This is a genomic window from Schaalia vaccimaxillae DSM 15804 (assembly GCF_000420425.1).
Lineage (GTDB): Bacteria > Actinomycetota > Actinomycetes > Actinomycetales > Actinomycetaceae > Pauljensenia > Pauljensenia vaccimaxillae.
This window is the reverse complement of sequence record NZ_ATUX01000010.1, coordinates 57,672-115,342: the sequence shown is the minus strand read 5'-3', so window position 1 is coordinate 115,342 and position 57,671 is coordinate 57,672. Positions and strand designations below refer to the sequence as shown.

General features: G+C 58.5%; 49 protein-coding genes and 1 tRNA gene (2 of these 50 cut by a window edge). 30 read left to right on the top strand and 20 right to left on the bottom strand.

What is annotated here, in order from left to right; genetic code table 11:
* Positions 1-1,007, top strand: partial view of a Stk1 family PASTA domain-containing Ser/Thr kinase gene (gene pknB / locus G439_RS0109335; protein WP_022868918.1) — the 3' portion only. The gene continues 970 nt to the left of window position 1, outside the view; only the last 1,007 of its 1,977 coding nucleotides appear in the window; the start codon falls outside the window, past its left edge; the stop codon is at positions 1,005-1,007.
* 98 nt (positions 1,008-1,105) lie between these two features.
* Here pknB and G439_RS0109330 read toward each other — a convergent pair whose 3' ends face one another.
* The 4 genes from G439_RS0109330 to G439_RS0109315 all read right to left on the bottom strand — a co-directional run bounded on the left by G439_RS0109330 (position 1,106) and on the right by G439_RS0109315 (position 3,632).
* Positions 1,106-1,747 carry an aminodeoxychorismate/anthranilate synthase component II gene (locus tag G439_RS0109330; RefSeq protein WP_022868917.1) on the bottom strand — a complete coding sequence of 214 codons (642 nt, stop codon included), beginning with the start codon at positions 1,745-1,747 and terminating at the stop codon, positions 1,106-1,108.
* A 134-nt stretch (positions 1,748-1,881) separates the two neighbouring features.
* Positions 1,882-2,055 (bottom strand): hypothetical protein, encoded by a 174-nt coding sequence (locus tag G439_RS12650; protein WP_022868916.1) that lies wholly within the window; start codon positions 2,053-2,055, stop codon positions 1,882-1,884.
* Positions 2,056-2,071: 16 nt separating this feature from the next.
* Positions 2,072-2,839 carry a class E sortase gene (locus tag G439_RS0109320; RefSeq protein ID WP_022868915.1) on the bottom strand — a complete coding sequence of 256 codons (768 nt, stop codon included), beginning with the start codon at positions 2,837-2,839 and terminating at the stop codon, positions 2,072-2,074.
* Positions 2,832-3,632, bottom strand: a complete 801-nt coding sequence (locus G439_RS0109315) for a DUF881 domain-containing protein (protein WP_022868914.1) — start codon at positions 3,630-3,632, stop codon at positions 2,832-2,834. The genes G439_RS0109320 and G439_RS0109315 overlap by 8 nt, the downstream gene beginning before the upstream one ends.
* Positions 3,633-3,778: 146 nt before the next feature.
* Between G439_RS0109315 and G439_RS0109310 the strand changes: the two genes are divergently transcribed.
* Complete coding sequence (locus G439_RS0109310; protein ID WP_022868913.1) at positions 3,779-4,042, top strand: cell division protein CrgA; 264 nt, start codon at positions 3,779-3,781, stop codon at positions 4,040-4,042.
* 310 nt (positions 4,043-4,352) lie between these two features.
* On the opposite strand, the gene G439_RS0109305 is transcribed toward G439_RS0109310, so the two are convergent.
* Both G439_RS0109305 and G439_RS0109300 read right to left on the bottom strand, forming a co-directional pair.
* Complete coding sequence (locus G439_RS0109305) at positions 4,353-5,258, bottom strand: rhomboid family intramembrane serine protease (protein WP_026459584.1); 906 nt, start codon at positions 5,256-5,258, stop codon at positions 4,353-4,355.
* 128 nt (positions 5,259-5,386) lie between these two features.
* The gene (locus tag G439_RS0109300; protein WP_026459583.1) at positions 5,387-5,908 is read right to left on the bottom strand and encodes a peptidylprolyl isomerase; all 522 of its coding nucleotides are present in this window, start codon (positions 5,906-5,908) and stop codon (positions 5,387-5,389) included.
* A gap of 145 nt (positions 5,909-6,053) precedes the next feature.
* Here G439_RS0109300 and G439_RS11815 point away from each other — a divergent pair, with 145 nt between their 5' ends.
* Positions 6,054-6,716 carry a hypothetical protein gene (locus G439_RS11815; protein WP_022868911.1) on the top strand — a complete coding sequence of 221 codons (663 nt, stop codon included), beginning with the start codon at positions 6,054-6,056 and terminating at the stop codon, positions 6,714-6,716.
* A gap of 517 nt (positions 6,717-7,233) precedes the next feature.
* Here G439_RS11815 and G439_RS0109285 read toward each other — a convergent pair.
* Positions 7,234-8,130, bottom strand: a complete 897-nt coding sequence (locus tag G439_RS0109285; protein ID WP_022868909.1) for an HAD hydrolase family protein — start codon at positions 8,128-8,130, stop codon at positions 7,234-7,236.
* Between the two features lie 83 nt (positions 8,131-8,213).
* On the opposite strand from G439_RS0109285, the gene G439_RS11810 reads away from it, so the two are divergent.
* From G439_RS11810 to G439_RS0109255, 6 genes are all read left to right on the top strand, one after another.
* Positions 8,214-10,037 (top strand): adenosylhomocysteinase, encoded by a 1,824-nt coding sequence (locus G439_RS11810; protein WP_243442573.1) that lies wholly within the window; start codon positions 8,214-8,216, stop codon positions 10,035-10,037.
* A 31-nt stretch (positions 10,038-10,068) separates the two neighbouring features.
* A complete protein-coding gene (locus G439_RS0109275) occupies positions 10,069-11,364 on the top strand; it encodes an amidohydrolase family protein (protein WP_022868907.1) in 1,296 nt (431 codons plus the stop codon).
* A gap of 37 nt (positions 11,365-11,401) precedes the next feature.
* Positions 11,402-11,881, top strand: coding sequence for a cupin domain-containing protein (locus G439_RS0109270; protein ID WP_022868906.1), 480 nt, complete (start codon positions 11,402-11,404; stop codon positions 11,879-11,881).
* Between the two features lie 141 nt (positions 11,882-12,022).
* Positions 12,023-12,904 carry an ABC transporter substrate-binding protein gene (locus G439_RS0109265; protein WP_022868905.1) on the top strand — a complete coding sequence of 294 codons (882 nt, stop codon included), beginning with the start codon at positions 12,023-12,025 and terminating at the stop codon, positions 12,902-12,904.
* A gap of 139 nt (positions 12,905-13,043) precedes the next feature.
* Complete coding sequence (locus tag G439_RS0109260; RefSeq protein ID WP_022868904.1) at positions 13,044-13,892, top strand: ABC transporter permease subunit; 849 nt, start codon at positions 13,044-13,046, stop codon at positions 13,890-13,892.
* A complete protein-coding gene (locus G439_RS0109255) occupies positions 13,892-14,635 on the top strand; it encodes an amino acid ABC transporter ATP-binding protein (protein ID WP_022868903.1) in 744 nt (247 codons plus the stop codon). The genes G439_RS0109260 and G439_RS0109255 overlap by 1 nt, the downstream gene beginning before the upstream one ends.
* A gap of 171 nt (positions 14,636-14,806) precedes the next feature.
* On the opposite strand, the gene G439_RS0109250 is transcribed toward G439_RS0109255, so the two are convergent.
* On the bottom strand, positions 14,807-15,253 hold the full coding sequence (locus G439_RS0109250; protein WP_131333613.1) for a hypothetical protein: 447 nt from the start codon (positions 15,251-15,253) through the stop codon (positions 14,807-14,809).
* Between the two features lie 293 nt (positions 15,254-15,546).
* On the opposite strand from G439_RS0109250, the gene G439_RS0109245 reads away from it, so the two are divergent.
* Entirely contained in the window at positions 15,547-16,299 is a 753-nt protein-coding gene (locus G439_RS0109245) for an NADPH-dependent oxidoreductase (protein ID WP_026459579.1), read from the top strand.
* Between the two features lie 207 nt (positions 16,300-16,506).
* Complete coding sequence (locus G439_RS11805; RefSeq protein ID WP_022868900.1) at positions 16,507-17,178, top strand: hypothetical protein; 672 nt, start codon at positions 16,507-16,509, stop codon at positions 17,176-17,178.
* A gap of 266 nt (positions 17,179-17,444) precedes the next feature.
* Here the strand turns inward: G439_RS11805 and G439_RS0109235 are convergent, their stop codons facing one another.
* From G439_RS0109235 to G439_RS0109225, 3 genes are read right to left on the bottom strand one after another with little or no spacing between them, the layout of a single operon-like run.
* Positions 17,445-17,915 (bottom strand): response regulator, encoded by a 471-nt coding sequence (locus tag G439_RS0109235; protein WP_022868899.1) that lies wholly within the window; start codon positions 17,913-17,915, stop codon positions 17,445-17,447.
* On the bottom strand, positions 17,912-20,056 hold the full coding sequence (locus G439_RS11800; protein WP_022868898.1) for an ATP-binding protein: 2,145 nt from the start codon (positions 20,054-20,056) through the stop codon (positions 17,912-17,914). Before G439_RS11800 ends, G439_RS0109235 begins: the two co-directional genes overlap by 4 nt.
* 1 nt (position 20,057) lies before the next feature.
* The gene (locus tag G439_RS0109225) at positions 20,058-21,461 is read right to left on the bottom strand and encodes an SLC13 family permease (protein ID WP_040434975.1); all 1,404 of its coding nucleotides are present in this window, start codon (positions 21,459-21,461) and stop codon (positions 20,058-20,060) included.
* A gap of 264 nt (positions 21,462-21,725) precedes the next feature.
* Here G439_RS0109225 and G439_RS0109220 point away from each other — a divergent pair, with 264 nt between their 5' ends.
* The 6 genes from G439_RS0109220 to rarD all read left to right on the top strand — a co-directional run bounded on the left by G439_RS0109220 (position 21,726) and on the right by rarD (position 27,865).
* The gene (locus G439_RS0109220; protein WP_022868896.1) at positions 21,726-24,056 is read left to right on the top strand and encodes an ABC transporter ATP-binding protein; all 2,331 of its coding nucleotides are present in this window, start codon (positions 21,726-21,728) and stop codon (positions 24,054-24,056) included.
* A 53-nt stretch (positions 24,057-24,109) separates the two neighbouring features.
* Positions 24,110-24,835, top strand: a complete 726-nt coding sequence (locus tag G439_RS0109215; protein WP_207382281.1) for an energy-coupling factor transporter transmembrane component T — start codon at positions 24,110-24,112, stop codon at positions 24,833-24,835.
* Between the two features lie 86 nt (positions 24,836-24,921).
* Positions 24,922-25,008, top strand: a tRNA-Leu gene (locus G439_RS0109210).
* Positions 25,009-25,668: 660 nt separating this feature from the next.
* Complete coding sequence (locus G439_RS0109205) at positions 25,669-25,878, top strand: cold-shock protein (RefSeq protein ID WP_022868894.1); 210 nt, start codon at positions 25,669-25,671, stop codon at positions 25,876-25,878.
* A 613-nt stretch (positions 25,879-26,491) separates the two neighbouring features.
* Positions 26,492-26,716 (top strand): hypothetical protein, encoded by a 225-nt coding sequence (locus G439_RS0109200; protein WP_022868893.1) that lies wholly within the window; start codon positions 26,492-26,494, stop codon positions 26,714-26,716.
* Positions 26,717-26,893: 177 nt separating this feature from the next.
* Entirely contained in the window at positions 26,894-27,865 is a 972-nt protein-coding gene (gene rarD / locus G439_RS0109195; protein ID WP_022868892.1) for an EamA family transporter RarD, read from the top strand.
* A gap of 160 nt (positions 27,866-28,025) precedes the next feature.
* On the opposite strand, the gene dnaB is transcribed toward rarD, so the two are convergent.
* Positions 28,026-29,390, bottom strand: a complete 1,365-nt coding sequence (gene dnaB, locus G439_RS0109190; protein ID WP_022868891.1) for a replicative DNA helicase — start codon at positions 29,388-29,390, stop codon at positions 28,026-28,028.
* A 332-nt stretch (positions 29,391-29,722) separates the two neighbouring features.
* Between dnaB and G439_RS0109185 the strand changes: the two genes are divergently transcribed.
* The 5 genes from G439_RS0109185 (at position 29,723) to rplI (ending at position 33,099) form a co-directional block, all read left to right on the top strand.
* Entirely contained in the window at positions 29,723-31,201 is a 1,479-nt protein-coding gene (locus G439_RS0109185; protein ID WP_022868890.1) for an MATE family efflux transporter, read from the top strand.
* Positions 31,202-31,403: 202 nt separating this feature from the next.
* Positions 31,404-31,694, top strand: coding sequence for a 30S ribosomal protein S6 (gene rpsF, locus G439_RS0109180; RefSeq protein WP_022868889.1), 291 nt, complete (start codon positions 31,404-31,406; stop codon positions 31,692-31,694).
* A gap of 49 nt (positions 31,695-31,743) precedes the next feature.
* Positions 31,744-32,304: a single-stranded DNA-binding protein gene (locus G439_RS0109175; protein ID WP_022868888.1), complete on the top strand. Its 561-nt coding sequence runs from the start codon at positions 31,744-31,746 to the stop codon at positions 32,302-32,304.
* Positions 32,305-32,374: 70 nt separating this feature from the next.
* Positions 32,375-32,617 carry a 30S ribosomal protein S18 gene (gene rpsR / locus G439_RS0109170; protein WP_022868887.1) on the top strand — a complete coding sequence of 81 codons (243 nt, stop codon included), beginning with the start codon at positions 32,375-32,377 and terminating at the stop codon, positions 32,615-32,617.
* Between the two features lie 20 nt (positions 32,618-32,637).
* Positions 32,638-33,099 carry a 50S ribosomal protein L9 gene (gene rplI / locus G439_RS0109165; protein WP_022868886.1) on the top strand — a complete coding sequence of 154 codons (462 nt, stop codon included), beginning with the start codon at positions 32,638-32,640 and terminating at the stop codon, positions 33,097-33,099.
* 162 nt (positions 33,100-33,261) lie between these two features.
* On the opposite strand, the gene G439_RS0109160 is transcribed toward rplI, so the two are convergent.
* The 3 genes from G439_RS0109160 to gndA all read right to left on the bottom strand — a co-directional run bounded on the left by G439_RS0109160 (position 33,262) and on the right by gndA (position 38,855).
* The gene (locus tag G439_RS0109160) at positions 33,262-35,703 is read right to left on the bottom strand and encodes a transglycosylase domain-containing protein (RefSeq protein ID WP_026459576.1); all 2,442 of its coding nucleotides are present in this window, start codon (positions 35,701-35,703) and stop codon (positions 33,262-33,264) included.
* A gap of 84 nt (positions 35,704-35,787) precedes the next feature.
* A complete protein-coding gene (locus G439_RS0109155) occupies positions 35,788-37,248 on the bottom strand; it encodes an RNA-binding domain-containing protein (protein WP_022868883.1) in 1,461 nt (486 codons plus the stop codon).
* A gap of 137 nt (positions 37,249-37,385) precedes the next feature.
* Entirely contained in the window at positions 37,386-38,855 is a 1,470-nt protein-coding gene (gene gndA, locus G439_RS0109150) for an NADP-dependent phosphogluconate dehydrogenase (RefSeq protein ID WP_022868882.1), read from the bottom strand.
* A gap of 368 nt (positions 38,856-39,223) precedes the next feature.
* On the opposite strand from gndA, the gene G439_RS11795 reads away from it, so the two are divergent.
* Positions 39,224-40,051: a CPBP family intramembrane glutamic endopeptidase gene (locus G439_RS11795; protein WP_165544537.1), complete on the top strand. Its 828-nt coding sequence runs from the start codon at positions 39,224-39,226 to the stop codon at positions 40,049-40,051.
* 113 nt (positions 40,052-40,164) lie between these two features.
* On the opposite strand, the gene G439_RS0109140 is transcribed toward G439_RS11795, so the two are convergent.
* Positions 40,165-41,694, bottom strand: coding sequence for a CCA tRNA nucleotidyltransferase (locus G439_RS0109140; RefSeq protein WP_026459575.1), 1,530 nt, complete (start codon positions 41,692-41,694; stop codon positions 40,165-40,167).
* Between the two features lie 202 nt (positions 41,695-41,896).
* Here G439_RS0109140 and G439_RS0109135 point away from each other — a divergent pair, with 202 nt between their 5' ends.
* The 7 genes from G439_RS0109135 to G439_RS0109105 all read left to right on the top strand — a co-directional run bounded on the left by G439_RS0109135 (position 41,897) and on the right by G439_RS0109105 (position 50,964).
* The gene (locus G439_RS0109135; protein ID WP_022868879.1) at positions 41,897-42,433 is read left to right on the top strand and encodes an NUDIX hydrolase; all 537 of its coding nucleotides are present in this window, start codon (positions 41,897-41,899) and stop codon (positions 42,431-42,433) included.
* Positions 42,434-42,521: 88 nt separating this feature from the next.
* A complete protein-coding gene (locus tag G439_RS11790) occupies positions 42,522-44,849 on the top strand; it encodes a DUF6049 family protein (RefSeq protein ID WP_131333611.1) in 2,328 nt (775 codons plus the stop codon).
* Complete coding sequence (gene murJ / locus G439_RS0109125) at positions 44,842-48,006, top strand: murein biosynthesis integral membrane protein MurJ (protein WP_022868877.1); 3,165 nt, start codon at positions 44,842-44,844, stop codon at positions 48,004-48,006. The genes G439_RS11790 and murJ overlap by 8 nt, the downstream gene beginning before the upstream one ends.
* Positions 48,007-48,125: 119 nt before the next feature.
* Complete coding sequence (trxB, locus tag G439_RS0109120; RefSeq protein WP_022868876.1) at positions 48,126-49,163, top strand: thioredoxin-disulfide reductase; 1,038 nt, start codon at positions 48,126-48,128, stop codon at positions 49,161-49,163.
* Positions 49,156-49,590, top strand: coding sequence for a YchJ family protein (locus G439_RS11785; protein WP_022868875.1), 435 nt, complete (start codon positions 49,156-49,158; stop codon positions 49,588-49,590). The genes trxB and G439_RS11785 overlap by 8 nt, the downstream gene beginning before the upstream one ends.
* A gap of 29 nt (positions 49,591-49,619) precedes the next feature.
* Positions 49,620-50,111: a glutathione peroxidase gene (locus G439_RS0109110; protein ID WP_022868874.1), complete on the top strand. Its 492-nt coding sequence runs from the start codon at positions 49,620-49,622 to the stop codon at positions 50,109-50,111.
* 52 nt (positions 50,112-50,163) lie between these two features.
* Entirely contained in the window at positions 50,164-50,964 is an 801-nt protein-coding gene (locus G439_RS0109105) for a phosphatase PAP2 family protein (RefSeq protein WP_022868873.1), read from the top strand.
* 312 nt (positions 50,965-51,276) lie between these two features.
* On the opposite strand, the gene G439_RS0109100 is transcribed toward G439_RS0109105, so the two are convergent.
* The 4 genes from G439_RS0109100 to G439_RS11780 all read right to left on the bottom strand — a co-directional run.
* A complete protein-coding gene (locus G439_RS0109100) occupies positions 51,277-51,537 on the bottom strand; it encodes a GlsB/YeaQ/YmgE family stress response membrane protein (RefSeq protein WP_022868872.1) in 261 nt (86 codons plus the stop codon).
* Positions 51,538-51,915: 378 nt separating this feature from the next.
* Positions 51,916-55,704, bottom strand: a complete 3,789-nt coding sequence (locus G439_RS0109095; protein WP_022868871.1) for an LPXTG cell wall anchor domain-containing protein — start codon at positions 55,702-55,704, stop codon at positions 51,916-51,918.
* Between the two features lie 379 nt (positions 55,705-56,083).
* Complete coding sequence (locus G439_RS12860; protein ID WP_207382280.1) at positions 56,084-56,539, bottom strand: ATP-binding cassette domain-containing protein; 456 nt, start codon at positions 56,537-56,539, stop codon at positions 56,084-56,086.
* Positions 56,523-57,671: the 3' portion of an ABC transporter ATP-binding protein gene (locus G439_RS11780; protein ID WP_207382279.1), read on the bottom strand. 357 nt of this gene lie beyond the right edge of the window; only the last 1,149 of its 1,506 coding nucleotides appear in the window; the start codon falls outside the window, past its right edge; it ends in the stop codon at positions 56,523-56,525. Before G439_RS11780 ends, G439_RS12860 begins: the two co-directional genes overlap by 17 nt.

Genomic DNA, 57,671 nt, shown 5'->3' with positions numbered 1-57,671 from the left:
CTGCTGTCGATGAATACGAGGACGAGGAAGAGCCGCGCAAGAACCGCATCGGGATCATCATTGGCTTGGTGATTGCGGCCCTGGCCATCATCGGTTTGGTCTGGTGGGGTCTGTCCAACACGGAGCCCGAAAAGGAAACTGTGGCCGTGCCCGCAGGGCTAGTCGGCATGACGCAGGCGGAAGCTAAGAGCGCCATTGAAGGAGCTGGCCTCGTGTGGGCGGTGGCCGACGATCCAGTACCATCCGAGGATGTTGCCGAAGGCTCGGTGGCCAAGACTGATCCTGCTTCCGGAGCTACCGTCGAGGTCGGTTCAACTGTGACCGCATACCTGTCTTCTGGGCCCGAGTCGGTGGTGTTGCCAACCAACCTGGTCGGTATGTCGCCTGAGGAGGCAAAGAAAGCGGTCGAGGCGCTGGGCTTGGTGTGGGAGGTCGCCAGTGAAGAAGTGGCGTCAGAGGACGTTGAGAAGGGCAAGATCGCACAGATCAATCCTTCGGGTGGATCTAAGGTCAAGACCGGTTCAACCGTGACAGGTTACGTGTCATCGGGGTCCAACACGGTCCAGGTTCCTGACCTGTCGGGGATGACACAGGACCAAGCACGCGAGGCTTTGGCTGCAAAAGGGCTGAGCGTGGGAACCATTGACCTAGAGGACTCGGCTTCCGTGAAGGAAGGCCTGGTTATTTCAACAAATCCGGCGGTTGGTTCGGATGCTTCGAAGGGTGACGAGATTAGCCTGGTGGTCTCTACCGGTTTGGTCGCTGTCCCCGACTACGCGGGTCTATCTCAGGACCAGTATGTGACAGCTTTGTCCGAGGCAGGTCTGCGACCGGTGATGAATTCGGTGACTGACACGGCAACGAAGGGAGCCATTGTGTCGGTGGACCCGGGTGTGGGCACTCGCGTAGCACAGGGGTCCAATGTCAAGGTCAATATCTCGACAGGGCCCACCTCGCAGGAAACTCCAAAGCCTGATTCCGGTACTGATTCGGGCAATCAGAACTAGGCGTTTTCACACTGTGGGGGCCAGGATCCTGATGGATCCTGGCCCCCACAGTTTTAGCTGAAAGAGGTTAGCCAGCGCCCCTGTTTGCCGGTTTATGGTCAGAGCTGCGACCTGGCGGCGACAACGGGTTTGAGGTTGCGTGCACGGTCGGCGGCCTCGTCGTCACCGCAGACCGTCAACCAATTCGCGAACATTTTGTGACCGGACTCGGTCATCACGGATTCGGGGTGGAATTGGACGCCCTCGAGGGGCAGACTGCGGTGCCGCACTCCCATAATGATGCCGGAATCAGTTTGGGCCGTAACGTCAAGGCATTCGGGCATAGTTGATGGGTCGATCGCCAGGGAGTGGTAGCGAGTGACCGTCAGAGGCTGCGGGCATCCTGCGAAAACACCGGTTGCGTCATGAGTTATAACTGAGGTTTTGCCGTGCATGAGTTCTGGGGCGTGGCCAACAGTTGCGCCGAAGAGTTCACCAAGGGCTTGGTGGCCCAGGCACACACCGAGCATGGGGATGTTGTGGTCGGCGCAGTCCTGAATAGTTTGCAGGGAGGCGCCGGCGCTCTTGGGATCGCCAGGGCCAGGCGAAATGAGGACGCCGTCATAGGTATCGTCCTCGTACCAGAGGGGTTCAACAGCATCGTTGCGAACAACGTCCACGTGAGAGCCCAGGTGTCGCAGGTATCCCACGATCGTCCAGACGAAGGAGTCGTAGTTGTCGACGCACAGGATGCGTGTCATGAGGCCTCTTCCGGGTTATTAGGCATGATAGAAAATCATTTGGCTTGTGCCCTCAGTGAATCAGAATCAGGGGCTTGGCGAAACTTGGGCGTCCCTCGCGAGACTTTTGGGCGTCCCTCGCGGGGACTGTGGGACTACGACTGAGGTAGCGTCTCGCCAACAGAGGCATCGCTCAACCCAAAGAACTCCTGGGCCCATGGATAAACCCATGTGAAAAGCGCAGCCACTATCAGCGCAATCAGGATGAGTGCCTCAATGACCTTCAGCCACGTGGGTCCGGGAAGGTGGCGGAAAATCCATGCGTACATGTGTGGTTCCTCGTCCTCAGCTATCGGTGGGCTCGTCAAGCAATTCAGCAGGAAGACCCGTGCTCTTGGGGGTCCACGACTCAAACTTTAAGTGGACAATGTAGCGTTCATAGTTTCCGTATTCAGGATTACAGGTCGTCATCGTCATCATCCGTTCGGTGGGCGCCTGCGAAAAACTCAGATCCCCGATCACCGGCGCAATCACGCGGATATTCTCCGGGTCGTATGCTGACACGATCTCATGAGAGTCGTAGGTGTAGACAATGTAAGAGTCTGCGACCTCGACAACCACCTTCGAACCTTCGCCCAACTTATCGATCTGCCGGAAATTATTTCCGTAAGTGCGTCGGTGGCCGGCAACCGAGAAATTACCGACCTGGCCAGGCTGGGCGGTGTCGTTGTAGTGACCGGCCCACCCCTGGTCCAAAACGTACGAGGTCGTGCCCTGAGCAAGAGGAGTCTTCATCCAGTCCCAGGAAGGAATATGTAAGAGACCGTAAACCTCACCATCTGCCGGCTGGGTTGCCAACTCTGGGGGCGCATCGGTGCGCACCTCGCCTAAACGATCATTAACGGCAGGAGCATGTTCCTCGGCAAAAGTCTGGATAGTGTGCTTGACCTGATCCTGGACCTGATAGGTGGTCCAGTACAGCTGCCAAACCGAGAACAAACCAACAACGATCGCCGCGGTAATGAGGAGTTCTCCAATCACCCCAACGATGCTTGAGAAAACTGAGCGTGCACGCCTACGAGGGCGTGAATGCGCGCCGACGTGCTCACCCATCGTTATTCACCACCTGTGCGTATTGGAACGTCATATCCTGCTGGGCAGGAGGGAGATTCAAGGAATCTTTCAACTCCATGCGCCATCCCAGACCATAAAGTGTCACATAGGTCCGGTAATTGACGATACGCGGATTAGCGGCGACTGTCTCTTCCAAAGTCTGTGGATCGCCAATCGCTTCAATCACATATGGCGGCGAAAAGGAGGTGCCGTCAACCAGGATGACATTGCCGATACATCGGATCACCGTCCGGCTGGTCACGCGGACCCCCTGCACCGTCATGGCTTCGGCCCCGCCGTCCCACAGAGCATTCATCACGTCCTCGATGTCCTGCTGGTGGATGACCAAGTCATTGGGGGACGCACCCTCGGGAATAACGTCGGTCGGAGCATCCGTCAATGTGATGACTACTCCCGGGCCAGACACGGGTCGAGTAGATAAGGCTGGGACGGTCTTAAGCACTTCGATAGGGGTGGATGAGGCGTAGCTATCAACCTGATTCTTGAGTTGCGCCGTTTGCCGAGACAGGTCGTCGACCTCGTTCTGGCGTTGCTGAACTAAGGTCACCAGATCAACATCGGCGCGTGCCCGGCTATCGCGGTTAACCTGGGAGGAAATAGAAAAGAGCAATCCGGAAGCGACCGTGACAACAACAATCGAGAATCCTTTTCGCAACCATCTTCGGATCGCACGCCTCGGCTTTGCTGAAAGCTTGTCGGAAGCATGTAGTGACGAGCGTTTAGGAGGCTCAAAGGAGGGCGGCATGGTGTCAGCAGAATATTCGTCAGCCATGTTTGCCTCTCCCTTCGTGTCTTGGGTTTGCTGGAGTCGGGTCCGAGACTAGGCTATGGGACGTGCCGTCTGATCGGTACACCTGCGGGACGAGTGTTCCGCTGTATGCCCGCAGGAAAGTGTGCCCCGCAGGAAGAGGACGCAACGTGCCAGAGTCTAAGAAGCGTAAGAAGAACGGCAAGGAGGTCTCGGAAGATACCGAGATCCAAATGTGGACCGATGGGATCCCTTTGAGCCCCCGTTGGTGGGCTCCAGCATTCGTATCATTGCTGATCCTGGGCCTGCTATGGCTGATGGTCTACTACATCTCGTCGGGCATGTATCCCATTCCAGGAATCTCCTGGTGGAACCTGGTGATCGGCCTGGGCATCATGATGTCTGGATTCCTCATGACCCTCAGGTGGCGTTGAGGCATCCGCTTTGTGCAGCACTTTCAGGCACTAGCCTGCTCTAGACGCCGCACAACCAGAAACGCATAACTTTCCAGCCCCGACTGCGCGCAACATTTGCTGTGCACAGCCGGGGCTGACTGTATTCACACATGTGGATGACCCTGTGGATAATTACATCAATGTGATTCAGATGCGACCAAGGCAAATATATAAAGTTTTAAGAAACCGTAGAACTCGAAAAGCTGCGCTCAAACTCCACACCGAAGCATCAAAAGAAGAACGGCCAGCATCCCGAAAGATACTGGCCGTTAGAAGTTCCCGATCTCGCTCAGTAAAGAACCTCAAAAATCACGCGATAAATCAATGCAATCGCAGCCACCATGCCCACCGACATCGCGACCGCAGCCAATACCGACTGCCGACCCTGCTTCTTCGCCGTCACTCCGGCACGAGGGCGCCCAACCTTGACCAAGACCCACGTCACCACAGCACCGGTGATCATGCCGCCAACATGAGCCTGCCAGGAAATATTCGAACCAATGAACCCATAGACCAGGTTAATTCCCAGCAGCACAAGAATGGTGCGGGTATCGGCGCCCACCAACTTTTGCAAAATGAAGATCGACGCAAAAAGGCCAAAGACAGCGCCCGAAGCACCAACCGTGCCGTAGCTCAACGACTCCGGCTGAATCAAACCCCACGCCAGAACCGCGGCAGACCCACCCACCGCGGACAGCGCATAAAGTACGCCAAATCGCCAATGACCCAACACCTGCTCAATCGAGCGTCCCACAGAGAACAAAGCCAACATATTGAACATGATGTGGAACGTGCCCGAGTGTAAGAACGCCGTCGATAAGAAGCGCCACGGCTGAGTCAGGCCCAACCCCGGAGTAAAAAGCATCGCCCGATAAGCCGAGTCAGACACAAAACCAACAATGAACAACGCAACGCACGCAATGATGATCCCGTAGGTAACAGGCGAATCCCCCAGGTTCATACCTGCGACGGTTCGGCCTCGTCCTCGTAAAGGACCCGAACGCCTAAAACCGCGCTGCGTCGACGACGCACAATCCACGCACACGTTACGCACCTCTGTGGGCACGATGCATTCAATACACATCGGACGATTGCAACGCTTGCAGTAATCCACCGAACGCACCCCCGGATGGCGGGTGCAATCGGGGGCAGCATTCGGGTTCGACCGATACTGCCCGTAGGTCGGCATGCTCATGGAGTGTCCTTCCAGGCTCTTGCGGGCTCGGGTTCAAGCATCCCACGCCCAACGCAAGCCGTGCAGCACGAGCGGCAAAGCGGGGGCGAGGCCACCCGGCCCCGCCCCCGTCCTCGTCAGAGAGAAAATCAGTCGGTAATCTCGATGGACTCGATGACAACGTCGCTAACCGGACGATCATTTGCGCCGGTCGCCGTGGTAGCGATGGCGTCAACGACGTCCTTGGAAGCTTGGTCGACAACCTTGCCGAAGATCGTGTGCGCGCCAAACAGCCACTGGGTCGGGGCGACTGTGATGAAGAACTGGGAGCCGTTGGTGCCCTTACCCATGCGCTTACCAGCGTTAGCCATGGCCAGCAGGTAGGGCTCATCGAAGGTCAGCTCAGGGTGGATCTCATCATTGAACTGGTAGCCGGGGCCGCCGGTGCCGGTGCCCAACGGGTCACCACCTTGGATCATGAAACCGGAGATCACGCGGTGGAAGATGGTGCCGTCATATAGGGGACGAGAGGTCTTCTGGCCGGTGGTCGGGTCAGTCCACTCGCGCTCGCCCTTAGCCAAGGTCACGAAGTTATTGACCGTGTTGGGAGCGTGGTTGGGGAAAAGTTCAACGGTGATGTCACCCATGGAGGTGTGAAAAATTGCGTTCATGCCCCCATCGTCCCAGAAAACCCGCGTTCTGACATCCGAGACCACGGGTCATTCCACATCTGTGGGCTGCAGATCACACCATTTCGTTGCACAATTGGAGTGATCGGCGCATTCGCGCTACGAACCGACCAGATCCGGAGACATCATGGCCAACAAGCCGAATTTCGACGCTGACAAGCTGCGCAGCGAAGCACAGCAGCTCCTCGACACCGCGGCCGTTTACGCTGGTCGCGCAGCCGTTAAGGCCACTGAACTGGCTGAACAGGGTGTGGATTGGGCCGCTCCTCGCACCCAGGCCGCCCTCGCGAACGCCATTGAGCGCGCAACGCCAGTCCTAGAAAATGCCGCTGACCGCGCGCAGGCCGCCGCTGACCGCGCACGCCCCGCTATCGAAAAGGCTCGTTCCGAGGTCGTGGACGACTACCTCCCGCGCGTCAACCGCGCTGTGGCCGAGGGCTCGGCTGCACTCACGTCAAAGAAGGGTTCGCTTTCTGAGCGCGCTAGAAAGGCATCGGAGGTTTCCGTGACAGCGCTGACAACACCTACCAAGAAGCCCAAGCACCACCGCTTCCTGCGCGCCATCGGATGGACAGCTCTGGTTGGCACCGTCGCCGGCACCGGCTATGTCCTGTGGAAGCGTTCCCAGCCAATCGAAGATCCGTGGGCCGAAGAATACTGGGCCGACCTCGAAACCGATTCTTTCGTTCCCGCCGTTGAGCCCGAGGCCATCGAGGATGAGGTCGCGGACAAGGTTGACGAGGTCGTCGCTGACGTTGAAGAGGCTGTCGAGGACGACAAAAAGGCCTGAACTCTGAACTCTGAACTCTGAACTCTGAGAGGCTTACCACAGCTTTTGTGGCGGCGCTGAGTTCCCCTCGAGTTTCTCACGACCCTGGTGCCCTGAGCGCTCGGTTGACATCGAGCACTCGGGGCACCGTTGTACGTCCAAGCCCACCCCGTTGTGCGTCGAAACCCACCGTTATTCGTTGATGCCTGTCCGTAGACGAACCGGCATCGATGTATAAGCCTGGACTTCGGTGCAGAAGGGTGGATCTCGATGAGCCAATGGGCCGCTCGCCCCAAACGTGGTGGGCCGGTGGCGGAAAGGCCTCGTCAGCTTTCGAACCGATTCGCGCAAACGAACCGGTAAGCCTGCGCGACGAGTACATTGACGCAATGTTTGGCCGGTGGCGGCAGGGCCTGGTCGGGCTTCGAGGCAATTCGGTGAGCGGGCGGGACGCACCGGCCAAACACCCAACTTGGGCGTCCCTCGCGAGACTTATGGGCGTCCCTCGCGCGAATGGGCGAGGCGAAACAGGCCGAGGCTAGCGCGCGTCGAGTGCCAGCAGGGTTCGCAGCGTGCGCACAACGCCGTTCTCGTTATTGCTCGGCGCCACATAGGCACAGGCTTCAACCACGTCACTATGAGCGTTCGCCATCGCAAAGGACATATCGGCCTCGGCAAGCATCGCCAAATCGTTGTGGAAATCACCAAAAGCCACAGTTTGCGCGCGAGTCACACCAAGCTTTTCTTGCAGGGCCCGCACCGAACACCCTTTATCTACCCCGCGCATTTGTAGATCAGCCCAGAATTCGCCGGACACCGCGTACTGGTGAGTATCCGCGAAGTGAGCCAGCGTTGCCTCGGCCAAGCGGCCAACCGGATCCAAGCAGTACACGGCGAGTTTGACAATGTCATCGTCCAATTCGCCTGCTTCGATGCGTTCCAACACTCCATGCTGATCTTCCACACGCTGGGTGCGGTGGTAGTACGGCAGGACTCCGTTGACAAAAAGATCATCGGTGCGTTCAACGTACGCCGACTGCTTGCCACACATCACCAGGCCACCGTTAATTCCCGAAGCGACGGCTTCGCGCACCAAATCGATTGCCCGATGCAGGGACTCGTGATCCATAGGCGAGGACGACACCTCTTGCCCGTCTCGCATCACGATCGCGCCGTTTTCTCCCATGACGGTCATACCGCTTCGACCAGGGAACATGTCCAGAAGGGTCCACGCTTGGCGTCCGGAGGCCGGAGCGAACACGATGCCTCGTTCGTCAAGTTCATCGAGCAGATCCCACAATCCTTCAGGGAATTGCTTATTGTCATCAAGCAGGGTGCCATCCATATCAACTGCGACCAGTCGAATGTCAGCACCAACGGGAAGTTCAGATGCGGGAGTGGGAGCCACTGAGTTCGGGGATGCTGTGTCAGTCATGTTCCGATTGTCTCGCATCCATCGCCACTGCGGCGACGTTGCCCACGCGCACTAGCCCACTCAAACTTGCTAGCGTCAGCCATATGGAAGCCCAATCTGAGCCAACAATCCACGATGCCCGCATGTGGGCACAGATAAGCCTGCGAGCCTTCGCCGCCGCTACGAACTGTCTGATCCCGGGGCGGCGCTTCGTCCTCGTCAACAACGATTCCATATCGCCAACGGACCCGCGCCCTCGCGCCCTCGTTGATCTTTTGTCAGGGTTTGGCGCTCACGTCGAATGGACTGAGCTTGCCGCACCCTTGCCACTTTCGTCGTCCTCGAGTACGTCGGCTTCCACGCAGGCGGTGGTGTACGTGAGCGAGGACGGCGCCGATCATTCGGAGCTTCAAACTCTGTCGGTGGCGCATCATGGTGCGGTCTTGGTTGACACGCCTTTGGGCGGTCGCCCGGTGGTGGTGTATTCGCCCAATCTTGAACCAATGTCGCCCCCGCACGCGGCGTCAAACAAGCCGGATTATGGGGTTCGTCGTATCGAGTGGGCGCGTTCTCGCATGCCGGTGACACGCAAGATGGTGGATGACTTGGCAGCAGATGGCCTGATCCAAGGCCGCAAGATTGGCGTTTCCTTGGTGTTGGAACCGAAGACCGCGGCGCTAGCGCAGATGCTGCACGAGGCCGGGGCAAAGGTGTCGGTGTTTGGGCATGCGGACGAAACTCGCGACGATGTGGCTGCGGCGTTGCGTGCGGGCGGCGTCGACGTATTTGCTGACTCGAGTGCGGATGCTCTGCGCGAAGAGGAGCTGGCTCGCGGCTTTTTAGGGTCGGGGGTGGAGTTCCTGCTTGATGATGGGTCGCATCTAATCCGCATGGCTCACGATCCGAGTCGTGCACCTGGGGCGTTGGACATGATTGCTGGTGCGGGTGAAGAAACAACGTCCGGGGTGCGCCCATTGCGCGGCTTCGATCTGCGGTTCCCTGTGTTGTCAGCCAATGATGCGCGTTCGAAGACGCTTTTCGACAATGCGTATGCGACGGGGCAGTCGTGTTTGCTGACGATTTTGGACCTATTGGATCCTACCGGAGCCGGCGTGCCTCTTGAGGGCGAGTCGGTGGTTGTCATTGGCTATGGCGATGTGGGCAAGGGTTTTGCGCGTTTTACCAGGGCGTGCGGCGCCAAGGTGACGGTGGTCGAGTTGGATCCGGTGCGCGAGCTGCAGGCTCTGATGGACGGCTATAGGACGGCCTCCTTGGAGAATGCGGTCACTACCGCTGTCATGGTGGTTTCGGCCACCGGTGAGCCCTCGACTATCCCTGTGTCCGCAATGGAACGCATGCGACCGGGCACCGTCTTGGCGGTCGCCGGCGGTGTCACGGGTGAAATTGAGTTGGACGAGGCCGAGGCCGCTGGCTGGGTGATGTCCGATGCGCCTGGTCTGCGCGCGGTGCAGTTACTTTCACGAGGATGCGAATCGGTGGGCGGGCAGGACGAACACGTGGACGCAAGTTTGGCCGGTGGCGGCAGGGCATGGTCGGGCTTCGAACCGATTCGCGCAGGCGAATCGGCAAGCGAGCGGGCCACCACCGGCCAAACGCCCAACTTGGGCGTCCCTCGGCGAAGTTTTGGGCGTCCCTCGGCGAAGTTTTGGGCGTCCCTCGCGGGAGAGGGGGAAGGACAAGAGCGAGGACATGAGCCAAGGCTGGTTGTGCTGGATCGGGGAGGCTGCATTAACTGCACCGCCGGCGAAGGCAACCCCATTGAAATCATGGACATTAGCTTCGGCGTCCAGCTCGCCTGCCTGCGCGAACTGCTGACCCGCGTCCACGACCTCGAGCCCGGGCTCCATCAACTACCCAAGACAGCCGACGACCTCGTCGCCAAACGAGCCCTTGAAGCCCTACGCTGACCCCAACGCCGACACTGCAAGGAAGTACCACATGACTGCCGACGTCCAAGTCTGGTCCGCAGGACTCGTCATCCCGATCACCGCGCCCTCCGTCATGGACGGAGCCGTGGCCGTGCGCGATGGACGCATCGAACACGTTGGCGCCCGCGACTGGGTGATCTCCACCCTCGAACACCGGGGCTTAAGTTTCACGGAACGCCACTTTGACGGCGTCCTCATGCCCGGCCTCGTCAATGCACATACCCACCTGCAGTACACGGGAATGGCACAGGTCGGCACAGGTTCTTACACGGGATTCCCTGACTGGGCCAAAGCCTTCGACGCCATCTACGACAACACAACCTTAGATTGGGGCGGCGACGCTGCCGCAGGCGCTCAAGCACTCCTGCAAGCAGGCACGACGTCCGCCGCCGACGTCGTCACCGACCCTGAAGCAGCATCCGCCCTGCACGACGCTGGCCTACACGGCATCGCCTACTGGGAGGTCATGGGCTGGAAGAACGAGGACTGGCGCGAACGAGGCCTCGAAACCGTCAACGCCGCCCTCGATTCCATGCCGACTCCGCCCGCGATCGGCGTCTCTCCGCACGCCCCCTACTCTTTGGATGCGGACCCACTGCTCGACTTGCCTGATTTGGCGCGCCGACGGGGCCTGCGCTTGCACATTCACTTGGGGGAATCCCATTCGGAAGCCGAGTGGGCTGAGTCGCGTACCGGCGAGCTCGCTGACCTGTGGAGAACCCCAGATTCGCCCTCCTTTACTGCCATGCGTGCTCGCGGCGGTGGCTTTTCTGCCACCCAATTCGTCGACCAGCTAGGAGTTCTTGGACCCGACTGCCATATTGCCCACGGTGTCTACATGACGGCCGATGATCGGCGTCGCCTGCGGGCGCGTGGCACCGCTGTGGCACTGTGTCCACGGTCGAACCGCGTTATCGGTTTGGATGCTCCGCCGGTTGCCGCCTACCTCAATGAGGGCAACATGATTGCGGTGGGCACAGACTCCCTGTCATCCTCGCCGTCCTTGGATGTGCTCGAGGACGTGGCTGTCTTGTTTGATCTGGCTCGCAAGCAGGGGTATCAGTCCTCTGACCTGGGGCGTCGCCTCCTGCAAGCCGCAACCCTGGGTGGGGCCTGGGCGATGGGTTTGGCGACGGGCCCAGATCGTATTGGCCAGCTTCAGGCGGGAGCCGTGGCCGACATGACGGTGGTGGATGTGCCGGTGTCTGACATCGTGGGCACCATCGACGACGTGGTGCGCCATGGAGCCGGACACCAGGTGGAAACCGTGGTAGCAGGCCAGATTAGGTGGAGCGCGGCAGACTGAGGAACCACTTAAAGACACTTTTTCGTATGGTGGTGGCATGAGTATTGCCGATCAGCTCGTCACCGACCTCAGCCTCGAGCCCCACCCCGAGGGCGGGTGGTTCCGCCGCACGTGGACTGCCCCCAAGCAGGTGATGACCGAGGGCGGGCCCCGAGCAACCGCGTCAGGCATCCTCTTCCTATTGGATGAGGACATGGAGGCGCGTTGGCACGTCGTGCGTTCGGACGAATTGTGGTTGTGGCATGGTCCGGGTGCCCTAGAGATTCACTTAGGTGGCGAGGGCGAGGAACCGAGTGCGCAGCCGCGAGTGGTTGTGCTCAACAGCCCGGCGGACAGCCTTGACGATCAAGAGTCTGCGACCGGCCTCGTACCATCCGAAACTTCGAATCCGGTGCAATTGCTCGTCCCCGCTGACACTTGGCAGCGTACTTTTGCCCGCGGCGCCCACGCCCTCGCAACGTGTGTTGTCTCACCTGAGTTCACCTACGATGATTGGAAATTGGCGGAAAACCGCTAATTCTTTCAAGTTACGAAATTCCGGGTGTCGAAATCGTCATCTCGGGTTCGATCCAGCCTCTATAGGGTGAAACCGTTCGCACAACGCGTAAACCCGCATGCACGAACCACTTTTGACCGGCAACACCCCCGGAGGCATCTGATGAGCCGTTCCTTCCGTCCCTTCGCCGCTGTGGCAGCCATCGCTGCCACCCTGACCCTGGGCGCCTGCTCGGGCTCGTCCTCGTCGGACACTGTAGAGTCCACTGCCAACTCCACCCAGTCCGCTGCGGCCGGAGCCCTCGAAACCGTCACCGAAGGCAAACTAACCTTCGCAACCTCTGAGCCGGCCTACTCGCCGTGGATCCTCGACAACGACCCCACCTCAGGTGAAGGCTACGAGTCCGCCGTCGCCTACGCCGTCGCAGAAAAGCTCGGCTACGGAGCCGAAGACGTCGTGTGGGTTCGCGCAACATTTGACTCCTCCATCGCCCCCGGCGCCAAGGACTGGGACCTGAACATGCAGCAGTTCTCTATCACCGAGGACCGCAAGAAGGCTGTTGACTTCTCCAGCCCCTACTACACCACTTCGCAGGCCATCATCGCCTCCCCCGATTCACCGGCCGTGGGCGCCAAGTCCATCGCCGATCTCAAGGACGTGCTCGTTGGTGTCCAGACAGGCACCACATCTCAGCAGTTCGTCTCCTCGCACCTGGCTGATGGCCTGAGCAAGGCCCCCCAGTTCTACAACTCCTCCGATGACACCGTCGCTGCCCTGAAGTCGGGCCAGGTGGACGCCATCGTCGTCGATCTGCCCACCGCGTTCAACATGATCGCCACCCAGATCGACAACGGCGTGATCGTCGGCCAGTTCGCCGACGCAACCGACGGCGACACCTACGGGATCGTCCTACCCAAGGGTTCGTCTTTGACCCCCGCAGTGACCGAGGCTGTTGATGCGCTTGCCGCAGACGGCACCCTCGCTGAGCTGCAGGCCAAGTGGCTGACCATCACCGATGGTCAGGAAATCCCAGTCCTCGACTGACTTTCCTCGACGCCCGGGATCGTCCTCATCAAGAGGATGTACGAGGGCGGGGCACCTGCCCAACGCAGCCCCGCCCTCGTCCCGGCCCGACGAATAGGACACTGACTTGTCGCAACCCGTCATCACCAACGACGACCCTATGGCCGAACTTCCCGTCTCTGACGTGGAGCTCGGCCGTCGTGCATTCCGGCGCCAGAAAGCCACACGATCCGTCCTCGTGTCGATTCTGTCGACCCTCATCTTCGCCGTTGTCATTTGGTTCGTCATCACGAACTCGCCCGGCTGGCAAACCACTCAAGAAACCTTCTTCAACCCCGAGCACTTCGTCGCGGCCCTGCCCGAGGTCGCCAAAGGCCTCTGGCTCAATATCCGAATCCTGTTCGTCGCCGTCATTGGCGTGGCAATCTTTGCCACCCTTTTGGCTGCGGCGCGCACCCTGGGCGGCCCCATCTTCTTTCCCATCCGTTTTCTCGCGGCCGCATACACGGATATTTTCCGAGGCATCCCCTTCCTGGTGGTCCTCTATCTGATCGGTTTCGGTGTGCCCGCGCTCAACCCGACGACGCGCATTCCCGCAGCGTTCCTCGGCACCATCGCACTGGTCTTGACGTATACCTCGTACGTTGCTGAAGTCATCCGAGCGGGACTGGAATCGATCCACCCCTCGCAACGCTACGCGGCGAGATCCTTGGGGCTGACCCACGGCCAGACTCTGCGCCACATCATCGTCCCGCAAGCGATCCGTAAGGTGACGCCCGCTCTGATGAATGACTTTATCTCCATGCAAAAGGACGTGGGTCTGATTTCGGTGCTGGGCGCTGTGGACGCGATTCGTTCCGCGCAGATCTACCAGGCGACAACCTACAACTTCACGCCCTACGTGGTGGCGGGCGTCCTCTTCATCGTCATGTCATTCCCCTTCATACGCCTGTCTGACTGGTACACAGCCAAGCTACGTAAGCGCGAACAGATGGGAGGCACCGTCTGATGTGTGCTGATACCCCGGTTTTTTCAGCCCAACGCGTCGTTAAGCGCTTTGGTGACAACGTGGTTCTTCGCGGCCTCGACCTGGATGTGGACGCCCACGAAGTCGTTGTTCTACTCGGTGCTTCCGGCTCTGGTAAATCGACGCTGTTACGCTGTGCGAACCTCCTTGAACGCGTCGATGACGGGCAGATTTTCCTGTCCGGCCAAGACATTACTGACCCTTCAGTCAATGCCGACAAAATCCGCGCCCGCATTGGAGTGGTCTTCCAGCATTTCAACCTATTCCCCCACCTGTCGGTGTTGGACAATGTGACGCTTGCGGCTCGCAAAGTTCACGGGTGGGATGCGGCGAAAGCCGATGCTCGCGGGCATGAGCTGCTCACCCGTATCGGTTTGGATTCCAAGGCATCCGAGTTCCCAGATCGTCTCTCCGGCGGCCAGCAGCAACGCGTTGCCATTGTGCGTGCCCTGGCTACGAATCCTGAACTACTGCTCCTTGACGAGATTACGTCTGCGCTGGACCCCGTTTTGGTGGGTGAGGTGTTGGACTTGGTCGGTGAAATTAAGGACGCCGGTTCGACGATCCTCATGGCGACCCACGAGATTGGTTTTGCCCGCCAAGCTGCCGATCGAGTGGTGTTCTTGGAGCGCGGCAAGATCGTTGAACAGGGCCCGCCTAGCCAGGTCATTGATAATCCTCAGATGCCTGCGACTCAGGAGTTCCTACGCCGAATTCTTCGGTGATCGCTTCGTATTGTTGGCCGCATGATGTAGCGAGGCCCGCTCTTTCCGGTGGTACCGGCTTGAGCGGGCCTCGTTTCATGTCTGAACAGCAACGGTGAACCACGGTGCTGGAACTTCGTTGGTAACACCGCTGCTCTCTATAGCTTCGCCGTCGGTTGACGTTTCAGCTGATCAGCGGGAGCCCTCGGTAATAATCAAAGTGAAGGTGACCGCCTGGCCTTCGGGATCAGTCAGCGTGACTGTGGTGCCTTCGGTGACGGCCAGCGGGCTGATCCCGGGGTTGGTCACCATCGAGCCGTCGTCCGTGCCGGCGACGAATTCTGCGACCGAGGCGTCCTCGATCGTCGCGCTCCACTTTGTCACGTCTGAGTCTTCAGGGACGTTAAGAACGAGGTGGCGTTCAGACGGCAGAGTCACGGTGGCGCCGTCAAGGGTTGTCGGGTCTTTGATAATGGGGCCAAGAGCCTGTGCGTCCATCGAACTACCAGCTTCAGATTGAGCCGCACCTGATTCACCAGCCGTGTCATTACGCACCGCATCGTTGGAGCTGCAGCCCACCAGAGCAGTTGCGGCCAGGCCAAGGGCGAACAGAGACATACAAATTTTACGCTTGTTCATGCTGATCATGGTATGCCTGCAAGATCGACATGCCCAAGCAGGCAACAGGCGCCAAAGAGTTTTGGGCGTCCTTCGCGGGAGTTTTGGGCGTCTAGGTCTAAGAAGATAACTTGCAGCAAACACAATGAGTTCATGGTGCGCACATGTTCACTCTGCGTTCGGTCCCCCTACCCGAACAACCTCGGGCACACAATAGAAACCGGAGGGCAAACCTGCTTGCGCCCTCGTCAATGGAAGGCTTGATCATGACACACCTCGGACACAACAACCTCACTACCCCCGAACCGACGCCGATCTCGAACCCCACCATCGACGTACAGATGGCGCATCGATCGATCCGCGCGTACACAGAAGAGAAACTCACCTCCGACGAGGTGACCACGCTACTTGAAGTCGCACGGCACACGGCGTCGTCCTCGTTCCTGCAGCAGATGACCACACTGCACATCACCGACCCCGCCATCCGTGAAGAGTTCTTCAAAGCGTCTGGCCAGCCCTATGTTGGTGGCGACCTAGGTGACCTTTTCGTGTTCATCGTTGACCTATACCGCAACGCAAAAATCCGTGAAGAAGCGGGCATCGGTAACGAAGCACTGTCCTCAACAAATCTCTTTTTGATCGGCTGCCAAGACGTGCTCCTAGGCGCGCAGAATATGGTGGTTGCCGCCGAATCCATGGGCCTGGGTACCGTCTACCTGGGTTCAATCAACGCTGATCCTGAGCGCATTATCAAGGCCCTCGAACTACCGAAGTACACGTTCCCGCTGCTGGGTCTGTTGGTGGGCCATCCCGCGCAGGAGCCACAATTCAAGCCGCGCCTGCCGCTGGGAATTGTGTCAGGCGAAAACACCTACCCCAAAGTTGAGTCGTATTCGCAGCTCATCGCCGACTACGACCAGGTCATCACCCGCTACTACGACCTGCGTGACGGCGGCGCTCGGTACGAGACTTTCACAAACCTCGTGCGCACAACGATTGGCAAGGGCGGCGCCCACGTGTCCCCGATGCTGCGCATCCTCAACGACCAGGGGCTGTGCTTGTCCTAACAGGGCGCAGAGCTGGGGCACGCTTCGCGCATCGAGCGAGCCACCCTTCTGGCAATAATGACCGCACTCCCCTGGTCGCAATCCTGCGTCAGCTCCTGCCCTCTCCTGATCGCCATTCTGCGTGGGCGCCCCCCTGCCTGGCCGCCGCCCGTACGCAGCTGAGCTGCGCATAGGGCGGGATCGACCTCGTACCATGAAGAGGTGTTGATGGAAACGGGCAGAGACAAAGGCTTTAGAACCTACGTATTTATCGAGCGCTTCGGCAGGAATGTCGCAGCACTGCACCCTTTCCCCGAGCACAACATCGGTCTTGTGCGCGACGCCTTGGCCGACGCGGGAATACCGATTTCTATTGTCGGCCCGGACGCGCCCGCAATCGGCGAGGGCCTGTATTTCCAAGAAACTGATTTTGAGGATGATGTCCTGGGTGTTCTGGCGGATTCTCTGACTCTTCGTGGCATCGGCGCTTACGCGTACGCACTGCTCGAGGACGATTTTGGCGGTGATTCCAGCCTGGCGCTGTTCACCCGCGTTGGTGAGGTGTTTCCTCGCGAGGGCGCACGCATCGTCATGACGCACATGTGGATCCGGCGCCGCCCGGACGGCGACCAACAAGCTGTGTCATGGGTATTTGGGGCGCCCAATGACCTGGTCGAAGCGAATACCCTTCTGTCACGTCGTTTCAATACCGAGCCTGTCAACGGGCCAACCGGAATGGCAGCGATCGAGATCCCACACCCCGAGTTTGCGGCCGGCGTAATCGAGGCACCTCAGTTACTTGATGAAATCTTCCAGATCCTGGGAGCAGCTGGGTTTGAGGGACCCACTTTCTGTTCCAACGGTGCCGATACGCCCGACAGTGGCACCGGCGCGCCCTAGGATGAGGTCGGCCGCGCCCGAAGACGAGCCTTGTGTGCGCGAGGATGCGGCCGGTGTGCCCGAGGACCGAGAAGCCTCGTCGGAGTAGTCCCTCGTTGAGCTCCGAAACCCACCGTTATACGGTGACGCCGGTTCGTCCTCGAACCTCCAACGGCGCATAACGATGGATCTCGATGCAGGGGCTTTCAGCGCTTAAACTTGTGCGTCCCTCGCGGGAGTTATGGGCGTCCCTCGCGGGGAGGGACGGGGCCAGAGACGGGACAACGTCAGCGGATTGACTCCATGACGCGCACACCATCAAGCAACGGCATGTATGGCAACGGGTCTACACCCATCTCAAGCACATAGTTGGTGAGCTGATCGCGCACAACCTTCTTGAGCGTCTGCACATCCCACGGCTTAGCGATGTAGTAGTCCAGGCCGGCCTGGTTAACCGCGCGAATCGTGTCATCCTGATCCGCCTGGCCCGTCACCAAAACTGTACGAACCCCCGCGAAGCGTTCATCCTTGCGCAGCTCCACCAGGAAGTCCACACCGGACTTTCCGGGCAGCCGGTGATCCGACAGGACGAGAGCCAGATCCTCACCCTCACCGTGAATCTCATCCAGAACCGCCCACGCATCGTCCACGTCCTCAGCGGTCTCAAGGCGGATCTTGGTCCAGAACTCTTCGAGATCACGCTCAAGTGCATCGCGGACATCGGCCTCGTCTTCCAGAGACAGGATTGTCAGGGTCATGATCCCTCCTGGGTGGTGGTTGGTTGAACTATTGATTCGTCTGAAACTGCTGGTAGTGAAACTCGCACCAGGGTACGGCCGGGAACGGAGTCAATCTCTAGCGTGCCACCATGACCGTCAACAATCTGGCGAACGATCGACATTCCCATACCCAAACCAAAACGCACACGACCCGCTTTGGTCGTGAAATGCGGTTCGAAAATCTTTTCCAAAAGGGCTTCGGGGATCCCCGGGCCATTGTCGCCAATCGTGACAACAACCCGGTCATCAACACCGCGAACCTTGATGAAAATCTGAGGCTCGAACCCCTCTTGCAGTCGCGGATTGGCGTCGCCACCACCGTTTTGGTCGCCATCAGGGTCACCATTTTCGGTCGCGTCGGCACGCTCGTCCTCGATGGCCTCTGCGGCGTTAACCAGTAGGTTCGTCCACACCTGCTGCAATTTGGCCGGATGCGCCATGACCACAGGCACGTCCTCGTAATCGCACTCGACCTCGATACCGCGCAAACGGTGGTTCGTCAGCCGTAGCACATCATCCACGCCTTCGCGCACGTCCACTGCTTTGAAGTCTTCTGCGTCGGGGCGCGCATACCCTTTCAGCGACTGGGTGAGTTCAATGACCCTACTGCCGGCGGCAAGAACCGAACGCAAGGATGATCCAACGCGCGCGCCCGACTCAATGGACTCAAGTTCTTTATCCCCTGCACCAACAAGACGTGCAGCAGCCTCGGCATCCTCGATACCAGCACGCACAAGGCGCCTGGCCATCTGCCGATCCTCGCCCACAATGGGCAGAATCTCTTTAATGATTGCCCGTTCCACAGCGGTGGACTGAGGGGCTGCCGTCAACGCCCGCCGCATGGAATCGCGTGCGGCCCCAGTTTGAGGGGTTGCGGACAACAGCCGATCCACATCTTCACTCATATGTTCAGCAGCTCGAATGAGCGCCGTCACCGGATTATTAAGCTCGTGAGCAATGCCGGCCGACAATTCACCCAACATGGCGAATCGCGCGCGCTCAACCAGCTCAGCCCGCGTGGCTTTCAGATCCTGCAAAGCCTTATTGAGGTTCTCCTTCTGAAGTTCCAGATCCTCAGCGAGCATCGCATTTTCCAGATGCAGGTCCTCAGCGCGCATCAGCCTGCGCGTCAGCGACCGGATTGCCAAAGCCGTCAGAGGCGACGCGATTTCAGGTTCTTCCACGAGGACGATCTGAAGCTGCTCAGTGGTCAGGCGCACCAAGGTGGTCTCAGAGGTAGTCACACCCGTAAAGAACGCGTTTTCTCCGCGCGCCAAAGATACGAGGCCAATGAGGGGCCCCGAGCTAGCATGGTGAGCCAAGACTTCACCGCGCATAGAATCGCGATGCAAGCTCACTTCCCCTTCCAACACCAGGTGAACCGCGCCCACAGGCTCATCCTGGGTGACCAACACCGTCCCCGGCGGCACAACAATGCGAGGCCTGGGACCAAGCACCCGCTCAACCCCATCAAGCAGTTCCAAAACGACACTGCGTTCAGAAACTCCCAGCCCCTCTAACAGGGGGCCTTGAACCGCCGACTCGGGAGGCTCCCCAATCAGCGCAACAATTTGATCACGCGTACGGCCCTCGCCCACCAGGTGGCGCACCATCGTCGAATAACACTGACCGATTAGGAGCGGCACCGTCCACGGCACCGTCGTCACCGACGCCAACCGATCCGACGCGGTACCTCTCTCAAGGTCATCGTGGACCTCTTGATCAGTGACAACCACCCACCTGGTGTACTCAAGGATCGGCATTGACTCGGTGTGCTCAATAAGCTCATCGATGTCAGAAATCTCGCTGGTGGCAACCGCCAGCACAACGTGATCAGCCGGCCCCAGTGATTCGTTGTATTCACGCAGGCGATGGGCCCCAGAAATGTGGTCGAGGCACAGGTTAGGGAAAGCGACGGCCATGTCCTGCGTGAGGGCGTGGGCGATGTCCCTCGAATCATCACCGACGACGAGGACGTGCACGTGCAAGCCGGGGCGGTGGCCTCCCCTTCTCACATCGGTGCGTGACCAGAGTTCATCATCACGATGTTCGAAGGCATGAGTCCACCGCGACGCGATCCGTGGGATCGGCCGCGTGCGCTCGCCCTCGTCAATCGTCATGTCAGAAAAGCCCCATCAGTCTCCACGTCAGCGGAGCCACGAACGCCAGCAGGATCACGCCGATGACGCCGACAGCGACACCGACAACGGCCATTTCTTTCGTGGGCGTGGTGCCCGTGGAGTAGGCAATGGCGTTGGGGGGCGTCGAGATCGGCAGGATCATGCCGAGCGAGCAACCCAGCGCGAGGACGATCGCGATTTCGGCAGCGGAGGTCGACACCGTCGCAGCCAGGCCCATACCCATGGGGATCAAGAGGTTGGCCGAGGCTGAGTGGGAGATGACGTTCGACGTTCCCCAGCCGACGAGGGCGAGGACAAAGATCAGCAGCGCCGTAGGAATAGCTGCCCACTGGATTGAGCCGAGCATCCACTTATCGAGGCCGGTGGCGGCAACACCGGCACCCAGCGCGATACCTCCGGCCACCAGCCACAGGACAGGCCAGTCGAGGGCGCGCAGGTCATCGCCGTTCATCACTTTGGCCATCAGTAAGACCACGACGGGCAGGAAGCCCACAATGTTGGCGGAGACTCCGTGCAGGGCCTCCGTCATCCACAAGATCACGGTGACAATGGCGACGGCGTAGAAAATCTTCGCATTGCGTGAGGTCTGGAACTTCGCGGAAGTGTCGACGTCGAACTTGGAGTCGGTGGGAACATAGCGCCACGCGATAAATAGCCACGACGCTGCCAAAACAACCAGCATGAGGGGGACGGCGGCAGCCATCCAGTCCATGAATGTCACCTTGATACCGGCGGTTTCAAGGGCACCCAAAGCGATGGCGTTAGGCGGGGTTCCAACGGGTGTTCCGATGCCACCGACGTTGGCAGCAACGGGAATGGATAGGGCAATACCAGTGCGGGCTTTGCCTTCGGGCAGAGCCATAATGACGGGCATCATGACGGCGAACATGGTGGCGGTGGTGGCCGTGTTCGACATGAACATCGACAAGACCGCGGTGATCAGCATGACGCCCAGAACGGTGAGCCGAGGCTTGCCCAGGAATGGGCGCAGCAGGACTGCCGATAGGGCTCGGTCGACCTTGTATTTGGCTGCCCCGTCAGCCAACATGAAGCCACCGAGGAACAGGATGATCACCGGATTGGCCAGCGCCCCAAAGAAGGTGGTGTACGCGGGTGCTTCTTCGGCCAGCGGCAAAAGTGCTTTGTCTGAGACGAAGAGGACTTCCAAGAAAATCACGAGGACGGCAGTTGCAGCCAGCGGGAAGGCCTCGGTGACCCACAGGCAGATGGCCATGAGGAAGATGCCGAACATGCGGGTGCCCATGACCCCCAGGCCTGGCAGTTCGATAAAGAGGCACACAATGACGGCAAGAATGCCGAGTGTTCCTCCGACCAGTTTGACCGGGCTGATCTTATTGCCGTGATTCTTCTGGCGAGTGGTCATGTTGGTGGCGGACCTGGAGTCCACCGTCAGCGTGCCGTGTGATGCTTTAGTCATTGGAAGCAAGACCTCGTCGTTGGGGTTGTCTAAATTGTTGACAGCTTCATCAGTCTATGTGATGGCGCACACGTCATGTGGGAGGATGAGCCCACAATTCATGGGTTTATCCACGCGCGCGACGCCATCGAATGAGTCGAGATCCGTGATCGTGAACCCACAGTGGGCACTCGTCGAGTGACCTGGCCTCACATCGGCGACACTTAAGTTATGGAAGAACGCCGAGGCCCGCTGCGCCCAACCGAAATCGCCACCTGCGGCGCCATGGTTGGCCTGGCTGTCACCCTGGGAATCCTGGCTGCAGTCATGCCCGTCTTCAACATCATCTTCCAAGCCGCTTCCGCAGTACCCCTCGCAATGGTGGCAACGCGGCTACGCCCTCGCACAACAGCCGCAGCATTCTTCACAACCGTGCTGATGTCCCTCGCAATCGGAGGGATTAATACTGCTTGGGTGGTCGCCCAATCAGCCCTGGTGGGCGTGGTCGTGGGGGCGCTTCGACGCAAAGGCATCGGATGGTTCGGAGCTGTCGTCACCGGCCTCGTCCTCGGACTTATTGGTGGCCTCGCCGCAGTTGGCTTGCTGTGGCTGCTTGCCGACCTGCGTGATCTGTTCCTGGACTCAGCCAAAACGACCTTTGACGGCTACCTCAAACTCGTTGGACGCTGGGATGTCCTCGCACCTAGTGCGCAAGTTTTGCGTGAATTTCTGTACTGGCTGCTCAACGTTTGGTGGGTGTGGCTGCCCATTGTCACGCTGGTGTTGTTGGCTGCATTGGTGTGGCTTGCGCACTGGCTGCTGGGCGCCGTCTTATCACGCATCGACTTGTCCAGTGGTTGGGATCCGCTCATGGCGTCGGGCGCGGTCCCTTCCGGTATTGACAAGGACGAGGGCGCCGACGCGGGCACCGAACCACCACGTGTCCTGCCCGTGAGTTTCAAGGACGTGTCCTTTAAGTATCCAACAGCCTCCGCACCCGCATTAGTCGGAATCAACCTTGCCTTTGAGGTGGGCGGTTTCACCGTGATCGAGGGCCCCAACGGGTCGGGTAAATCAACTCTGGCGCTCCTCTTAGCCGGCGCTCAGCCGTCGGCGGGCACCGTCACTCGTCCCGGCGGTGTTGGCGGCGCAGCCGCCCACCTGGGCGAAATCGGCGGAACGGCGCTCGTGTCCCAACGGTCCGAGCTTCAAATGCTGGGAGAAACCGTTGCCGAGGACGTGTTGTGGGGGCTAGCCCCAAATGAACGCGATGATGTTGATCTTGCTGAACTTCTGACATTGGTTGGACTCGATGGCAAGGAAGAGGTACTGACTCGTCACCTGTCCGGCGGGCAGTTGCAACGGTTGGCGCTTGCTGGCGCCCTTGTGCGCAAGCCGGTGCTCCTCATTTCTGATGAATCCACGGCAATGATTGACCAGTCGGGCCGCGAGGAGCTTCTGGAGATCCTCACTTCCTTGCCTGCTCGAGGCACCACCGTCATCCACGTCACCCATGACCCCGTGGAAGCCGCGAGCGCCGATCGACGTATTCGCTTGGAAGCCGGCAACGTGGTGTTTGACTCCGCAGCGCTCGAGGCGTTGCCGCCAGATCTTCCATCCGCGCCTTCGCCTGACTGTGTTGGCGATGTAGCCAAATCCGAGCATGGCGTTGATGATCCACTCAGCGCGTCACCCGCCGTCGTTAGCGATACGCCTGACACCGCAACCAACCCCATTGAAGCTCCACCCAGCGCGCCGACCGGCCTCGTTAGCGATACGCCCAACTCCTCGCCCGCCCTCGTCAACAATGAGTCCAACTCCGAGCCCGCCCTCGCCGTACACCAAGAGCGAGCTCGGTGGCCCAAAGCGCCAGAAGCCCTGTGGGCCGACCGGATCGCCCACTCCTACGACGTCGGCACTCCCTGGCAAAAGGACGTTCTCCATGACGTTTCACTGATCCTCAACCCAGGTGACGCCACGCTCATCACCGGAGACAACGGCTCCGGTAAGACAACACTGTCGCGGATTCTCACCGGTCTCGTCGCTCCCACGTGGGGTAAGTGCACGCTGGGCGCACAGCCCATGACTGCGCGGATCGGGGGTGTTGCACTATCCATGCAATTCGCGCGCCTGCAGCTTCAGCGGCCCAATGTTCGCACCGACATTCTGTCCGCTGCAGGCATCGGACCCAGCGTGGGGACGGGGTCAAAAGGAGGGAAAACCTCGGTAGGTACCAGCCGCCAGGAGGCAGACGAACTTGTCGAAAGCGCGATGCGCAGGGTGGGGCTTGATCCGGATTTAGCCAGGCGCAACATCGACGAACTTTCAGGCGGGCAAATGCGACGCGTCGCTTTGGCAGGGCTGCTCGCATCCAACCCGCAAGTGTTGATCCTGGACGAACCAATGGCCGGCCTGGATCAAGAATCACGAGAAATACTCGTATCCATACTTGAAAAACGCAGGAAAGCGGGCCTGTCTGTACTGGTGATTTCGCATGACACTGCGGACCTGGAGTCCCTGTGCGAGCGGCATCTACACCTAGCGGATGGGGTACTGGCATGAGCGTACCTACAGTGAAAAACGTACGGAAGGGGCGGCCTCGCAAAGGTTCAAGCATGGGGGTGCCGCGACTGCTGCCCTGGGTAACAATGCTGGGTCGGACCTGGGCGGGAACGCTCATTGTGTGCTGGACGGCGCTCACTTCGGCGCTGCTCATCAAGCCCACCTGGGTAACGGTTGGCGCGGTTGCAGCGGTGTTGGCGGTTGGGTCATTGATCGCGCGCGTGCCCGTGTCTGCGGTTCCTCGCGCCCCTGTGTGGCTGTTGAGCGGATTGGTCGGCGGGATGATTGGGGCTTGGTTGGGTGATGGCCTTGTGATCTTCCTGCGGGCGGTGTCGGTCACCATCCTGGTGCTGTGGGGTTCGGCGTTGCTGCTGTGGACTGTGCCAACGCGGCGGTTGGCGGCGGCAATTCGTAGCCTGCTGGCGCCTCTGAAATGGGTCGGTGTGCCCGTAGATGAGTGGGCACAAATCATGGGATTGGCTTTAAGGAGCCTGCCAGTTCTACGCGATCAGACCACCGCTGTGATGGATACGGCCAAGTTGCGGGTGGGAGCAGACTTGGCTCGGTTGAGTTTGCCTGAATTCACACGCATGAGCGTGGATGTGGTCACTGCAACACTGTCGGTGGCTTCTCGTGGTGCGGCCGACACTGGGCGAGCAATGTCCATGCGCGGAGGGTCTGCTCCCATTGAACGCGAGCGGGTTGCCCTGGGTTGGCGGGATTTCGCGGTGTTTGGGGCGTCCGGAGCGGCGATCGCCGCAGTCGTGATCTTCGCGTAGGTGGTGTGCGGCGGCGGGGTTCTGATTTCGCGGATCGAATCTCGGTTTGACGTAGCGAGCGAATTACTCGTAGTCTTTGCAAGCACGCGCGAGTGGCGGAATAGGCAGACGCGCACGGTTCAGGTCCGTGTTCCAGTGATGGAGTGGGGGTTCAACTCCCCCCTCGCGCACCAGTACTTTCCCGCAGTATTCTGCGGAAAAGCCGAGGTGCTAAAAGTGCCAAGACTACAGCGGAGACTACATTTCGCCTGTGCAAGAGGTGTTCTTTAGAATCCTTTTACTTACGCAAGAGTCGAGATCTGTTCGAATCTCGACTCTTTGTTTTGCCGCTGAGGTTTGCGTTCGCCGCCGCGTGGCGCACACATTTCCGGGGCTTCCAGGCTAAGCACGCTTCCAGACCTTCGATGCCACCCCCTTCTAGATCGCGCATAATTCCCGGTCTTCCAAGGCGGAAACACTGGTGACACGAATCCCACATAAGTAGGTAGGCGTGGGTTAACCGTGCGCATGGAGCTGTAACCGTGTGCAACCTACGCAATACACGTACTTACAACCCGAAAAACCCTGTGCAACCCTGCACAACAAGCCGTAACCGTGCGGAATATTTGTGACCCACACACTTAACCCATAACACGCACATTTAGTGCAGGTTTAGCCGCCGACAATCTCCCACTATCGCCTTTGGCTTTGGTGCTGTACGGTTGAGAACGTAGTTAAACAGTTTCACGCAGTGCTTGCTTTGCCGGGTTGTTGCTAGAGGTTGAGTGACTATGCCGGTTCTAATCTGAATCGGTTTCACCGCCCCCCCGGGGCTCACAGAATGGAAAACACCGATGACTACTGGTGTCGTGAAATGGTTCAACGACGAAAAGGGCTACGGCTTCATCACACCTGACGACGGCTCCGCCGACGTCTTCGCCCACTTCTCCAACATCGTACAGGACAACGGCCGCCGCACCCTCTTCGAAGAGGAAAAGGTCGAGTTCGAGGTCACCCAGGGCCCCAAGGGCCTGCAGGCAGAGAACATCCAGCGCCTCGGCTGATCTGACGATCAGCTTTCCGGCACAGCCGGAGCTTTATGCACTCGCCCCCGCACCAACAGGTGCGGGGGCGTCGCTGTTAGCCCTCACGGAAAATTTGGGCGCCGTCTGTCTTTGCCAGCCATGTCGAAACACCCGCAGAATTAGACACAGTCGCGCCATTCTCCTAGATGGAATCTTGCTGAAAGCGTTGAATTTCCAACGATCTATTCGATGCTTCAAAACACCAAAAGGTACGACTGTGTCTATTTTTGCGGGTAGACGGGTGGCGCCGCGCGAAACCCTGGCTTTCAACAGGCCCCAAACCGCGCCCAAGCCCCCGCACACATCCCCGCATCCCCAGATCCGCAGATCCGCAGATCCGCAGATCCGCTAATCAAATCCCACACATCAAAGCCTCAATAAGCAATTGACGCTTAGGACCAGAGTCCTACTTCCTGTGTATTGCCCCACAAGGATTGGATTGTTAACAATCATGGGTCTAGCATTGAAACCACTGAAGGAAAACGGCGAAATCGCCGGGAAAATTCAGTGACTGACACGCTGCTGTGCGGGAGTGCGTCAGTGCTTTCGCATCGTGGCAAAGCATTGAACACTCGAAGAAGGAAAAAATTCCGTGTCGTACATCGTGAAGTCCGATTCCACTCCTACCGCAGCTTGGCAGCCTGCCGTTGACACCGCGGCCGTCCTGTCCCTCGTCGTTATGCTGTCCATCCTGGGCATCTTCGCCTCCATCTCGGTTGGCTCCACCGCATCCGCCGTGGTTGCAGCAGTCGTTGGCCTTTCCGCCCTCGTCTTCGCACCCGCCGTTTACACCATGATCGGCCGCTCCGACTCCTGATGAGGTAATTCCGGGGCGTGCAAAGAAGCACGCCCCCGTTTGAACCCGAGCGTGACGCACCCGGCGTCACGCTCTTCTTGTTGAAAAATCCACTATCTGACCGATCGCCATCAACGATCCACAACACGACGACACTCGATATTGACCCGCCAAGCCCCCCACGAAGACGAGCAGCAAATGAGCACCGCACCACAACCAGCCCCGCCAACAAGCGTCGACCACCGCTCACTAGCCCTCGGCATCGCGACCTATGTCATCTGGGGCTTCTTCCCCCTCTACTTCCATGAACTCAACCCCGCTCGCCCCCTCGAAGTCATCGCTCACCGCGCTTTCTGGGGCCTGTGTTTTTGCCTAATTGGGCTAGTCGTCCTCAAGCGCTGGAACCGGCTGGTCGACGCAATCACTTCCCCCAAGATTCGCTGGCGCCTGACTTTGGCTGGATTCTTGGTCGTCATCAACTGGACCACTTACGTTTTCGCCATTCAAACTGGCCATACTGTCGACGCAGCCATCGGATACTTCATCAATCCGCTGGTGACAGTTGCGCTGTCTATGATCGTTCGGCGCGAACGCACCTCCACCTTGCAGAAGATTGCGCTCGGTTTTGGAGCCGTCGCGGTTGCAATCCTCATCCTTGGACAAGGTCGCCTGCCGTGGGTGTCACTGACACTAGCGTTGAGCTTCGGCTTCTATTCGCTGGTCAAGAAGGACGTCGCCGCGACTGTGGATCCGCTTGCCGGGATGGCGGTGGAGACGGCTGCCGTTGCGCCGGTTCTGTTGGCTTATTTGGCTTATCTTGCTGTTCGAGGGCAGACATCGTTCAACACCATCGCCGCGGCTCATGCCGCCGGCCAACCAACGATTCAGTGGCCGCTTCACCTATTCCTTTTGATCGGGGCTGGGCTGCTGACGGTCATTCCACTGGTTATGTTCGCCACCGCCGCTCGAGGGCTACCGCTGGCCACCCTGGGTTTCATCCAATATTTGTCGCCAGTTCTGCAAATGGCGGTGGGCATCATTGCTTTCCACGAGGTCGTTGAACCCACCCGTTGGATTGCAACTGGGGTGGTGTGGATTGCTCTGGTATTCCTGAGCGTGGACATCGTGTTGGCGTCGCGGCGGCGCAAAAAGTTACTGCGCCGGTCCTAGGTGGGCGAGGGTGGGTTGGGCGACCAGCCAAAGATCTTACGAGGCAACGCGTCCTCTGAGTTAAGCCGACTGCCTGGCCAGCCAATGTACGAGGGCGACGCAGCTTGCGAACCTTAGGCATCGCCTCGTCGAGAAACGAGCGGGACGAAGAGACGCCCGATTACTCAGCCGGAGCGCTTCCTCCGTCGGGCTCAGGCCGACCGGTGAAGTTGACGAAGCGCGCCATATCTCCTTGGAAGAGGGCGGTGATGGTGTCGGTGGCGCCATTCCTGTGTTTGGCAACAATGATGTCGGCCTCGCCGGGGCGGTCTTCTTTGTTGTAGTAGTCGGGGCGGTGCAACAGCATAATGATGTCGGCGTCCTGCTCGAGCGAACCGGATTCGCGCAGGTCAGACATCATCGGCTTGCGGTCGTTACGCGATTCGGAGTTTCGGTTGAGCTGTGCAACGGCAATGACCGGTACTTCTAGGTCTTTGGCCAGGAGTTTGAGGTTTCGCGACATTGCGGAGACTTCTTGCTGGCGCGATTCAACCTGTTGGCCAGTGGTCATGAGCTGCAGGTAGTCAATGACGACTAGGCCAAGGTTTTCCTGCTGTTTGAGGCGGCGGCACTTGGAGCGAATTTCGGAGATCGTGATGTTGGCGGAGTCGTCGACGTACAGGGGTGCATCGGCGATGCGCGAGGTGGTTTCAGCAACTTTTCGCCAGTCGATATCTGACATTTTTCCCGCTTGCATCTTGGATAAGCGCACTCCTGATTCGGCGGAGAGCATGCGCATGGTGATTTCCTGATGGCTCATTTCCAGGGAGAAAATCAGCGAGGTGATTTTGTGTTTAATCGATGCTGATCGGCAGATGTCGAGGGCGAGCGTGGATTTTCCCATGGCTGGGCGGGCTGCGACGATGATCATTTGTCCGCCGCGTAGTCCCTGGGTGAGGTTGTCGAGGTCGGTGAAGCCTGTGGGTACGCCGGTGAGTTTGCCCTGGTTGTTTTCGATGTCCTCGAGTTGGAGGAGGATCTCTTCGGACATGGCGCTCATGGAGTGATAGTCAGTTCCGCTTCGGCCTTGCGCGACAGCAAAGACTTCAGCTTGAGCTTGGTCGACGATTTCTTCGATTTCGCCTCCGGCTTCGGAGTATCCAAGTTGGACGACTCGGGTTCCGGCGGTGACCAGGCGCCTCATGACTGCGGCGTCGTGAACGATTTTTGCGTAGTAGCCGGCGTTGGCTGCGGTGGGAACGGATGAGATGAGGCTGTGTAGGTAGGCGGCTCCGCCGATCTTGGTGAGCAGGCCTTTGGTTTTGAGGTCTCCTGCCACAGTGATGGCGTCGGCGGGGATTCCGGATCCGTGAAGGTCGATGATGGCGTCGAAGATGATTTCGTGGTTGGGCATGTAGAAGTCTGTGCCGCGCAGGATTTCGAGGACGACGTCAATGGCGTCGGTGGTGAGCATCATCGATCCGAGGACGGACATTTCCGCGTCGATGTCTTGTGGCGGGATTCTGTCGAAGTCCTCGGCTGCCATCGTCTCTCCTGTGTGTTTTGGGCGTCCCTCGCGGGGGTTTTGGGCGTCCCTCGCGGGGGATACTGCGCACCCTATGCGCTGTGCTCACGCGAGGGTAGCGCCTTCTATCCTCATCTCGCTCACCCTCAATGTGTACTCGAAGGGGAAAAAGTGTGGACAGAATGTGGATGAAGCCGGTCTTTTTACACAGTAATTGTGGATAGACCTTGGGATGGTCCAATAGGTCACTCCCTGATCCACAACCCGCGAGTGGCTGGATTCTGCCAGAAAAATCTGCAGACTTGTCCACAGTTGTGTACACAGACTGTGGATGAAATCTGGGAAGGAAATCCGTGGACGAGCACAAACCCAACAGCTCCGACCCTCAACCAACTATTGAGGCTTCAACCAACCCCGATACCAACTCCAACAGCAAGGAACACCCCACCCCTAACACCACCGTCGCTCATGCTGACACAGCACCCGTCCCCACCGATAAAAGCGCACTACGCAAACAGATTCTTGCCCTCGCTATACCCGCCCTCGGCGCTCTCATTGCCGAACCGCTTTTCACCTTCATCGACTCGGCAATGGTCGGTCACCTCGGCACCGCACAACTCGCAGGACTAGGGCTTGCATCCACAGTCCTGAACACCATCGTTGGAATCTTCATCTTCCTGGCCTACTCAACCACCGCGCTAGCGGGACAAGCCCTCGGGGCAGGCCGACCCGACCGAGCGATCGGTTCCGGCATCGAAGCCATGTGGCTGGCCGCAGGCCTTGGCATCCTCTCCGCCATAGCACTCACCCTGTGGACAGAGCCAATCCTGACCTTCGTGGGCGCCACCGCCAAAACCATGCCGCACGCGTCCGCCTACCTGAAGTGGAGTGCACCCGGCCTCGTCCCCATGTTCGTCGTGTACGCGGCCACCGGAACCCTGCGCGGCCTGCAAGACACCAAGAACCCGCTTATAGCCGCGAGCGCCGGAGCAGCCTTCAACGTTGTCGCCAACTGGATCCTCATGTACCCGCTGAGCATGGGAGTGGGAGGATCGGGCGCTGGCACCACCCTGACACAAACCCTCATGGCGGTCGGCCTGGGCTGGGTGGTCGTGCGGGCAGCTCGCACGCACAAGGTGCGCTTGGCCCCTTCCCTTGGCGGCTTGGGACAAGCAGCGCTAGAGGGCGTGCCCCTGCTGGTTCGCACTATTGCCTTACGTTTGGCCCTCATGGGGACACTCACCGTGGCCGCAGCGGTATCAGTGACAGCCCTGGCCACCCACCAGGTGGTGTGGACGGTGTGGAGCTTCGCCGCCTATTTGTTGGACGCTTTGGCCATCGCAGCGCAAGCCATGTTCGGGTATGCGGTGGGCGCCGGCGATGTGGCGCGTATGCGTCAACTCTTAGCCACTTTGACTCGCTGGGGAGCGGTTGCCGGCGCCGGCATTGGCGCGGTGCTCGTCATGATGTCCCCCTGGTTGCCCAGGTTCTTTGGATCGGATGCGGCCATGCACGACATGGGCACAATACTGCTGATGTTGGCTGCCGTATTCATGCCGGTGGCCGGAATCGTCTATCTGCTTGATGGTGTGCTCATTGGAGCGGGACGCGGCAGATTCTTGGCGGTGTCCGGCGTCATCAACTTGGCGGTATATGCCCCGGTGTTGTGGGGGTTACGAACCTGGGTCGACAGCTCGGCTTCTCATTCGAATCAGTTGGCACCAATGGCGTTGCTGTGGTTGGCCTTTGCTGGCCTCTACATGGGGTTACGGGCCGCAGCTAATGCGTGGGCAACATGGCGAGGACGAAATCCGGTGATCCCTCGAGTCTAGGTCCGCCGTGAGCGGCGGAGGTGGCGAACCCCTCTGCACAGGGGGGTGGCGGCGCGGCCTCCAGCAGACTATTGTTGATAGTCGGACTGTTGTCGGCACCCGTCGCCAACTTTCCGGCGCGATCATTTCGGTGATCGCACACGCATAACCCTCCTGTCACGGACCGTCCGTGACCGCAAAGACCATAGGAGGTGGGAACCACATGCGTAACTACGAGCTGATGGTGATCCTCGATCCTTCGATCGACGAGCGTACCGTCACCCCGATGATGGAAAAGTACCTTGAGCCGGTGACCGCTGATGGCGGCTCCGTCGAAAAGATTGACGTCTGGGGCAAGCGTCGCCTTGCTTACGAGATCCTCAAGAACTCTGAGGGCATCTACGTCGTCATCAATATGACCACGACCTCGCCGGTCGCACTGGAGATCAACCGCCGCATGAACCTGGACGAGTCCATCATGCGTACCAAGCTCCTGCGCCCCGACGTCCACTGATTCCTTCTTCGAATCACACCCTTCCCACTTCTGACACCGAGGAGCCGACATGGCCGGAGAAACCGTTATCACTGTCATCGGCAATCTGACCGCTGACCCTGAGCTGCGCTGGACACCGTCCGGCGCCGCGGTCGCCGACTTCACGGTGGCCTCTACGCCACGCACTTTCGACCGAGCTTCGGGCGAGTGGCGCGATGGTGACACCCTGTTCATGCGTTGCTCCGTTTGGCGCGATATGGCAGAAAATGTTGCCGAATCGCTGCGCAAAGGCATGCGAGTCATCGTTCAGGGTCGCCTGACTCAGCGTTCCTACGACACTAACCAAGGTGAGCGTCGCACGGTCGTTGAAATGCAGGTTGACGAGGTCGGGCCCTCCTTGCGCCGCGCTAAGGCACAAGTGACCCGCGTTCAGAGTCAAGGTGGACAGGGCGGCTACCAGCAGGGCGGCAACCGCGGTGGGGATGGACCCCAGGGCGGTTACCAGTCCCAGGGTGGCTACGGTTCGAATCAGGCCAATTACGGCGCACCAGCGGGAGGATCTGTCGAAGACCCGTGGCGCACCCCCGAACCGGGCGGCGCGTCCTCGTTCAACGACGAACCCCCGTTCTGATCGTCAGTCATCGACGACACCAACTTCATCATTTGGGGCGCACATCCGCCCAGATCACTAGGAGACCATCATGGCGAAGCCTCAACTTCGCAATAAGCCCATCAAGAAGAAGGCCAACCCGCTCAAGTCGGCCAAGATCGAGAACATCGATTACAAGGACACCGCTCTGCTGCGTAAGTTCATCTCGGACCGCGGCAAGATCCGCGCACGCCGCGTGACCGGTGTGTCCACCCAGGAGCAGCGCAAGATCGCGCGCGCCGTTAAGAACGCCCGCGAGATGGCTCTGCTGCCTTACTCGTCGACCGGCCGCTGATCGGGAAGGATACAGAGAATATGGCTACCACCAAGCTCATCCTGACCCAGGATGTTGCCAACCTCGGCAATGCCGGAGAGGTCATCGAGGTCAAGTCCGGCTACGCCCGCAACTACCTGGTTCCCCGCGGTTTCGCGACCAAGTGGACCAAGGGCGCTCAGAAGCAGATCGACCAGATGGCCGCTGCTCGTCGCCGCCACGAGATCGCTTCCGTGGACGACGCTCGCGTCGTGCGCGACGACCTTCAGGCAGCTTCTTTCGTCACCGTGTCCGCCAAGGCCGGTGCGAATGACCGCCTCTTCGGTTCGATTTCGCCCGCGCAGATCGCCGAGGCCGTTCAGGCCGAACTCGGTCAGAAGATCGACCGTCGCCGCATCATGATCGCTTCGCCGATCAAGACCGTTGGTGACTTCACCGTCGTCGTCAACCTCCACAACGAGGTGTCCGCGAACCTCAAGGTTCGCGTTGTCGCCACTAAGTGAGGTGACCGCCAGCCCTCCTGAGTAGGAGAAAGCTGGAAGGCGCTTAACAGTTTGGGCCCTCGATCCGCACGGATCGGGGGCCCAAACTGTTGCTTCTTGACCTATCACGAGCCAACCAGCTCCGTGAAGGAGCGAGGCGGGAACTCTCGCTAACGCAGGCGGTCAGTTACCTGTACCAGCACCGTTACCGGTGCCACCGGCGTCTGATCCGGCATTACCGTTGCCATTATTGGTATTGCCGATACCCGTATCAGAAGCATCTTCGTTTTGATTTACTGACGTCTCCTCGGATTCATTTTCTCCGCTGTTTTGGTTTTGCCCAGGAGTTGGCCTCGCCGGTTGAGTCGGCTGGGTAGCGGGAGATTCTGTGTCCTCCGTCTTCTCTTCTTCGACTGGTTGGGTGGGCTGTACGCGCTGAGGAGCCGCCGTACGATTCGACGTTACACGCCAGTCGAAGTCACCAGCATTGGCATCACTGACGGCACCAACCATGTACTGGGTCCACACATCAACAGGCCAGTCGCCACCATGGAACTGATCCAAACCGCCGATATTTGTCAACGGCACCGCATTCCCCTCGTCATCAGACTGGTACATGGATACAGCCGTCGACATGCCAGGAACGAAGCCAACAAATTGAGCAGATCGTTGTTCTTCAGACGTTCCAGTTTTACCGGCGATGGTGAAACTGGGCAACGCTTGGGCCACGGCTTCGGCGGTGCCACCATAGGCCGTAACAGCTTCAAGGGCCGGTAAGATCGAAGACACTTCCTCGGCCTCGAACATGCGCTCCGTAGTCACCACCGACTCATAGACCTTGTTGCCTGCCGAGTCTGACACCGAACGCACAATGTGCGCGTCCGTACGATTACCACCGCTGGCAATGGTCGCATAAGCGGTGGCCAGGTCGATGTTGTGCGGAGCCGCAAAACCCAGTGTGTTGAGCAAGGTGGCTTCCAGGCCGAGAGTGTCTTCTGGGATACCCGCGTCAATGGCGGCTCGCATCGTGGCTTCGGCACCGATCTTTTCGTTGAGGGCAACGAACGCAGTGTTCACCGAGTATTGGGTGGCTCGCACCAGGGACACATTGCCCCACGAGTAATTTGAGTCGTTTTGAACTTCGGTGGTCATGCCGGGGAAAGTCTGCGGCGAATTGCCGTTGAAAGTGTCGTAGACGGATCCGCCCGCACGCGCGTTAGCCAGCAGTGAGAAGGTCTTGAAGCTCGAACCTGCCATGGCAACATCCTGGGTTGCCCCATTTTGTTGGCGCGTCAGATAGTCACTGCCACCGTATTCAGCCAGGATCTCTCCGGTGGCCGGATCGATAGAGGTCAAAGCAACGTGCATGTGTTCGCTATCCCAGCCTTCAACCTCTTTCATTGATTCGGCCGCGGCAATCGCCGCATCCTGCTTGGCTTTGTCAATGGTGGAAATAATGTCCAGGCCACCCATGTTGATTTCATCTTCGGTGAAGGCACCCGAGTCAATGAGTTCAGCTTTGATCTGCGCAATCAGATACCCGTTGGGGCCAGCTAGGGACTCTTGGTTGCGCGAGGTCGGATCCACAGTTTCAGGGAACTGCGCGCCGTCCGCGTCTGCCTGGGAGATCCACCCGTCCTCGACCATCAGGCCGAGGACGCGCTCCCAGCGTTGCTGAGCCTGCGCCTCGTCTACTGCTGGATCCCACGCGGAGGGGGCGGGGATGATGCCGGCGATCATCGCGGCCTCGGACAGAGTCATTTCGGTTGCCGGATGCCCGAAGTACGCCTGCGATGCAGATTCAATGCCGTAGGCGCCTCGCCCAAAGTAAATGGTGTTGAGGTAGTTGCCGATCACCTGTTCTTTGGACTGCTCACGGTTGATTTTGACAGCCAGGACGGCTTCTTTGATTTTGCCCGTGTAGCTGGTGGTTTCACCCATGTAGTAGCGCTCAACGTACTGCTGGGTCAGGGTGGATCCGCCTTGGCGGGTGCCTTGGGTAACGTTGTTGACGACGGCACGGAAGATACCTTTGAAGTCGATGCCGGAGTTCGTGTAGAAGGTCCGGTCTTCGCTGGCGACAACGGCTTTGGCGACGTAGTCGGGCAGCTGCGTGGTGTCGATGATCTCGCGATCGAATTCGCCGAGGGTCCCAAGTTCGGTTTGTCCGTCTGCGTAGTGGACGGTGGTGGTTTCAGCCAGGGCCAGGTCGTCGGCTTCGGGCACAGCCAAGGTGACGTAGAGGTAGAGGAAGGCTCCCAGTCCCAAGATCAGGCCGGCCAGGAGAGTGAAGACGATGCCTAAGCCAATGCGTCTACCCCAGCCGCCTTTTTTGCCGCCTTTTCCGGAGCCTGCTTTGCGCATGTTGGTCCGCTTTGTGGCGGTCGGCGTAGTCGTTCGTGTGGAGCGGCGATTGGCCGGTGCGCTCTTTGACGAGGACGACCTGCGTTTGGGCGCCGACGATGCGGCACGTGAGCTTGAAGAAGAGGACGGCGTTGAGCCTGATGCGCCGCCTGCTTGTACGCGTTTGCGCGCTGCATCTGCTCGTTTGGGCAGGTTAGTACCGGAGGTTGAGGAGCCGGACATGATCTCGTCCCATTCGCTTCGGCCACGTGTATTCGCCACAGATTCGTACCTTTCAACGGTCGTCGACTGTTCCAGCGTATGCGCCGAACCTGTGAATCCCCATTGTTTGGGCCTCTTGACGACCTATCTCACGGCAAGAACGTAACGCGTGCCTCGTTTTTGGCCAATCTGAGTAACCAGCCCCTTTTCAACAAGGTTCTTGAGTTCTGAACGAGCCGTCAATGCGTCGACACCAGAGAATAAGCGATATCCGCTATTCGTGAGCTCATCACCGCGTCGCATACGTAGCAGCGCTTCTTTCTGGGAAGACGTCAGATCGTGACTTCCCAGCGATCCCAGCCATGCAAGATCCCGACTGGAGTGGAGAGCGTGATTAGGGAAAATCACTGTGAAACGCACACCATTGTCGATGAATTGAGGAGCTTCAAGCCCACCTTTGATAAGTTCTTCTCGGACAACACCGATACCTGTTCCCATCGCCTCGATAACGCGATGGTCTGGTCCTCCCACATGGCGGCAGATGGCATATAAGAACTCGTTGACAGCACTTTTACCGTCACGCATCCCAAGTTGATCGACACTCAATCCCCACAGTCCTCCCGGGCTGGTTAAAACCATTCCTTTCGCCGTCAAACGAAGCTCAACGACTCGTCCTGCGGTTGCGTCTGACAGATCCCTATGCACCAGCGCATTGGCAATCACTTCCCGTACTGCCACCAGAGGAATCTCATACTTAGTTACGCCGTTTCCGTCAGCGGTCACCGCCTGATTACGGCCAATGTTTTGAGCTACCCATTCAACAGCTCCGTTAAGGATCTGAGAGATCCTACCGGTCAAATCCGTTCGATTAATCGCCCGTACTTCACGCGAAGTATCGACATCTGGCTCAATAGCCGCCGTCAAACTCAAGTGGGGCAGGTACTGCTGGGGATAGATTCCGAGCGCGTATAAGCCAGCAACAGTCACTTCACCGTCTTCGGTCACCACGTTGAGCATGCGCAAGATCGTCTCATCGTCCTGGTTAAGTAAGGCCGGGGTGTATTGCCTGACGGAAGTGATGAATTCAGAAACGGCTTTTTCGTCAAGATCGCTTCGACTGGTTCCTGGAACGGCTACGCGGTCATCGCGCGGTCGTTCATGTCGGCGCAACATCTGCTGTTGTTCTTGCAGCGACATCGTATAGTCGCCGTCGTATTGCCGAATGTATGCCTTTCCTTGCCATTTCACAGGTTTAGCGCTTTGAGGTGTTTCTGAAACATTGACGACGACGACAGTCTTATCGCCCATGGTCAGAGTGCGTACATCCACGGTTAGGGGAGGGCTGAAAGCTTTTCGGGCTTGTGAGGTGACTCTTTGGGCGATTTCATGTGGATCGTGAACGCCAACCAGCGGATTGTCTTGGCGTTCGTCGACTCCGAGGAGGATGGCTCCGCCTCCAGGAAGATTTGCGAGTGCGCACAGTGATGGGCAGAGGCTGGAATCGGAGTATTCCGAAAAAGTTTTCGCTTCCAGATTCAGGCTGTCGCCACGGTCCAGTGTCAAGCGCGCGAGTGCTTCCTGTAGGTCCTCCTCAGTGGTGATCATGGCTCAAGTTTATCTCAGAAAAACATGAGTTATGAGATAAAAGTGGGTAGTTATCTCATAACAAGTGCGAGTTATGAGATAAAAACACCCAGTTATCTCAAAAAATCTCGAGTTATCTCATAACTCTTACAGTTATCTCAAGACCATTGTTCTTCGGCGCGACCTTCGGTTGCCCACAGGGTGTGGAAGACGCCGGGTTTGTCGATGCGTGCGTAGGTGTGGGATCCAAAGAAGTCGCGTTGACCTTGGATCAGGGCGGCGGGCAAACGCTGGGCGCGAATCTGATCAAAGTAGGACAACGAGGACGAGAACACCGGGGCCGGTACACCCGCCATCGCCGACAGCGCCACGATCCTACGAAGCGAAGGCACGCATTCTTGGAAACGCTGAGCAAAAGGACCAGCAGCCAGCAGCAACGGCAAATCTGGATCGGCCTCGTACGCCGAAGCAATGTCGTCTAAGAAGCCTGCGCGAATGATGCATCCAGCCCGCCAGATCTTAGCCAACGCACCCTTGTCAATCTGCCAACCAAAAGCATCGGCGCCCGCAGTGATCTCATCAAAACCCTGCGAATAGGCCACAACCTTGGACGCAAACAACGCTTGGCGCACATCTTCAACAAACGCGGCCACATCCTCGTCGGCCACCTCAATCGCAGAAGCCGAACCCTCAAGACCACGAGCAGCCGCGCGCTGAGGCAACGAACACGACGCACCACGAGCAAAGGTCGCCTCACCAATACCGGTAACAGGAACCGCCAAATCCAAAGCCGTTTGAACCGTCCACTTACCCGTACCCTTTTGCGACGCCTGATCCACAATCAGATCCACCAACGGCACACCCGTGTCGGCATCAACCTGACGCAACACCTCAACGGTGATCTCCATCAGATACGAATTGAGCTCACCCTGGTTCCACTGAGCAAAAATGTCCGCAATCGCCGCGGGCGCCAACCCCAAGCCCTCACGCAACAAGTTGTACGCCTCAGCAATCACCTGCATGTCGGCGTACTCAATACCGTTGTGCACCATCTTGACGAAGTGACCCGCACCATCAGCCCCCACATGAGTACAGCACGGCTCACCTTGGTAATGAGCTGAAATCTTTTCAAACATGGGCCCCAAACGGTCATAAGACTCCCGCGTCCCACCGGGCATAATCGACGGACCCCACAGGGCGCCCTCTTCACCACCAGACACACCCGCACCCACAAAATGCAGGCCGCGCTCACGCGCCCAACGCTCACGCCTGACCGTGTCAGAAAACAACGAGTTCCCACAATCAACAATGATGTCGCCAGCTTCCATATGCTCGGCCAACTGCTTCATCGCTTCGTCCGTGGCGACACCGGCTTGAACCATAATGATCGCCACGCGAGGCCGCACCAGCGACGCTACAAAATCATCCAACGACTCAGAGGGCACAAACACACCCTCAGTCCCGCCACCATGAGCCGCCATCAAACGCTCAGTGCGAGCCAACGTACGATTAAACACCGCCGTCCGATACCCATTACGAGCCAAATTGCGCGCCAAATTCGCGCCCATCACACCTAACCCATACACGCCAATATCGGCGCTGGCTGCTTCGGGCGTGAAGGTGTTCATAGGTGCCTCCTGGCGATACTGGGAGTAGGCGGTACTGGTCGGTCAACTCGTTCGGACGTGAATGCGTGAGCTGGCCACAAGTCCAGACTACGGCGGCGTAGCGATACGCGCGCGTCTGACGGCAGTGAATTCAACTGGAATACCTTCAATTCGCGGCAGAATCCGGAACGAACAAGCAGTCGTCCTTAAAGACGAGTCGAATGTGCCGCTACCTCATTCCACCGAGTGCTAGCTTTAAAGCCGTGAAGCCCTGGATTTCGATCACCGTCTATTGCGTGCTCGCATACTGTCTAGCTTGGGTGATAGCTCTTCCGTTGTGGTTTGGGACAGGCCTTTCATCCCCACTGTTTCCCGTAATTTCAATAGGCATGATGCTGACACCGATGGTCGCTTCAATGCTCACCGTCCACTTTGTTGAACATCAACGAATCCGCGATTCTTTGGGAATCTGGCTCACCGGTCACAACATTGTCAATTTCCTGGTCACATCCCTCATTCTCATCGGATTGACAAGCATCATCACGATCGGCGCCTTAGTAACTTCTTCACTTTTTGGAAGTTACGACCTCGATATTGTCGGCATGGGGCAATTTCGACAGGTCATTGCCCAGCAGGCCGCGGATCGGGATGAAGCTCCACCGTTGCCAATGAGGGTTCTCTGGGTTCTTCAGCTCCTCAGCTTCGCCCTTGCGAGCCTGATCAACATGTTTCCCGCAGCCGGTGAGGAAATCGGTTGGCGTGGTTTTCTTCATTCGCGATTATCTGTGTTGATCGGCAAGCGGCGGGCTGTCATGGTCACGTCGGTTATCTGGGGCCTGTGGCATGCCCCGCTGATCCTACTCGGATACAACTACCCGTCGAATCCCCTGTTGGGTCTGGCGATGATGTGCGTATTCTGCCTGGGCGTCGGCTCATTACTGGCGTGGGCGTACGAACGGACCGGCTCAATCTGGCCAGCCGCTGTAGGCCACGGGGCAATCAACGCTTTCGTTCCAGGTACAGCGCTGCTCTTCGCAGCATCAAACTCCACTGTCGATACGGTCTCGGCAACACTCATGGGGTGGGGAGGATGGCCGATTATCCTCGTAGTCGTAATTGTCGTATTCGTATCCCGCGAGTTCCGTTCGCTGCGCCCGGCCTCGACAATGCCCGTCTCCGTTTGGCCGGACACGGACCTCGGATACGCTAACCCGTAGCGAAACCCACCGTTACGCGCTGATGCCGGTTCGTCGACGAACCTCCGTCGGCGTATAACGGTGGGTGTCGACGCATAACGGTTGATGTCAGCGTATAGCGGTGGGCGTCGGCGTCACCCGCCCTCAGCGACCCGCTTCGCCTTGGCCGCAGCCTTCTTCGCTTTCTTCTGGGCCACCAAAGCTTCCCACTTGGCTTGCTGCGCCTGATATTCGGCGGCAATCTCACGAACCTCGTCAGATGCCCACCAGGCCAACAGCGCTTCTCTGGCAGCCTCCTCGCCCAGCGGCCCGCGCTCCATACGCAACTCAAGCAGGTAGTCGCGCGCCATCTTCACCGCTTTAGAGGGGCGCAGACACAGAATCTCCATGATCTGGTCACCGTCAAGGTCGGGGCGGATCGCGTCAAGTTCTTCTTGTTCGCGTAGGGCCGCGATACGCGACTCAAGGTCGTCGTAGGCGGCCGACAGATACTGGGCTTTACGACGGTTGCGCGTCGTGCAGTCGGCGCGGGTCAGGCGATGGAGGCGCTCCAACAGGTCACCGGCGTCGGCCACGTACCTACGTACCGCGGAATCTGACCAGGCTGCTTCGCCGTAACCATGGAAACGCAAGTGCAACGCAACCAGGTCGGAGACGGCCTGCGTGGTGGCCTTGTCGAACTTGAGTGCCTTCATGCGTTTGCGCGTCAACTTGGCGCCGACAATTTCGTGGTGGTGGAAGGACACGGTGCCGCCGGCCTCAAAACGCCGAGTGTCGGGTTTGCCCACGTCGTGCATGATGGCTGCAAAACGGAGGATGAAGTCGGGGCTGGGCACGGGCCCATCCGGCCCGGTTTCTAAGTCCATGGCCTGGTCGAGGACGATCAGGGTGTGCTCGTACACGTCCTTGTGTCGGTTGTGTTCGTCAACGGTGGACACCAGGTTGGACAGTTCGGGCAGCACGATGTCACACACACCCGTGTGGACCATCAGTTCCAGACCACGGCGCGGATATGGGGAAATGATGAGGCGTTCAAGTTCTGCGCGGATGCGTTCGGCCGACACAATGTCGAGCCGGTGAGCCATCGCTCCCATAGCGTCCATCACGTCGAGGTCGACGTCGAGGCCAAGCTGGGCGGCAAATCGCGCGGCCCGCATGATGCGCAGCGGATCGTCGTCGAAAGATTGTTGGGCGGTGACGGGGGTGCGCAGGCGCCCTTGCGCCAAATCTTCGAGGCCGTGGTGGGGGTCAACGAGGGCCATCTGCGGCAGGCGCATAGCCATGGCGTTGACAGTGAAGTCCCGGCGGGTCAGGTCTCCTTCGAGGGTGTCACCGAAAGCCACTTCGGGTTTGCGTGATCCGACTTCGTAGGAGTCGGTGCGATAGGTGGTGACTTCGACGACGAGGTCACCGCGCCTGGCTCCGATGGTGCCGAACTCTTTGCCGATATCCCACACGGCGTGGCCCCACTGGTCGAGCAGTTCTTCTGTGCGGTCTGGGCGCGCAGACGTTGTTAGATCAAAGTCGTGGGGTGTCACGCCAAGGAAAGCGTCGCGAACGGGACCTCCAACGAGGGCGATTTCTTCGCCCGCATCTTCAAAAACCCGCCCAAGTTCAAGGATTTCTGACGGCAATGATGCGAAGGTCCGCTGGGCATTGGCCATGAGGGTAGGGATGTCAAACCCGCCTACCCCATTTGCAAAGTGTTCGCTGCCATTGAAGTCACAGCCTGGGGTCTTACGCCCCTGGTCAAGGTTGCGTGCGGTGTTGTCAGTGGTCGAGTTCTGTGCGCTCATCACATCCAAGAGTGCCACGTTACGGCCCGCCCAGACCACTCCCGCCCCGTAGGCAACTAGAGTGGACCTCATGTCTGCACGTCCAACGGATCATCGACCGGGGGTTCCTCGACCTCCGCGTTTTCATGCATCCTCGCGTGCATCCCATTCTCAGTCCCCAAATTTGCCCATTTCCTCGGAAACTTCAGCTGGTGGCATCGTGGTCGACGTTCAAGACGGTGTGCCTTACGCAGCTCTGATCGCCCGTCGCAATCGTGCAGGCCGCATCGAGTGGTGTCTTCCTAAGGGTCACTTGGAGGCAGGCGAGTCGCCCGAGCAAGCAGCTTTACGTGAAGTGGCCGAAGAAACGGGCATCCACGGGCGCATCATCCGCCACCTGGCATCCATCGACTATTGGTTTTCGGGGGCGGATCGGCGCGTCCACAAAGTCGTTCACCACTACCTCATGGGTTACGTGTCGGGCGAAGTGACCGTTGAACACGATCCGGATCACGAGGCTGAGGAGGCGGCGTGGATCCCGCTGCGCGACATGACTCATCAGTTGGCATATCCCAATGAGCGCCGCATTGTTTCCGTCGCTTTGGATCTGCTCTATCGGGGGTCGTGAGGCCGTGGATTTGAATCGCTCTGCCACCATCGACTCCACCAAGCATCCGCCAGCCACTTCCACAAGATTGTGGGGAATGCTGGCAAGCGTGGGAACATTAGCAATCGCCTTTTGCGCTGCGGTTCCACCTACCGCAGCCATGCCTATCCCCCACGCTGTCGACTCACCCCCCGCTTCTACGAGGTCGCCCCTTGCCACCGCAGACACCACCCCCGGGGCCGCATCTTCGACGGCTACTCTTCCAGCGGTGCTCGGGGTGCCAATCCCCAACGAGGGTATCGACGTGGTCATTAATGATCTGGAGCCTCGCATCCTCGTCAACGAGGACGAACTGATCGTTTCAGGCAACCTCGTCAATACCACTGACCAAAACTTCGATACCCTCAGCATCGAAATTGGGGTTCAAGCCGATACCCCCTCGTCTGTGGCAGCCTTGACCCATTCCCTTGAAAACCAGTGGCTGTGGACCTTCCCCGTTGCCGAAGAAACGATCGGCGAAGCTCTAGCAGCTGGACAGTCCCGCAACTTTTCAATCCGTATCCCTCGCGACTCTTTACCTTTGGCGTCAGAGTGGGAGTGGGGTCCGCGCATCGTCTCCGTCAAGGCGCAAGCAGGCGACGCCCACGGCGAAGATCGATCAATCGTCGTGTGGACCACCTCCGACGTCAATGTTGCCAAGACCCGTTTAACCACGGTGGTGCCGTGGACAACAAACAACTATTCGGACAACCGAGCCGAACGAGCAACCATCCTCGATATCGCCTCACTGCCCGGAACCGCTATCGCCGCCGAGGCCTCGGTCATCCCCCAAGGATGGAACGCCGTGGACCTAGCTGAAAGCACTGACTCAGACGATCCGCAATCTCAGTCTGACAAGCAATCCTCAACCACCAGCCAGTCTCAGTCTGGAGCCAGCCCGTCAACCCAGGCTAGCGACGACACCCCAAACCAGAGTTCGACGACCAGCCCGGACACACCCTCAACCGCGCTTGATCAGAATGATCAGGCGGAACGCCAACGCACCACCGATGCTGCGAATCGCCAATTTGTCTCGACTTTCATGCAAAATGCAGGCGAAGTCATCGCTCTTCCCGAGGGCGACGCTGACCTATCGTTGTTGGCAATGCTCCACCACGATGCACTGTTGAAGCGGGCAGTCCACACGGTCACCGAGTTCCCCACCTCGGCTGCGCAAGCCGGATGGGGGGACCAGGCCACAGCTCCAAAACCTGAGGGGCCAACCCTCATCGATAACGTGGTGTGGCCAACGCAATCCTCTTTTGGGACACACACACTGACAGCTTTCCCTGACTCGACGATCATTGCCCCCACTGGGGCTGGCCTGCCGGTAGATGAGGACCTGGACTTCACCTCTTTGGCGCACGTGGAGTATTCCCAAGATGGATACCATTCCTCCTTCGCGTCAGAATCGACTACGACCGTTCTCGCCCAGCAATCCGACATCACCGAGCTACTGGGTTTCGAAGCTGATAACGACGCGGACGCCCTTGACGCCGAGCAGGCGCTCGCGGCCATTACGGCGATCATCACCCGCGAGCGCCCGGCCTCGTCTCGCACTCTTTTCGCCACGGTACCCCGCTCGACCAAGCTCGACGAGTCTTTGACTTCGCGGTTATCTGCTCTCTATGACGTACCGTGGATCGAAGCCTTGTCCTTTTCGGCGTTGGTCGATTCTGAAGCCACCGATGTGGAGCGGGCTCCCATCGCCACAGCGCAGGTGACCTCGGATTCGTTGCAAGCAATGGAGGTGACCTCGCAGGCGTATGCGAGTCTTGAGCCGCTGGCCAATGCGACAGATGATCCTGATTTGGTGATCTCCTCAATCAATGGCGGTTTTTTGACTGCCTTATCGGCTGGGGTTTCGCCTGCGCACCAGGTTGAGCAGGCGGATACGTTGCAAGCGCAGGTGGATTCTTTGTATCGCCAGATCACCGTGGAGCCAACAGATACGGTTAATCTCATTAATAAGGCAGCGGATTTTCCGGTGCGGGTGCGTAATACATTGCCGTGGAACGTGGATGTGGCAGTGACTTTGGTGCCCTCGGATCCGCGTCTACAGTCCGAAGTTGTTGCGGATCAGAGCGTCAAGGCAAAGTCTGCGACGACGATCAAGGTGCCGGTGACGGCTATTGGTTCGGGTGACATTCAGGTGCGTTATCTGGTGTCGACTCCCGACGGCACGGTCTTAAATGATGAACGTTCCGTGTTGGTACGGATGCGCGCTGGCTGGGAGGATGCTCTGACGTTTACTGCTGCCTGCGGCGTTGGTCTGCTGTTCGTCTGGGGTTTGGTGCGCACTGCGCGCAGGCGTTTGCGTTCTTCCAGGAACGAGGACGAGGCCGACGTGGCAGGAGTGTCGTCTATGCGCGGTGTTGGCAAGGAGAAGAATGACTGAATCCACGAGGGGACGTTCTTCCCTGTTGAGGGCGAGCGCCCTGATGGCGTCGGGCACGATGGTGTCGCGGATCCTTGGTTTTGTCCGGTCGGCGATGCTCCTGGCTGCTCTGGGTTCTGCCGGCGGCGGCGTGTCTGCTGCTTTCCAAACGGCTAACACCTTGCCGAACACGGTCTTCAATTTGCTGGCATCAGGCATTTTGGATGCGGTTCTGGTTCCCCAAATTGTCATGGCTCTCAAACGCAAGCATGACGGCCAAGCTTATGTGAATAAGTTGCTAACCTTGGCTGGGACGCTGCTTTTTGGGGTCACTCTGATCACGATGGTGGCGGCTCCTTTGCTGGTGATCATTACTGCCGCCGGTTATGACGCGGAGATTCGTGGGCTCGCCATCGCCTTCGCGTTGCTGTGTCTGCCTCAATTGTTCTTCTACGGCGTCTACAACCTATTGGGCGAGCTTCTCAATGCTCGCGGGGTGTTTGGCCCGTACATGTGGGCTCCGGTGGTCAACAACATCGTGGGCATCGCCGGCTTGGGCTTGTTCCTTGGCTTGTGGGGCCGCGCCGAGGGGCGCATTGAGATCGCCGATTTTTCCTCCGCCCAGTTCTGGGTGTTGGCGGGTTCAGCCACTTTGGGTGTCATTGCGCAGGCGTTGATCTTGGTGGTGCCCATGAGGCGCGCAAAAATCAGTTTCAAACCCGATTTCCATTTCAAAGGAACCTCTTTCGGATCCGTATCCAAGGTTGCTGGCTGGACTTTCGCCACCTTGGGAGTCAGCCAAGTCGGCGTCCTGTCAACGAATAACTTGTCTGCTTTGGCTGATGCCGCAGCCAAGGCAGACAACCTGGTGATCGCCGGCATCCTCGGCTATTCCACGGCCTTCATGATTTTCATGGTGCCTCAGTCGCTCATCACCGTGTCTTTGACAACGGCGATTTTCACACGCATGGCCGAGTCCGTAGCTGACGAGGACGACGCCGGGGTAGCGTCCTCGTATCACCTGGGCGTCCGTACCATCACGTCGCTGACTTTGCCGGCGGCTGCCATTTTGATGGCGGCTTCGGTGCCGATGATGCAGATGGCGATTCCTACGGAAACGAACCAGACGATCGTTGTTGCGTACGCGTGGATTTTGACGGCGTTGATGCCGGGTGTGGCCTCTACTGGCATGGTGTTGATGAGCCAGCGCGTGTTCTTCGCCTACGAGGACGTCAAACCCGTGTTCCTGATGGGTATTGGCCCAACGATTTTGCAGGTGATCGTGGGTTGGGGCATGTACGCACTCACGGATTCAGCCTGGTGGGTTGTGGGCGCTGCGCTGGGTGAAACGGTGTGCCGTTTGACCCAGGGCGTGATTGCCGTGGTGTGGGTGGCTCGGCGTAATCCGCTGGTGGATCAAGGCAAGCTACTGCATTCTTATGTCCTGTACTTTGTGGCCGCCGTGGTTGCTGGGACTGTTGGTTTTGGCGTGTTGTGGCTGGTGGGCATCCAGACGGTGTTCACGTCGACGCTGGTGCGCTTCGCTGTGGCCACCGTCAAAGTCATGTGTGTTGCCATGGTGGTCGCCCTCGTCTACATGATGGTTCTACGGGTCATTGGCCGCGAAGAATCCGCGCAGACTATTGCTCCTTTGTTGGCGCGCCTGCGTGTTCCCAATCGCTTACGGTCAGTGCTCGCCGCGTCTCCAGCGGCAATTGCCAGTCGATCCGTGATAATGGACGAGGATGCGCCTGCTGGCGCTCCTGCAGATGAGACGGAGGATCAGATGGATCGGAAAGACGAGCTGAACGCGGCGGACGGCTTTGAGCCGCTCGAGGACGCGTTGCCCGAGGCTTCCGACGCCACCCGTTCTGGGTTCGATCAACCCGAGTCTGACATTGACCAGAGTGTTGCAGCGGACCCGGAGTCTTTTGACTCTGGTAATGATTCTGGCGACGGCGATGCCACGTCACGTCACATCCCCTCATTCGACGACATTATCGCCGATCCCAAGCCCGTGGTTGCTGACGCTGCGGCAGTGGCTGAACCAAAGGCCTCGTGGTTGGCGGCAGCCGGAGCGGCTGTGTCCGGTTGGGCGGCGAAACTACGCTCCTCCACTGACAACGCGTCGAACTCCGACGCTGAGGCGCAAGAACTTTCTTCTGATCTGGCTGACGAGGCGACTCACGCTGTGGACGAGCCTGCTGACATGCCTCCGGCTCCGCCCGCGGATCATGGCGATGAGAACCGAGATGAGACGGGCAACGACGAACCCAACGAGGCTGCAGAAACCATCCTCGACAATGACTTGGATGCCACGATGGTGCGCGACCCCGGTTTTGCTGCGGCCATGGCAGTGGGCGGCGAAGCCGTCAACACTCCGGTGACATCTATCCCGCAGATTGACAATTCTGCTCACGCTTCGAATACAGCCCCAGATTGGGATGCTGTTATGGCTGACGGCTCCTCATCTGAAGGTGAGGGTCGCTCGACATCCTCGGTTCTCCCCTCGTCCTCGAATGGCTCAGGCCCTATGGATGCGCAGGGGCGCCGCCTCATTGACCCTGCCAAACCGACATTGATCTTCGCGTCCGCCCTCGTCGTTATTGGAGCGGTCTTCGCTACCTTCACGCTGATGTCCCCTGTGACTGACCTGGATATTGCGGAGTCGCTTATGGCGGCCCAATCCGGCAAGGGACAGTCCGAAGGCGGCCAGTCAGAAGCCGATTCTGCTCCCCCCACAGTCGCACCCGTGATCTCATCAGTGTCGGTGCTGTCGTGGAACAACGATGGCGGCGACCACGAAGACATGGCGGTGCGCATGATCGACGGCGATCCGGCCACTGAATGGCGTTCACGCTGGTATGACGTCAACCAGTTCCTTGACGAAACGAATATCACCATCGTCGTTAGACTCAAGGAACAGGCCACCGTTTCGACCGTGACCCTGCAGATGGATCCGACAACGTCGGGCGGCGAACTGGTGGTGCGAAACGTCACGGATCCCGGGAATCCTCGAGGCGGAACAGAATTGACCTCTTCTGCGTTGTCACCTACAACAACGATCACTCTGCCTGAGCCTGTCACCACCGACCAGCTGGCCCTGTCCTTTAGGACCTTGCCAACCTCGGTTGATGGCAACAACTGGGCGTGGGTGTACGAACTAGGCGTCCAGTGATCCACCCGATGTGAGGGGGTACTGCGGTGTTCAGCCCGTCCATCAACACGAACTACATCCGGCACTGATCAACCCACATACTTGACCTGGGCGCGGCGCCCACCAACGATTGGACCAACATGACTATCCCCGTTATCCCCGGCCTCGTTTCCGTCTCCGCCGACGAAACTGCCGTCGAGGAAACTCCTCAGGCCGTGGCCAAGCCCTCCAACGATGTGCCCGAGGGCGCAACCGTTCACGAGGTCGTCATTGTTGGGTCTGGCCCTGCCGGTTACACGGCCGCCATTTACACGGCCCGCGCAGGTCTTGCACCCATCGTATTGGCCGGTGCCATTGATGCGGGCGGCGCCCTCATGCAAACCACCGAGGTGGAGAACTTCCCGGGCTTCCCCGAGGGCGTCCAAGGTCCAGACCTCATGGCTCAGATGAGTGAGCAGGCCGAAAAGTTTGGTGCCGACATCCGCTACGAGGACGTCACCGCCGTGAACCTCGATGGCGACATCAAAGCCCTGCAGATCGATGACGAGATCCTGTACGCCAAGGCCGTGATCTTGGCGACCGGTTCTGAATACCGCCACATGAACGTGCCCGGCGAGGATCGCCTGTCGGGCCGCGGCGTGTCCTACTGCGCGACCTGCGATGGATTCTTCTTCAAGGACAAGCCGCTGGCTGTGATCGGTGGCGGCGACTCCGCCATGGAAGAAGCCACCTTCCTAACGAACTTCGCCTCCAAGGTAACTGTGGTGCACCGCCGTGACGAGCTGCGCGCCTCGAAGGTCATGGCTGATCGCGCCAAAGCCAACCCGAAGATTGACTTCGCGTGGAACTCCACAGTCGCGTCGGTCGAAGGTGAGGACGCTGTCACCGGTTTGACGCTAACTTCCACGGTGGACGGTTCACAGTCGGAGCTTGCCGTTGAGGGCGTGTTTGTGGCGATCGGCCACCTGCCGCGCACCGGTTTCTTGCAGGGTCAGGTGGATCTGGACGAGGCGGGCTACATCGTTGTTGACGAGCCGTCGACTCGCACCAGCGTTGAGGGTGTCTTCGCTTGCGGTGACGCCGTTGACCACACGTATCGTCAGGCCATTACGGCAGCCGGTTCGGGCTGCCGGGCGGCCCTAGATGCTGAGCGCTGGTTGGCGTCTCTCGATGACTGAGTGCCCCTGCGGATCCGAGCTGACTCTGGCTCAATGCTGCGGCCCTTTCCTGGACGGTGAACCCGCTCCCACGGCTGAAGCTCTCATGCGGTCACGCTACAGCGCTTTTGCCACCGGCAACGAGGACCATCTCTTCCGCTCATGGCACCCGCGCACCCGCCCCGCTGCGCCCTTCGTCTCGCCAGTTACCCAGTGGCTAGGTCTGCGCATTATCAAGGTGGATGGCGGCGGACCAGAGGATGAGCACGGCCTCGTCGAATTCGAAGCTCGGTGGTGTGATAACTTATCGGGGCAGATTGCAACTATGCGGGAACGATCCCAATTTGAAAAGCGTGCGGGCCGCTGGGTGTATGTCAGCGGCGAGGTTGATAACACGGGCGGTCAACACAACACGGTCAGTCATCGCGCAACAGTTGAAGGAATCTAGCCCACACAGCCACACAGCGGACAACAATAATGAGTATTTTCTATAACTTTGAAATAATCAGCATTGATGGCCACCCCATCCACATATCCAACTACAAGGGCAAAGCTGTGCTGGTCGTAAATATCGCCACCCGCTGCGGCTTGGCTCCTCAGCTGGATGGCTTGGAGGCTCTGTGGGAAAAATACGAGCAAGACGGCCTAGTGATTCTTGGCTGCCCTTCCAATCAATTCGCCCAGCAGCCCGGTGATTCCGAAGAAATCGCCACTGAATGTCGCCTGGTACGGGGAGTGAAGTTCCCTCTTACTCAAGAGATGAATGTCAACGGTTCACAGGCTGATCCCTTGTGGCAGTGGCTTAAATCTGAGTTACCCGGAACTTTGGGAGCGAACATCAAATGGAACTTTACGAAGTTCTTGATTGGACGTGACGGCCAACCGCTATCTCGTTACTCCCCCACAACCGACCCAGCCAAACTTGAAGGCGATATTGTCCAAGCTCTTGGCCTGGCTGGGATTAAGTAGCGTTTCAAGTGGCTAAAGCGTACGGAGACACACGCGCTTAAACTCGTTATTTATGACGGATCAAATCGATCAAGTTGCTCATCGCACACCAGACACGGAGTCGGCGCCATCCTATTCAGAATGGTTAACCCGTTCAGGACGCTGCCGGCTGATCGGCGGCGCAGTTTTACTCATGAGCGTCATCTGTTTAGGACTAGCAATTCGCGGCGCCGAGGAGATCAGCATTGATCTTCAGGTTCTGGCATTCTTCCTCTCCGAACGCAACGGGGGCCGTACAACACTCATGCACCTGGTGACAGCGTCCTTTGATCCATTGATCTCGGTGATATGGGCCGTTGGATTGGGCGCTCTGGTGGGTTATATCGAGCGCTCATGGACGCGAGGTTTAGTTATTCCCCTGGCAATGGCTCTTTCAGCGGCTGCAACAGCCGGCTTCAAGGAGTTCATCGCGCGAGTTCGCCCGCCCGAAGCGGATCGGCTGGTTGTTGAGCTCTCACATTCTTTCCCGTCAGGTCACACGACGGCTGCTGCGGCTCTATTTGTATCCTCTGCACTCTTGCTTCTTGCGCGATGGAAGAGACTTCGAGGTCTTAATACGGGTATCGAGTCGCGAGTGGAAGTGAGGTCAGCACCGAGGACACTTTTAGTTGGCGTGTGGGTGACGGCCACTCTTCTGGTGGTTCTGGTTGCTGTTTCGCGGTTGTATTTAGCGGCCCACTGGTTGACGGACATTATTGGTGGGGCTCTCATGGGATCGGGAGTAGCTCTGATTGTTTTTGCTCTGCTGGTTGAGCGCACGCCTAGGATCGTGGAGTCCAATGCAGGTTCACAACACTATCGGCTGGATAGCTGAGTGATTCACCCGCAAAATTAGACACAGTCGTGACAAGTGTCTGGCTGCGACTGCTCATGAAATGGCTTGATTTCAACAATCGTCGTATAGCTAGCAAACAGGTGAGTACTCGATTGTGTCTGATTTTGCGGGTGATGACGGGGTTACGGGTGGCACTGGGACGAGGGTCGCGCCCGGAATATGTATTACGCCGGGGCCACAATTCATGTGTGGCTGCCCCAAACTTCCGGGTAACGAAAAGCCCGCGTGCTCGGCCGGTTGGTCGCGAGCGCGCGGGCTGTTTCTCTAGCTATTGGAGTGAAAGCTTGGCTTTCACTTCTTCTTGCCGGTGACCAGTCCGTAGATGAAAAGGACAATCAGCGAGCCAACAATGGCGAGCAACCAGGTCTGGATGCTCCAGAAGGACTCAAGGCCAACGTTGAAAATGAGGTTGCCAACCCAGCCACCGACGACTGCACCGACGACTCCCAGGATCAGAGTGGCGAGCCAGCCGCCGCCCTGCTTTCCAGGCATGATCGCCTTGGCGATAGCACCTGCAATAAGGCCGAGAACGATGTAAGCGAGGAATCCCATGATCCGCTCCTGTCTGATTGGGAACAGTGATTTAACTATCCCATGATTTTGCGGATCTGGCGCTTTGAAATATCAAGGCAAATCACACTTGTAGTGACTTAAGCCTCAGATTCCAACGAAAAGTCCTTTTCAAATTCTTGACTATTTTCCACTTATTTTTGGCATGTTCTTGGCGCAATCGTCTTCAAGACTTAACCCAAACCCCGAATAAGCAGCGAGTCCAAACAAGCACAAAACTCAAATGGCTATGGGCCGAAGGGTTGCCTTCGGCCCATAGCCATTGGGTTGTCAATGCTTCACCGCTGGAATGGAACTGTCAGGGGTTCCACCGGTGTAGTCGCAATCGATTCGCAAGCACATCAGCGGACACCCGGTCGATCAGTCCTGTTCCTTGCGGCGGCGCTTGCCAGCCAGCATCAGTCCTGTACCGGCCACTGCCGTGCCCATTGCTCCCGCAAGGAGAACCGCAGCGTCACTACCGGTCTTAGCCAGCTTCTTCTTGCCAGGACCGGCCGGCTCCACCACCGTGTTGGCGTGGTAGTCATCTTCATCAGTCACAGGCTTGTCGAAGAGGACGGGAGTTGAACCGTCCCACCCGATGATGCCGTCAGCAACCACGGACATACGGTTCGCGTGAATGTCCTGGGTGACACCGGTCAGCAGGGCTTCACAATTGATGGTCTGCCCCACAGGCAACACCAGGGCACCAGCCGAGATGGAGATCTTGCCATCGGCCAGATCATCGGAGATCACGGTTCCAGAGTTGCCTGCACCGTCTTTGAGTCCGGTGAAGTCACAACGCAAGGTCTGGACCTGACCCGACTTGGAGTAGTCAAGGTTGGCATCCGAGATCACGAGATTGGTCAGCGGAATCGGACCGTTATTGGTCACCGGCACGTCCAGACGAATCTCGCCCTTGGTCGCCGTGAGGTTCACGGCTTCGTCGCGAATGTCCGCGTCGTTGCCGTTGACGTCGAGCTTCTCAATGTCGATCTTCGGCTGCGGCGTCACCGGCGTGCACACGTCGTTGTTGCCCGGACCGTCTTCATCGCCTTCCATTGAGACGAGGTTGTACAGACCTTCCTCATCGTCGTCGGCGTTGCCGCCCGGCGTGCACTTGGCGAGCGCCGGCCAAGAACCAGCAGCATTGACCTTGTCAGCGTCCAGCAGGTAGGTAATTTGGACGGTGAAGTCTTGGGACTGGCCTGCGTCGAGGATGACGCCCTCGGATACGAGGTAGCCTTCGTCACGCACACCGGTAGTGGTCGTGTAGAAGGTGGACTCGACTGTCTTGCCGTCAATGGTGACGGATTGGACGGTCACGCCTTCAGGGGCAATTGGGGTGTCGTAGACGGGCGCGGACTTGCCCTGGCCGGCACCGGTGTTGGTGACGGTCAGCGTGTAGGTCTTGGTCAGCGTTGTTTTGCCGGCCTCAGTGATGCTGTCTCCGCCGTCCTGCGTGGACTTGGCGACCTTGAAGCCGGAAGTCTTCGCGTGGTAGTCGTCCTCGTCCTCCACGGGGGTGGGGGGCGTGGTCGGGGTGGGCGGGGTGTTCGGATCGTCCGAGGGCGTGTAGCCGACGGCTCCGAGGGCGGTCACCGACATGCGGTTGCCGTGGACGATGGCGTTTACGCCTTCGAGGACGGCGTCGCACATGACGATGTCACCGGGCTTGAGCACTGCTGCGCCACCCTTGACGCTCACCCAGTCAGAGGAGTCGTTGATATCAGCGGTGTCGGTAGCAACGGGTCCACCGAACTCGGTGAAGTCACAGGTCAGCGAGGTGACCTTGGCGTTGTCCGGACCGGTGATATTACGGTCAGAGATCGTGATGTCGATGAGGTCAATGGAACCCGTGTTTTGGACCGGAACCTTCAGGGCGACGGGGGTCACCTCAACCTCAACGGCTTCCTCGGCAGTATCGGCGTCATGACCAACCTTGTAGCCCAGTCCGTTCGCATCATCGGTGAGGTCACCGTCGACGTCGAACTTCTCAATGTCGACCGCGGGCGGCGGAGGCAGCACCGGGAAGCAGGCGTCATTGTTGAAGTGTTGATCGGCGTCGGTGTCTCCAGCCATTGTCACCAAGTTGTAGATGCCCTTGGCGGAATCGACCGGCTCATCCTTGCCACCTTCAACGCAGGCTTCCAAGTCTGCCCAGGTGTGCTTTTCAGTGTTCCTGCCGATGGCCCTGGGGTCAGCTAGGAAGGACACGACAACGGTGTGTTCCTTGGTTTGACCCACTGCAAGTGCGTCGCCCTCGGACACCAGGTAGTGGCCCTGGTCGTCAGCCTCAACAGCCACGCCATCGACGGTCACCAAGGTGACGGTGAAGCCGGTGGGGATGGTGGGCACGTCGTAGACCGGTGCGGTGGTTCCGTCGCTGAGGCCCTCATTCTTCGTCGTCACCTTGTAGGTGCGTTCAATAGTGGCCGGCTCATCTGAGGTGAACACGAAGGGAGAGTTGTCAGTGATGGTCTTGGCGACTGAGAAACGCGTGTAGGTCGCGTGGTAGGGGTTCTCTCCGTACAGGTCGCCAGCTGCAGTGACCTGGATGAGGTCGGCGTGCATCTTGTCAGGCAGTACGCCTTCAAGTCGACCTTTACAGTTAATGACCTCGCCGCCGGGTACAGATGCTGCGCCGCCCTTGACCTGGAGCACCTGGTAGTTGATGCCGTCCTTTGTGACGGTGGTATCACGGGTAGTATCGGTTTCTTCTTCGCCGCCGTAGGGAGTGAAATCGCAGGTCAAAGAGGTGAGTTCACCAGATTGACTGGTTGTGAGCGTCAAATCGGAGACCGCGATGTCGGTCAGGTTGGTATTGCCCTTATTGGTAACCGAGATGACGATGTCTGTTTCCGCCACTCCGTCACCGTCAGTATCTTTGAGAACAGACGCAGTGTCTTCGGCGTCGGCTGCACGGTGTTCGGTGCCGTCCCCAGTGTAGTCATCATCGCCTTTGGCAACTGCGATGCTGGTGGAATCGACTCTTCCGTCAATACTGGAAGCGATAACGTCATAATTTCGGGTGAACTCAGTACCGTCAATAGTGATTTTTGCAGTGTTTGAGAAGGGTGTGCGTCCCGCAGGGGCGGGGGCATCCGGTGTGGCAGCCCACGAGAGTGTCAAGACGTCCTCGGTGGCCGACATATTGGAAGCGTCAACGGTGATGCTCAGCTGGTCCGGCGCACATGAGTAGGAGGTGACGGTAGCGCTACGCGTTACGTCATGGTTGGTCAAAATGGCGTTGTTGAAATCATTGTTGTATTCGCTGATGTGATGGGCATTGGAGTGCTGTTCTCCATCTTTGAATGAGTGAATAGTGAGGCGGTTTGAGGCGTCATTGCATTCCCACTTCCACCCCTCTCCAGCGGGTTCATCGAGGACGATGACGGCGCTACGGGGGTCAGAGTCGAGTTCGAGAACGGGCATCTGCAAATACCATACGAGGCAGCCTTTGAGATCTTCTTCGTTGGTGGTTCGACACTGCTGACCTTGCTCAGTGAACCACCCGGATTTAACAACTTCAGTCGGCCGGTTCCTTGGACCCACAAACTTGGGCTGCTTTTCGATCTCAACGGTGATCGGAGTGCCGTTGATTTCATAGGTCAGCGGGATGGTTCGTACTTCATTCGCAGCGACACGTAAGAATCCAGCAGCTTCGATATTGACCCTGTTGGTGTTGCACTGAATAGCTCTGAACGCTTCGGTTAATTCGATCCGTGCTGCCCAAGTACCATCTGCAGCTTGAGTGATTGAACCGACTCCGAACCTGATACTGGAATCGTTGGGGTCCGACAGGTAGATTTCGGGCGGCCACTGGGTGAATTCTTTGGGCAGAGTGACAGTGAAGTAGTCACCGACCTTCGCTTTGAGGGGCAGAGTCAATCCGATTGTGGAAGTGACTGTTGTACCTTCGGTGATGACCTCAGGGTTGGTGACAACGGTGGGGTTAGTCAGTTCGCTGGTCAGGTCCGCAGGCTGCGCTTGCGCGCCGTTGTTAATGAGGCATTCGTCAAGTGTGGGCTCTTCGGCTTTCGCGGGACTAACGCTACCCACACCAACGATGCTGGTAACCACCATTGCGAGGGCGGCAATAATCGAGAAAGCGAGCGAGGATTTTGAGCGCCGCGATGGCGGGCGTTGGGCATGGTGTTGAACTTGCATTGAGCACCTTCTGCGTATGTTGTCTGACCGGCGGGCACTTTCACGACGGGGTCAGGAAGCACCTTTGGCAATAATCTAACAAGTTGGTCAGCTTTAAGAATCCCTTTAATTACCTGTGGAAAACTTGCTTCAATACTGAATAACCGTAGGCAGACAGATGTCTAACTTTGCCAAATTCCTCTAAAACCATCAAAAGCGCAGCTTACAAGCCGTTTGATAAGAGAACAGGTGACAGAACCCGGCCAACTGGCACATGTTAACCATGTGACATATCACTCAGCGCTCGTCCTCGTTGAATCTGACACCCCAGAGACCACATCCCCACATCAGTGACATCGAAGACACACAAGCGGGAGCTCCCATTTGGGTGGCGGCTCGATTAACTGCCCGACTGGTCAACAGCCTCATCAAGACTAGTGTGAATACGCAATGCTGCAATGAACTCCTGATAAAGGCTGTCACGAGCAAAAAGTTCTAGATGGGTACCCATGTCTCGAACCTGACCGCCTTCCAGGACGACGATCTGGTCGGCATCAAGCACCGTGGACAGGCGATGCGCAATAGTGACCACCGCACCCTGGGTCGACGCAGTAGCAATAACCTGCTGAATCGCTGATTCAGTGGCAGCATCAAGCTGAGCGGTCGCCTCGTCCAACAACAGAACTTCAGGCCGACGCACCAGGGCCCGCGCGACAGCCAGGCGTTGGCGCTCTCCACCCGACAAGTTGGTTTCGGCAACGTTGGCATCCAAGCCTCCGTCAAGGGAACGAATTTTGGCGTCAAGACGCACCGCGACCAACGCTTCCCACGCTTCCTCATCAGTTGCTTCGGGCACGCGAAAGAGCACATTGTCGCACAGTCCCAGGGATCACGGGGGTTTCTTGCTCAACGTAAGCAATACGGGATCGAATATCGTCCAAGCTCAGCTCTTCATATGGGATTCCAGACAGCTCAAGCTTGCCCGATACTGGGTCAATAAAGCGCAGCAGGAGGGAGAAAACCGTAGTCTTTCCTGCTCCCGAAGGTCCGACGAGGGCGACGTGACCACGCCGTGGGATCGTCAGTGTCACACCGCGCACAGCAGGTTCTTGCGCATCGGCGTAGCTTGCTGTGACATTGCGTAGCGCAAGGACAGTAGTGGGGGGGTTAAGTGTCGGCGCGTTGGGAGTAGTAAGGTCGATGGTCTCTGCTCGGCTGGCGGGTTTCATCGAATCAACGGCACCAGTAGGGTTACCAGGGCGAGCAACGTTGCCCAGATCGACGCGACCAGACTGGTCAGCAACACTCGGCGCGCTTGTCTTGCTACGCGCGTGCACGTCCTCGAGCTCAAGATGCGCAGTCTCGCGGATCCGCGCTGCAGCGGCCAAACCCCTTTGCAAGGTCGAGATTGCTCCAGCCAAAGAAACGATCGGGTCGACAATATTGAAGGCGTAGAGCAGGAAAGCAACCAGGGTAGAAACCGCCAACTGCCCCATGGCAACCCTGCCCGCACCCAAGCCTAGGATCACAATGACTGCCAACTGCATCCCACCGCCAGCAACCGTCCACGTCAGTGCCGAGAACCACACAGAACGAATGGCATAGCGAGCAGATTCTTCAGCCTTTTCATTGACGTGCTCAATCTGGCGCACTTCAGCTCGGCTTGATTTGACGGTGCGCATAGCCCGAACCCCACCCTCGAGCCGCGCCCCGAGATGGCCAACCGCATCCTGGGCTCGTTTATCAGCCTTGCCAATCTGCGGCACAAGGACACCAAAAAGGCAGCCGACAATGACGATAGCAACCAGTGTGGTTACCAGCAGTGACCAGTCAAGGATGGCCATGAGGACGATGGTGCCGATCAGTGACACGAAGCCATTGATGAGTTGGATCAGGCTATTGGTGGTTGCTTCGCGTAGTAGCAAAGTATCACTGGTGACCCGGGTGACCAGTTCGCCGGAGCGAAATTTTTGGATTTGTTCGAGTTT

Excerpts from the sequence above, each read along its gene's own strand:
- G439_RS0109330 (WP_022868917.1), bottom strand. The coding sequence starts at position 1,747 with ATGACACGCATCCTGTGCGTCGACAACTACGACTCCTTCGTCTGGACG.
- G439_RS12650 (WP_022868916.1), bottom strand. The coding sequence starts at position 2,055 with ATGTACGCATGGATTTTCCGCCACCTTCCCGGACCCACGTGGCTGAAG.
- G439_RS0109320 (WP_022868915.1), bottom strand. The coding sequence starts at position 2,839 with ATGGGTGAGCACGTCGGCGCGCATTCACGCCCTCGTAGGCGTGCACGC.
- G439_RS0109315 (WP_022868914.1), bottom strand. The coding sequence starts at position 3,632 with ATGGCTGACGAATATTCTGCTGACACCATGCCGCCCTCCTTTGAGCCT.
- G439_RS0109305 (WP_026459584.1), bottom strand. The coding sequence starts at position 5,258 with ATGAGCATGCCGACCTACGGGCAGTATCGGTCGAACCCGAATGCTGCC.
- G439_RS0109300 (WP_026459583.1), bottom strand. The coding sequence starts at position 5,908 with ATGAACGCAATTTTTCACACCTCCATGGGTGACATCACCGTTGAACTT.
- G439_RS11815 (WP_022868911.1), top strand. The coding sequence starts at position 6,054 with ATGGCCAACAAGCCGAATTTCGACGCTGACAAGCTGCGCAGCGAAGCA.
- G439_RS0109285 (WP_022868909.1), bottom strand. The coding sequence starts at position 8,130 with ATGACTGACACAGCATCCCCGAACTCAGTGGCTCCCACTCCCGCATCT.
- G439_RS11810 (WP_243442573.1), top strand. The coding sequence starts at position 8,214 with ATGGAAGCCCAATCTGAGCCAACAATCCACGATGCCCGCATGTGGGCA.
- G439_RS0109275 (WP_022868907.1), top strand. The coding sequence starts at position 10,069 with ATGACTGCCGACGTCCAAGTCTGGTCCGCAGGACTCGTCATCCCGATC.
- G439_RS0109270 (WP_022868906.1), top strand. The coding sequence starts at position 11,402 with ATGAGTATTGCCGATCAGCTCGTCACCGACCTCAGCCTCGAGCCCCAC.
- G439_RS0109265 (WP_022868905.1), top strand. The coding sequence starts at position 12,023 with ATGAGCCGTTCCTTCCGTCCCTTCGCCGCTGTGGCAGCCATCGCTGCC.
- G439_RS0109260 (WP_022868904.1), top strand. The coding sequence starts at position 13,044 with ATGGCCGAACTTCCCGTCTCTGACGTGGAGCTCGGCCGTCGTGCATTC.
- G439_RS0109255 (WP_022868903.1), top strand. The coding sequence starts at position 13,892 with ATGTGTGCTGATACCCCGGTTTTTTCAGCCCAACGCGTCGTTAAGCGC.
- G439_RS0109250 (WP_131333613.1), bottom strand. The coding sequence starts at position 15,253 with ATGAACAAGCGTAAAATTTGTATGTCTCTGTTCGCCCTTGGCCTGGCC.
- G439_RS11805 (WP_022868900.1), top strand. The coding sequence starts at position 16,507 with ATGGAAACGGGCAGAGACAAAGGCTTTAGAACCTACGTATTTATCGAG.
- G439_RS0109235 (WP_022868899.1), bottom strand. The coding sequence starts at position 17,915 with ATGACCCTGACAATCCTGTCTCTGGAAGACGAGGCCGATGTCCGCGAT.
- G439_RS11800 (WP_022868898.1), bottom strand. The coding sequence starts at position 20,056 with ATGACGATTGACGAGGGCGAGCGCACGCGGCCGATCCCACGGATCGCG.
- G439_RS0109225 (WP_040434975.1), bottom strand. The coding sequence starts at position 21,461 with ATGACCACTCGCCAGAAGAATCACGGCAATAAGATCAGCCCGGTCAAA.
- G439_RS0109220 (WP_022868896.1), top strand. The coding sequence starts at position 21,726 with ATGGAAGAACGCCGAGGCCCGCTGCGCCCAACCGAAATCGCCACCTGC.
- G439_RS0109215 (WP_207382281.1), top strand. The coding sequence starts at position 24,110 with ATGGGGGTGCCGCGACTGCTGCCCTGGGTAACAATGCTGGGTCGGACC.
- G439_RS0109205 (WP_022868894.1), top strand. The coding sequence starts at position 25,669 with ATGACTACTGGTGTCGTGAAATGGTTCAACGACGAAAAGGGCTACGGC.
- rarD (WP_022868892.1), top strand. The coding sequence starts at position 26,894 with ATGAGCACCGCACCACAACCAGCCCCGCCAACAAGCGTCGACCACCGC.
- dnaB (WP_022868891.1), bottom strand. The coding sequence starts at position 29,390 with ATGGCAGCCGAGGACTTCGACAGAATCCCGCCACAAGACATCGACGCG.
- rpsF (WP_022868889.1), top strand. The coding sequence starts at position 31,404 with ATGCGTAACTACGAGCTGATGGTGATCCTCGATCCTTCGATCGACGAG.
- G439_RS0109175 (WP_022868888.1), top strand. The coding sequence starts at position 31,744 with ATGGCCGGAGAAACCGTTATCACTGTCATCGGCAATCTGACCGCTGAC.
- rpsR (WP_022868887.1), top strand. The coding sequence starts at position 32,375 with ATGGCGAAGCCTCAACTTCGCAATAAGCCCATCAAGAAGAAGGCCAAC.
- rplI (WP_022868886.1), top strand. The coding sequence starts at position 32,638 with ATGGCTACCACCAAGCTCATCCTGACCCAGGATGTTGCCAACCTCGGC.
- G439_RS0109155 (WP_022868883.1), bottom strand. The coding sequence starts at position 37,248 with ATGATCACCACTGAGGAGGACCTACAGGAAGCACTCGCGCGCTTGACA.
- gndA (WP_022868882.1), bottom strand. The coding sequence starts at position 38,855 with ATGAACACCTTCACGCCCGAAGCAGCCAGCGCCGATATTGGCGTGTAT.
- G439_RS11795 (WP_165544537.1), top strand. The coding sequence starts at position 39,224 with ATGATGCTGACACCGATGGTCGCTTCAATGCTCACCGTCCACTTTGTT.
- G439_RS0109140 (WP_026459575.1), bottom strand. The coding sequence starts at position 41,694 with ATGGCCAATGCCCAGCGGACCTTCGCATCATTGCCGTCAGAAATCCTT.
- G439_RS0109135 (WP_022868879.1), top strand. The coding sequence starts at position 41,897 with ATGTCTGCACGTCCAACGGATCATCGACCGGGGGTTCCTCGACCTCCG.
- murJ (WP_022868877.1), top strand. The coding sequence starts at position 44,842 with ATGACTGAATCCACGAGGGGACGTTCTTCCCTGTTGAGGGCGAGCGCC.
- trxB (WP_022868876.1), top strand. The coding sequence starts at position 48,126 with ATGACTATCCCCGTTATCCCCGGCCTCGTTTCCGTCTCCGCCGACGAA.
- G439_RS11785 (WP_022868875.1), top strand. The coding sequence starts at position 49,156 with ATGACTGAGTGCCCCTGCGGATCCGAGCTGACTCTGGCTCAATGCTGC.
- G439_RS0109110 (WP_022868874.1), top strand. The coding sequence starts at position 49,620 with ATGAGTATTTTCTATAACTTTGAAATAATCAGCATTGATGGCCACCCC.
- G439_RS0109105 (WP_022868873.1), top strand. The coding sequence starts at position 50,164 with ATGACGGATCAAATCGATCAAGTTGCTCATCGCACACCAGACACGGAG.
- G439_RS0109100 (WP_022868872.1), bottom strand. The coding sequence starts at position 51,537 with ATGGGATTCCTCGCTTACATCGTTCTCGGCCTTATTGCAGGTGCTATC.
- G439_RS0109095 (WP_022868871.1), bottom strand. The coding sequence starts at position 55,704 with ATGCAAGTTCAACACCATGCCCAACGCCCGCCATCGCGGCGCTCAAAA.